Annotated in this window: 54 protein-coding genes and 1 tRNA gene (2 of these 55 running past the window's edge); 49 read left to right on the top strand and 6 right to left on the bottom strand. The window is 46.6% G+C overall.

Annotation, left to right across the window (positions count from 1 at the left end; all coding sequences use genetic code 11):
- The 6 genes in view from glgB to P8F77_RS12135 are tightly spaced (at most 26 nt apart) and all read left to right on the top strand, a layout consistent with a single transcriptional unit that may run on beyond the window.
- Nucleotides 1–394 carry the 3' end of a 1,4-alpha-glucan branching protein GlgB gene (glgB, locus tag P8F77_RS12160; RefSeq protein ID WP_148459056.1) on the top strand. 1,871 nt of this gene lie to the left of the window's left edge, so 394 of the gene's 2,265 nt are visible here — the last part of the coding sequence; its start codon lies off the left edge, out of view; it ends in the stop codon at nt 392–394.
- Between the two features lie 23 nt (nt 395–417).
- Nucleotides 418–1,602 (top strand): glucose-1-phosphate adenylyltransferase, encoded by a 1,185-nt coding sequence (locus tag P8F77_RS12155; protein ID WP_024727054.1) that lies wholly within the window; start codon nt 418–420, stop codon nt 1,600–1,602.
- A 13-nt stretch (nt 1,603–1,615) separates the two neighbouring features.
- Entirely contained in the window at nt 1,616–2,749 is a 1,134-nt protein-coding gene (gene glgD, locus P8F77_RS12150; RefSeq protein ID WP_024727055.1) for a glucose-1-phosphate adenylyltransferase subunit GlgD, read from the top strand.
- Complete coding sequence (glgA, locus tag P8F77_RS12145; RefSeq protein WP_301591082.1) at nt 2,742–4,193, top strand: glycogen synthase GlgA; 1,452 nt, start codon at nt 2,742–2,744, stop codon at nt 4,191–4,193. Before glgD ends, glgA begins: the two co-directional genes overlap by 8 nt.
- 26 nt (nt 4,194–4,219) lie before the next feature.
- Entirely contained in the window at nt 4,220–6,673 is a 2,454-nt protein-coding gene (locus tag P8F77_RS12140) for a glycogen/starch/alpha-glucan phosphorylase (RefSeq protein ID WP_148459057.1), read from the top strand.
- 15 nt (nt 6,674–6,688) lie between these two features.
- Nucleotides 6,689–8,614, top strand: coding sequence for a glycoside hydrolase family 13 protein (locus tag P8F77_RS12135; RefSeq protein ID WP_148459058.1), 1,926 nt, complete (start codon nt 6,689–6,691; stop codon nt 8,612–8,614).
- Here P8F77_RS12135 and P8F77_RS12130 read toward each other — a convergent pair.
- Complete coding sequence (locus P8F77_RS12130) at nt 8,609–10,243, bottom strand: Na/Pi cotransporter family protein (protein WP_148459059.1); 1,635 nt, start codon at nt 10,241–10,243, stop codon at nt 8,609–8,611. The two genes, P8F77_RS12135 and P8F77_RS12130, sit on opposite strands and share 6 nt — an antisense overlap.
- Nucleotides 10,244–10,392: 149 nt before the next feature.
- On the opposite strand from P8F77_RS12130, the gene glf reads away from it, so the two are divergent.
- From glf to P8F77_RS11945, 37 genes are all read left to right on the top strand, one after another.
- Nucleotides 10,393–11,496, top strand: coding sequence for a UDP-galactopyranose mutase (gene glf, locus P8F77_RS12125; RefSeq protein WP_024727060.1), 1,104 nt, complete (start codon nt 10,393–10,395; stop codon nt 11,494–11,496).
- 173 nt (nt 11,497–11,669) lie between these two features.
- Nucleotides 11,670–13,082 (top strand): tRNA (N6-isopentenyl adenosine(37)-C2)-methylthiotransferase MiaB, encoded by a 1,413-nt coding sequence (miaB, locus tag P8F77_RS12120; RefSeq protein WP_148459060.1) that lies wholly within the window; start codon nt 11,670–11,672, stop codon nt 13,080–13,082.
- Entirely contained in the window at nt 13,075–15,693 is a 2,619-nt protein-coding gene (gene mutS, locus P8F77_RS12115) for a DNA mismatch repair protein MutS (RefSeq protein ID WP_148459061.1), read from the top strand. The genes miaB and mutS overlap by 8 nt, the downstream gene beginning before the upstream one ends.
- A 2-nt stretch (nt 15,694–15,695) precedes the next feature.
- Complete coding sequence (mutL, locus tag P8F77_RS12110) at nt 15,696–17,558, top strand: DNA mismatch repair endonuclease MutL (protein ID WP_287517793.1); 1,863 nt, start codon at nt 15,696–15,698, stop codon at nt 17,556–17,558.
- 83 nt (nt 17,559–17,641) lie between these two features.
- Entirely contained in the window at nt 17,642–18,022 is a 381-nt protein-coding gene (cdd, locus tag P8F77_RS12105) for a cytidine deaminase (protein WP_287517792.1), read from the top strand.
- Nucleotides 18,019–18,981: a tRNA (adenosine(37)-N6)-dimethylallyltransferase MiaA gene (miaA, locus tag P8F77_RS12100; protein WP_148459064.1), complete on the top strand. Its 963-nt coding sequence runs from the start codon at nt 18,019–18,021 to the stop codon at nt 18,979–18,981. The genes cdd and miaA overlap by 4 nt, the downstream gene beginning before the upstream one ends.
- Nucleotides 18,956–20,239, top strand: a complete 1,284-nt coding sequence (locus P8F77_RS12095) for a methionine gamma-lyase family protein (RefSeq protein WP_024727066.1) — start codon at nt 18,956–18,958, stop codon at nt 20,237–20,239. Before miaA ends, P8F77_RS12095 begins: the two co-directional genes overlap by 26 nt.
- Nucleotides 20,240–20,384: 145 nt before the next feature.
- Entirely contained in the window at nt 20,385–21,083 is a 699-nt protein-coding gene (radC, locus tag P8F77_RS12090) for a DNA repair protein RadC (RefSeq protein ID WP_148459066.1), read from the top strand.
- Nucleotides 21,084–21,113: 30 nt separating this feature from the next.
- Complete coding sequence (locus P8F77_RS12085; RefSeq protein ID WP_148459067.1) at nt 21,114–22,091, top strand: rod shape-determining protein; 978 nt, start codon at nt 21,114–21,116, stop codon at nt 22,089–22,091.
- A gap of 10 nt (nt 22,092–22,101) precedes the next feature.
- Nucleotides 22,102–22,968, top strand: coding sequence for a rod shape-determining protein MreC (gene mreC, locus P8F77_RS12080; RefSeq protein ID WP_024727069.1), 867 nt, complete (start codon nt 22,102–22,104; stop codon nt 22,966–22,968).
- 9 nt (nt 22,969–22,977) lie between these two features.
- Complete coding sequence (mreD, locus tag P8F77_RS12075; RefSeq protein WP_006565826.1) at nt 22,978–23,496, top strand: rod shape-determining protein MreD; 519 nt, start codon at nt 22,978–22,980, stop codon at nt 23,494–23,496.
- Nucleotides 23,496–26,411 (top strand): penicillin-binding transpeptidase domain-containing protein, encoded by a 2,916-nt coding sequence (locus P8F77_RS12070; RefSeq protein WP_270430347.1) that lies wholly within the window; start codon nt 23,496–23,498, stop codon nt 26,409–26,411. The genes mreD and P8F77_RS12070 overlap by 1 nt, the downstream gene beginning before the upstream one ends.
- A 15-nt stretch (nt 26,412–26,426) precedes the next feature.
- Nucleotides 26,427–27,161, top strand: a complete 735-nt coding sequence (gene minC, locus P8F77_RS12065; protein WP_024727071.1) for a septum site-determining protein MinC — start codon at nt 26,427–26,429, stop codon at nt 27,159–27,161.
- A 20-nt stretch (nt 27,162–27,181) separates the two neighbouring features.
- On the top strand, nt 27,182–27,967 hold the full coding sequence (minD, locus tag P8F77_RS12060; protein ID WP_009290508.1) for a septum site-determining protein MinD: 786 nt from the start codon (nt 27,182–27,184) through the stop codon (nt 27,965–27,967).
- A 15-nt stretch (nt 27,968–27,982) separates the two neighbouring features.
- Complete coding sequence (gene minE / locus P8F77_RS12055; protein WP_009290509.1) at nt 27,983–28,249, top strand: cell division topological specificity factor MinE; 267 nt, start codon at nt 27,983–27,985, stop codon at nt 28,247–28,249.
- Between the two features lie 15 nt (nt 28,250–28,264).
- Nucleotides 28,265–29,380 carry an FtsW/RodA/SpoVE family cell cycle protein gene (locus tag P8F77_RS12050; RefSeq protein WP_009290510.1) on the top strand — a complete coding sequence of 372 codons (1,116 nt, stop codon included), beginning with the start codon at nt 28,265–28,267 and terminating at the stop codon, nt 29,378–29,380.
- An 11-nt stretch (nt 29,381–29,391) separates the two neighbouring features.
- On the top strand, nt 29,392–29,787 hold the full coding sequence (locus P8F77_RS12045) for a methylglyoxal synthase (protein WP_022261002.1): 396 nt from the start codon (nt 29,392–29,394) through the stop codon (nt 29,785–29,787).
- Nucleotides 29,788–29,850: 63 nt separating this feature from the next.
- Complete coding sequence (locus P8F77_RS12040) at nt 29,851–30,828, top strand: serine hydrolase (RefSeq protein ID WP_235824558.1); 978 nt, start codon at nt 29,851–29,853, stop codon at nt 30,826–30,828.
- 4 nt (nt 30,829–30,832) lie between these two features.
- The gene (locus P8F77_RS12035) at nt 30,833–31,774 is read left to right on the top strand and encodes a TIGR01212 family radical SAM protein (RefSeq protein ID WP_034549105.1); all 942 of its coding nucleotides are present in this window, start codon (nt 30,833–30,835) and stop codon (nt 31,772–31,774) included.
- On the top strand, nt 31,775–33,139 hold the full coding sequence (locus tag P8F77_RS12030) for an HlyD family efflux transporter periplasmic adaptor subunit (RefSeq protein ID WP_024727074.1): 1,365 nt from the start codon (nt 31,775–31,777) through the stop codon (nt 33,137–33,139).
- A gap of 18 nt (nt 33,140–33,157) precedes the next feature.
- Nucleotides 33,158–33,850: a YggS family pyridoxal phosphate-dependent enzyme gene (locus P8F77_RS12025; RefSeq protein WP_024727075.1), complete on the top strand. Its 693-nt coding sequence runs from the start codon at nt 33,158–33,160 to the stop codon at nt 33,848–33,850.
- 15 nt (nt 33,851–33,865) lie between these two features.
- A complete protein-coding gene (locus P8F77_RS12020; RefSeq protein ID WP_006565815.1) occupies nt 33,866–34,396 on the top strand; it encodes a cell division protein SepF in 531 nt (176 codons plus the stop codon).
- A gap of 3 nt (nt 34,397–34,399) precedes the next feature.
- On the top strand, nt 34,400–35,152 hold the full coding sequence (locus P8F77_RS12015) for a YlmH/Sll1252 family protein (RefSeq protein WP_024727076.1): 753 nt from the start codon (nt 34,400–34,402) through the stop codon (nt 35,150–35,152).
- 10 nt (nt 35,153–35,162) lie between these two features.
- Nucleotides 35,163–35,756 carry a DivIVA domain-containing protein gene (locus P8F77_RS12010; RefSeq protein WP_024727077.1) on the top strand — a complete coding sequence of 198 codons (594 nt, stop codon included), beginning with the start codon at nt 35,163–35,165 and terminating at the stop codon, nt 35,754–35,756.
- Nucleotides 35,743–36,834: a 3-dehydroquinate synthase gene (gene aroB / locus P8F77_RS12005; RefSeq protein WP_024727078.1), complete on the top strand. Its 1,092-nt coding sequence runs from the start codon at nt 35,743–35,745 to the stop codon at nt 36,832–36,834. The genes P8F77_RS12010 and aroB overlap by 14 nt, the downstream gene beginning before the upstream one ends.
- The gene (gene lspA, locus P8F77_RS12000; RefSeq protein WP_024727079.1) at nt 36,831–37,325 is read left to right on the top strand and encodes a signal peptidase II; all 495 of its coding nucleotides are present in this window, start codon (nt 36,831–36,833) and stop codon (nt 37,323–37,325) included. The genes aroB and lspA overlap by 4 nt, the downstream gene beginning before the upstream one ends.
- Nucleotides 37,325–38,242, top strand: coding sequence for an RluA family pseudouridine synthase (locus P8F77_RS11995; RefSeq protein ID WP_024727080.1), 918 nt, complete (start codon nt 37,325–37,327; stop codon nt 38,240–38,242). The genes lspA and P8F77_RS11995 overlap by 1 nt, the downstream gene beginning before the upstream one ends.
- A 15-nt stretch (nt 38,243–38,257) precedes the next feature.
- Entirely contained in the window at nt 38,258–39,052 is a 795-nt protein-coding gene (gene proC, locus P8F77_RS11990; RefSeq protein ID WP_024727081.1) for a pyrroline-5-carboxylate reductase, read from the top strand.
- Between the two features lie 126 nt (nt 39,053–39,178).
- A complete protein-coding gene (rpsO, locus tag P8F77_RS11985; protein WP_024727082.1) occupies nt 39,179–39,445 on the top strand; it encodes a 30S ribosomal protein S15 in 267 nt (88 codons plus the stop codon).
- 174 nt (nt 39,446–39,619) lie between these two features.
- Entirely contained in the window at nt 39,620–41,707 is a 2,088-nt protein-coding gene (locus P8F77_RS11980) for a polyribonucleotide nucleotidyltransferase (protein ID WP_024727083.1), read from the top strand.
- An 8-nt stretch (nt 41,708–41,715) separates the two neighbouring features.
- Entirely contained in the window at nt 41,716–42,714 is a 999-nt protein-coding gene (locus P8F77_RS11975) for an ABC transporter substrate-binding protein (protein ID WP_287517759.1), read from the top strand.
- Nucleotides 42,715–43,029: 315 nt separating this feature from the next.
- Nucleotides 43,030–44,046 carry an ABC transporter substrate-binding protein gene (locus P8F77_RS11970; RefSeq protein ID WP_024727085.1) on the top strand — a complete coding sequence of 339 codons (1,017 nt, stop codon included), beginning with the start codon at nt 43,030–43,032 and terminating at the stop codon, nt 44,044–44,046.
- Nucleotides 44,047–44,256: 210 nt separating this feature from the next.
- A complete protein-coding gene (locus tag P8F77_RS11965; protein ID WP_024727086.1) occupies nt 44,257–45,171 on the top strand; it encodes an ABC transporter permease in 915 nt (304 codons plus the stop codon).
- Nucleotides 45,165–45,959, top strand: coding sequence for an ABC transporter ATP-binding protein (locus P8F77_RS11960; RefSeq protein ID WP_024727087.1), 795 nt, complete (start codon nt 45,165–45,167; stop codon nt 45,957–45,959). Before P8F77_RS11965 ends, P8F77_RS11960 begins: the two co-directional genes overlap by 7 nt.
- A 15-nt stretch (nt 45,960–45,974) precedes the next feature.
- Nucleotides 45,975–47,258 (top strand): O-acetylhomoserine aminocarboxypropyltransferase/cysteine synthase family protein, encoded by a 1,284-nt coding sequence (locus P8F77_RS11955; protein WP_024727088.1) that lies wholly within the window; start codon nt 45,975–45,977, stop codon nt 47,256–47,258.
- A 154-nt stretch (nt 47,259–47,412) separates the two neighbouring features.
- Nucleotides 47,413–47,745: a cupin domain-containing protein gene (locus P8F77_RS11950; protein WP_148459074.1), complete on the top strand. Its 333-nt coding sequence runs from the start codon at nt 47,413–47,415 to the stop codon at nt 47,743–47,745.
- A 42-nt stretch (nt 47,746–47,787) separates the two neighbouring features.
- Nucleotides 47,788–48,033 carry an SOS response-associated peptidase family protein gene (locus P8F77_RS11945; RefSeq protein ID WP_235824563.1) on the top strand — a complete coding sequence of 82 codons (246 nt, stop codon included), beginning with the start codon at nt 47,788–47,790 and terminating at the stop codon, nt 48,031–48,033.
- Between the two features lie 35 nt (nt 48,034–48,068).
- Here P8F77_RS11945 and P8F77_RS11940 read toward each other — a convergent pair whose 3' ends face one another.
- Together P8F77_RS11940 and P8F77_RS11935 are read right to left on the bottom strand one after the other, a co-directional pair.
- Nucleotides 48,069–48,332 (bottom strand): AbrB/MazE/SpoVT family DNA-binding domain-containing protein, encoded by a 264-nt coding sequence (locus tag P8F77_RS11940; RefSeq protein ID WP_024727091.1) that lies wholly within the window; start codon nt 48,330–48,332, stop codon nt 48,069–48,071.
- 164 nt (nt 48,333–48,496) lie between these two features.
- Nucleotides 48,497–48,568, bottom strand: a tRNA-Glu gene (locus tag P8F77_RS11935).
- 190 nt (nt 48,569–48,758) lie between these two features.
- Here P8F77_RS11935 and P8F77_RS11930 point away from each other — a divergent pair.
- Nucleotides 48,759–50,579 carry a serine hydrolase gene (locus P8F77_RS11930; RefSeq protein ID WP_287517752.1) on the top strand — a complete coding sequence of 607 codons (1,821 nt, stop codon included), beginning with the start codon at nt 48,759–48,761 and terminating at the stop codon, nt 50,577–50,579.
- A gap of 71 nt (nt 50,580–50,650) precedes the next feature.
- On the top strand, nt 50,651–51,373 hold the full coding sequence (locus P8F77_RS11925; protein ID WP_287517749.1) for a phosphatase: 723 nt from the start codon (nt 50,651–50,653) through the stop codon (nt 51,371–51,373).
- A gap of 36 nt (nt 51,374–51,409) precedes the next feature.
- Here P8F77_RS11925 and P8F77_RS11920 read toward each other — a convergent pair whose 3' ends face one another.
- Genes P8F77_RS11920 through P8F77_RS11910 form a run of 3 tightly spaced genes read right to left on the bottom strand, consistent with a single transcriptional unit; the run spans nt 51,410 to nt 53,382 of the window.
- Nucleotides 51,410–52,090, bottom strand: coding sequence for an LrgB family protein (locus P8F77_RS11920; RefSeq protein ID WP_024727094.1), 681 nt, complete (start codon nt 52,088–52,090; stop codon nt 51,410–51,412).
- The gene (locus tag P8F77_RS11915) at nt 52,071–52,448 is read right to left on the bottom strand and encodes a CidA/LrgA family protein (protein WP_024727095.1); all 378 of its coding nucleotides are present in this window, start codon (nt 52,446–52,448) and stop codon (nt 52,071–52,073) included. Before P8F77_RS11915 ends, P8F77_RS11920 begins: the two co-directional genes overlap by 20 nt.
- Nucleotide 52,449: 1 nt before the next feature.
- Nucleotides 52,450–53,382, bottom strand: a complete 933-nt coding sequence (locus tag P8F77_RS11910; RefSeq protein ID WP_287517745.1) for a ribonuclease H-like domain-containing protein — start codon at nt 53,380–53,382, stop codon at nt 52,450–52,452.
- Nucleotides 53,383–53,508: 126 nt separating this feature from the next.
- Between P8F77_RS11910 and ruvA the strand changes: the two genes are divergently transcribed.
- The 4 genes in view from ruvA to P8F77_RS11890 are tightly spaced (at most 12 nt apart) and all read left to right on the top strand, a layout consistent with a single transcriptional unit that may run on beyond the window.
- Nucleotides 53,509–54,105: a Holliday junction branch migration protein RuvA gene (ruvA, locus tag P8F77_RS11905; protein ID WP_024727097.1), complete on the top strand. Its 597-nt coding sequence runs from the start codon at nt 53,509–53,511 to the stop codon at nt 54,103–54,105.
- A 9-nt stretch (nt 54,106–54,114) separates the two neighbouring features.
- On the top strand, nt 54,115–55,113 hold the full coding sequence (gene ruvB / locus P8F77_RS11900) for a Holliday junction branch migration DNA helicase RuvB (RefSeq protein WP_024727098.1): 999 nt from the start codon (nt 54,115–54,117) through the stop codon (nt 55,111–55,113).
- A 12-nt stretch (nt 55,114–55,125) separates the two neighbouring features.
- The gene (locus tag P8F77_RS11895) at nt 55,126–55,512 is read left to right on the top strand and encodes a cell division protein ZapA (RefSeq protein WP_024727099.1); all 387 of its coding nucleotides are present in this window, start codon (nt 55,126–55,128) and stop codon (nt 55,510–55,512) included.
- 4 nt (nt 55,513–55,516) lie between these two features.
- On the top strand, nt 55,517–57,671 hold the 5' portion of the coding sequence (locus P8F77_RS11890) for a U32 family peptidase (protein ID WP_024727100.1). Its footprint extends 221 nt past the window's final position; the window shows 2,155 of its 2,376 coding nt (coding positions 1–2,155); it begins with the start codon at nt 55,517–55,519; its stop codon lies off the right edge, out of view.

Raw genomic sequence — 57,671 nt, 5'->3', positions numbered from 1 at the left:
CATCACATTAAAACCGCTCAGTGCTGTTATGTATAAATATACGCTGGAAGACACTCCGGCCAAGAAGAAGGCGGAACCAAAGAAGGCAGCAGCAAAGAAGCCGTCACCGAAAGTAGCGGAGACTGTAAAAACTGAGGCTGTAAAGACACCGGTGAAAAAGGAAGCTTCTAAAATTACAGAACCGGCAGCGGCAAAAAAGGAGACCCCAAAAACTGCGGAACCGGTAGCAGTGAAGAAAGCCGAGAAGCCGGAAGCAAAAAAAGAACAGACAACAAAAGATATACAAAAACCTAAAAAGAAGGAGGCCGAAAAAGAAGTAAAGCAGCAGACTGAAGTTTCCACTAAAAAGAAAACAGCAGCGAAGAGTGCAGATAAAAAAGAAGAAACAAAATAGGTATTGTGAGAAGGAGGAAAACTATGATTACAAAAAAAGAATGTGTAGCAATGTTGCTGGCAGGCGGCCAGGGAAGCCGATTGTTTGCGTTGACCCAGAAGAAGGCGAAGCCTGCCGTTCCCTACGGCGGTAAATATAAGATTATAGATTTTCCGTTATCCAACTGCGCGAATTCAGGGATCGATACCGTGGGTGTCCTGACTCAGTATGAACCCCTGGAGCTTAATTCCTATATCGGAACTGGAGGATTCTGGGATTTAGACAATATGAACGGAGGAGCCTTCGTGCTTCCGCCGTATGTGAGAGGAGAAAAAGGGAATTGGTACCGCGGAACTGCTGATGCCATTTACCAGAATATCAATTTCATCGACAACTATGATCCGGACCACATCATTGTATTGTCCGGTGACCAGATCTGCTGTATGGATTACCAGAAAATGCTCAATTACCATAAGAAGAAAGGTGCTGACTGTACGATCTCTGTACTGGAAGTTACATTGGAAGAAGCGAAGCGTTTTGGGATCATGAACACCGATAAGGACAACAAGATCGAGGAGTTTGAAGAAAAACCGGCTCATCCTAAGAGCACGAAAGCATCTATGGGTATTTATGTGTTCAAATGGAAACTGATCCGCCAGTACCTGATCGATGATGCCAATGATCCGGATTCAGAACACGATTTCGGCAAGAACATCATTCCGAGAATGCTGGAAGAAGGAAAGAAGATGTATGCATACAGCTTTGACGGATACTGGAGAGATGTAGGAACGATATCAAGCCTGTGGGAGGCCAACATGGAGCTGCTGGAAGAGAATCCTCAGCTGAATTTAAATGATGACAAGCTGAAAGTCTACACAAGGACTTACGGACTTCCGCCTCATTACATAGCAGAAGGCGCCAGTGTGAAAAAGAGTATCATCGCAGATGGTTCTTTCATTGAGGGAACCGTGGAAAACTGTGTCATTCATTCCGGCGTAAAGATCGGAAAAGGTGCGGTGGTGAAGAACAGTGTCATCATGAAGGATTCCATCGTCCGGGAAAACAGCGAGATCAATAAAGCGATCATTGATGAAGAAGTTGTCGTGGAAGAAGGAAGCAAAATCGGAGAGGGCAATGAAGTTACCGTCATCGGCTATCACAGTGTGGTGCTTGAGGATGCTGTCGTTGAGGATGGTGCAATGATCTATCCGGAATCTATTTTACACTAGGGAGGTAGAAACTATGGAAAATCAAATGCTTGGAATTATAAATGCAGGAGAAGAAAACAGAAGACTTCAGGATTTGGTGCGCACCCGAAGCTTATCGGCACTCCCGGTAGGCGGAAGATACCGGACCATAGATTTCCTCCTGAGCAATATGGTCAACTCTGCCATTAAAAACGTCGGAATCATGACAAGATACAATTACAGCTCTCTGATGGACCATGTTGGTTCCGGGAAAGACTGGGGCCTCAACAGAAAACGTGGAGGACTTTACACATTTCCTCCGTACATATCAGGAAGCGGAAGATCCGGAGAATATGCCAGTGTCATGGATGGTCTGAGGGGAACTTTGGGATTTTTAAAGAAAGCTACCGAGCCGTATATTCTTCTTGGCCGTTCTTATGTGATATTTAATTCCGATTTTAACGACATGCTGGAAAAGCATATCGACAGCGGCGCAGATATCTCCATGATGTATTTTGACAACAGTGATGACGCCACCAACTGTGATTACGACGGCGTATACCTGAAACCGGATGAGTCCGGACGCATTACGGATATGTGCTATTCTGAGACGAAGCACCGCTACGGTAAGAAGAGCATGGATGTGTATATTATGAAACGGGAACTCCTGATCGACTTTATCCAGGAGGCAGTATCCCACAACAGAAAACATTTCTTCTTCGACGTACTTATTCCGAATTTTGACCGCCTGTATATTCAGGGCTATGAATACAAAGGATATGTAGGCTGCATCACATCTGTGGAGGCTTATTACAATATCAATATGGATTTATTGAAACAGGATGTGCAGAAAGAACTGTTTTTTGGTAAGAATAAAGTGTATACTAGGACGAGTGACAGTGCGCCTGCCCGCTATGGTATCGAGGCGAATATCAGCAACAGTCTGATCAGCAGCGGCTGTGAAGTCGACGGAACCGTAGAAAATTCTGTTATCTTCCGCGGATGCCAGATTGAAAAAGGCGCAGTGATCAGAAATTCTATCGTTATGGCGGAAGGCTTTATCGGAAAGGGTGCGGACATCAACCATACGATCATGGACCGTCATGTAAAGATCTATTCTAACGCACATTTATCCGGATCCAGACAGCATCCGGTGTTCATACCGAAGGGAGCCAGCGTCAATGAATAAAAGGAATGAGTGTATGATGAACGTACTGATGGTTGCAGCGGAATGTGCTCCCTTTGTGAAACTGGGCGGCCTTGCCGATGTCATCGGTACTCTGCCGAAGGAGCTCAACAAGCTCCATGTGGATACCAGAGTCATGATGCCGTTCCACCGTCAGATTAAGGATAAGTATGCTGCACAGACAAAGCATATGGCAGATTTTTATATACATTTTGCCGGAAGAGACGTATATGTAGGCGTTGAGGGATTATTTTTCAACGATGTCACATATTACTTTATTGACAATGAAGAGTACTTCGGCGATGCGGTTTACAGGGGCGGGGACGCAGAAGGAGAGCAGTACGCATATTTCTGCCGCGCTGTAATCGAGGCTGCCGGAAGGATTGGATTCCTTCCGAATGTGCTCCACTGCAATGACTGGCAGACCGGGCTGATCCCGCTTCTTTTGAAGACTCAGTACAGCCATTGGGAGATCGGGCGTGCCAGGACGATCTTTACGATTCACAACATGATGTATCAGGGTGAGTATGCCTTTGAGGCTTTTCATCACTGGCTGGGTATCGATCCGAGGTATGATACACCGGAATTTATGCATAATTATGAGTGTGCAAGCTTCATGAAAGCAGCCCTCGTATTTGCAGACCGGATCAGCACGGTAAGTCCCACTTATGCACAGGAGATCAAAACTCCTGAGTTTGCATACAGGCTGGAAGGCATTTTGAATGCCAGAGCCTGGGATACATGGGGAATTGTAAACGGCATCAATACAGAAGAATTTGATCCGGAGACGGACCCGTATCTGCAGTATCATTTTAATAAAGATGATCTGACAGGAAAGAAAAAGAACAAGGAAAAACTGATCAGTGATCTGGGACTGAGCATTTCTCCCGGAGTGCCGATCATCGGCATGGTCAGCCGTCTTACCGCACAGAAGGGACTTGATTTAGTCAAGTATATCCTGGATGAGCTGATGTGTACGGAAGATATCGCTTTCGTCGTATTGGGAACCGGCGATCATGATTATGAAGAATTTTTCCGCTTTATGGAGAATAAGTATAAGGGAAGAGTATGCTCATATATCGCATACAACAATGCGGTGGCTCATCAGATCTACGCTGCCAGCGACTTGTTCCTTATGCCTTCCAAGTTTGAACCGTGCGGCATCTCACAGATGATCGCACTTCGATACGGAACTCTGCCGATCGTGCGGGAGACCGGAGGGCTTTGTGACACGGTCCAGAGCTACAATGAATTTGAAGAGACAGGAAACGGATTTTCTTTCAGGAATTATAATGCGCATGAGATGCTTTCGATCATTCGTTACGCATTGAATACGCTGCGCAGTCCAAAGCGCAGGAAAGGCTTGATTCAAAGGGCGATGGAGTCTGACAACAGTTTTGGGTCATCAGCCAAAAAATATCTAGAATTATACCAGAGCATTCTTTAGACAACTGGTGAAAGGAGCAACAGAGGATGAAAATTGTAAACAATAACAGCAAGGTGAAGGAGATCATCAGCAATGTTGAGAACAAGCTGAACAACAACTTCGGAACAACATTGGAGGAGGCGACCAGAGATGAGCTTTATAAAGCGGGAGCTGGCTGCATCCGGGATGATATCATGCATCTTTGGACCAAGAGCCGTAAAAAGACAGAGGATCTGGGACTGAAAAAATTATATTATATGTCTGCAGAATTCCTTATGGGAAGAGCATACAGCAACAACCTGATTAATTCCGGGGTTTTGAGGGACTATAAAGAGGCCTTCGAAAAGATGGGCATTGACTTTGACGATATTTTAGATGAAGAGAGCGATCCGGGGCTTGGAAACGGAGGGCTGGGACGTCTGGCGGCATGTTTCCTGGATTCTTTGTCTACATTAAATCTGCCGGCGATCGGATGCGGTATCCGTTATGAATACGGACTGTTCCGGCAGAAGATCATCGACGGCAGCCAGGTAGAGGTAGAAGATGACTGGCTGAGAGACGGTTTTGTGTGGGAAGTAGAACGCCCGGAACTGACGATGGAAGTCCACTTTAACGGAGAGATCAAGGAAAACTGGACGGAGGACGGCTTAAAGATCGAGCACTACAACTATCACACAGTGCTGGCAGTACCGTACGATGTGCCGGTAATGGGATATAAGACCAATGCCCCGGCCACATTGAGACTCTGGAGTGCAAAGAGCAAGCAGAACTTTGACCTTCACTCCTTCAATAAGGGAAGATATGAGAAGGCCTCTGCGGACTCAGAGTTTGCAGAGGTGATCTCAAAGGTTCTCTATCCTGCGGATGACCATATGCAGGGAAAACTGCTCAGATTAAAGCAATTTTATTTCCTGACATCTGCCACTATGCAGCTTATGGTAAAACACCACAAGGAAAAAAGAGGAGATCTCCATACTCTTCCTGAGTATGCGGCTGTCCAGATCAACGATACTCATCCGACCCTTGCGATCCCTGAATTAATGAGGATTCTCATGGACGAAGAAGGCTTTGGATGGGAAGAAGCAGAGGACATCGTAAGCCAGATCTTTAACTATACGAACCATACGATCATGGCCGAGGCTTTGGAGTGCTGGGACGAGAATATGTTTAAGCTCCTTCTGCCAAGAATCTATCAGATCATCTGTGTCATGAACCAGAAGTACTGTGAGCGCCTGAGAATTTATTATCCGAATGATGAGGCCAAGATTGCTTATATGGCGATCATCGGAAATAACCAGATCCGCATGGCAAATCTTTGTGTTGCCGTCTGCCACAGGGTAAACGGAGTGTCCCAGCTTCACGGAGACATATTAAAGACGAATCTGTTCCACGATTCTTACAATATTTATCCTCAAAAATTCCTTGCCATTACCAACGGCATTACACACAGAAGATGGCTTGCTCTGGCAAATCCGGAACTGTGTGATCTGATCCAGGATAATGTCAGGGGAGACCTGCTCGGTGACTACCGTCTGTTTGAAAAGATCATGCCGATGGCTGATGATGCGGAATTCTGCAAAAAATATGATGCTATTAAACAGCGCAATAAGAGAAGGCTTGCCAAGTATCTGAAACAGAAACAGGGAATTGAGATCAATCCGGATTCTCTGATCGATGTACAGTGCAAACGGCTTCACGAGTACAAAAGACAGCTGTTAAAATGCCTGCATATTATTTATCTGTACAAACAGGTGAAGAAAAATCCTGATTTCTTAAGCAAGCCGATCACCTTTATTTTCGGGGCAAAAGCGGCTCCGGGATATCAGAGGGCAAAGGAGATCATTCGTCTGATCAATTCCATCGGAGATATGGTCAACAATGATCCTGCTACGAAGGATAAGATGCAGGTTGTATTTGTAGAAAACTACTCTGTGTCTGTGGCTGAAGTGCTGATACCGGCGGCTGACATCAGTGAACAGCTTTCAACAGCCGGACTGGAAGCTTCCGGAACCGGAAACATGAAGTTTATGATGAACGGTGCGCTGACTCTGGGAACCATGGACGGAGCCAATGTAGAAATTTTTGAGCAGGTAGGAAAAGAAAATATCTTTATTTTCGGAGCCACTGTGGATGAGATTAATTCCATGAAACAGTACCGGACATACAATCCGGGAACCATTTTTGAACAAAACCCAATGATCCGTGAGGTGTGCAACTGTCTGATCGCCGGAGAACTTCCGAGATACGGAAAGAGAAAATACTCTGATATTTATCAGTCTCTGCTGTTTGGAGAACATAATATCCCGGATCAGTATTTTGTCCTGTATGATCTGCCTTCTTATGTGGAAGAATTTGAGAAGGTATACGACATGTATATCAATCACCACGATGAATGGGTGAAGAAAGCGGTGATCAATACCGCCAAATCCGGATTTTTCTCTTCCGACAGAACAATCGAAGAATACAATGAAAAAATCTGGAATTTACCAACATACAAATAGGCAGGGTGAGAGAGCATGATCCATAATGCATCAATTGAGCAGTACAGAGAACCTGTTGGGGCTGTCACAAAAGGCGAAGAGGTAAAACTTCGCCTTTTTGCCTTAGAGGGAACTGCTGTCACTGTGGAACTGGTCTTATATTCGGAAGATTACCATAAGACCTTTTCAATGAGAGAGAAAAAGGGCTTCTATGAATGTATCATAGAGATGCCCGAAAAAGCGTGTATCCTGTGGTATTATTTCAGGATCACAGAGGGTAATTACACGTATTATTACGGAGCAAGGCCGGGACGGACCTGCGGGGAAGGCATTCGGGTAGAAGAAGATGTCCGGGGCTTTCAGATAACGGTTTACGAAAGAGGGTTTGAGACGCCTAGATGGCTTTCAAAAGGCATTATGTATCAGATATTCCCGGACCGGTTCTGCCGGGGAGACCGGCAGAATACCGTACGAGGGGAAGCATACCACAGAAAAATGGGCCGTGATATTTATGTGCATAAAAGCTGGGAGGAACGCCCGCTTTTCGGACCGATGGAGGGAAAAGAATTTTACGATCCGTGTGATTTCTTCGGAGGCGATCTGGAAGGGATCAAAAAGCGGCTGGATGAACTGAAAAAGCTTGGGGTTACATGCATTTATCTGAATCCGATCGTCGAGTCAAGCTCCAATCACCGTTACAATACGGGAGATTATAAAAAAGTAGATCCGTTCCTTGGAGACAACGATGACTTCAGGGAATTATGCGAGGTTGCCAGAAGAAAAGGAATCCATATTATTTTGGACGGGGTTTTCTCCCACACGGGAGCAGACAGCCTGTATTTCAATAAAAATGGGAATTATAAGAGCGTGGGCGCGTACCAGAGCCAGGATTCACCATATTATGACTGGTATTCTTTTGACAGCAGGGGAGATTACAAGAGCTGGTGGGGCTTTCGGAGTCTGCCGGAAGTCAATGAGCTGGATGACCGCTTCCTGTCTTATATTATCACGGGAAGGAATTCCGTGTTAAAGCACTGGTTTAACCTGGGGGCATCGGGATTCCGGCTGGATGTGGCAGATGAGCTTCCGGATGAATTTATTTTCCTGATGCGAAAAACGATGAAAAAGATGTTTAAGAACTATGCCCTGATCGGGGAAGTGTGGGAAGACGTGACCACCAAGGAAAGCTATGGGGTCAAGAGAAAATATGCTCTCGGCAGGGGTCTTGACAGCACTATGAATTATCCGTTTAAGGTAAACTGTGTCAACTTTTTGCTTGGAAATGAAGATGCGTATGCCATGCAGCAGTTTTTGCTGGGGCAGCAGTGCAATTATCCAAAGCCGTTTTATTACAGTGTGATGAATCTGCTTTCGTCCCACGACATCCCAAGAATCCGGACGACACTGGCTTCCGGCATGAATGAGATGCTGCCGTCAAGGGAAAACCAGATCGACTATGTGGTCACATCAGAAAATGACCGCAGGGGAGCCGTGCTTTCCAGGCTGGCATTTGCGATCCAGTTTTTCATTCCGGGAATTCCCTCGATTTATTATGGGGATGAATATGGGATGAACGGCCTGATGGACCCGTTTAACCGGGGACCTTATTTTAAACATGACACGAAAATTTATGAAGAATTGAAGACGGTTTCTGTGTTCAGGAGCAGGGAGAAAATCCTTCAGACAGGGTATGCGCTGTACATCGGTGCATCGGAAAACGTTTTGGCTGTCCTGCGTTTTGTCGCCGGGAATAAAGATATATTCGGAGAACCGTGCGGACAAGGGGCCTATCTCCTGCTTGTCAATCCGGGAGAAGAGGAAGAAGAAATAGAATTTGACATCGCGGATCACAGGGAAGGGGTGCCTGAGGAGGAACACAGGCGTCTCGTCAAGATGCTTGGCAATACCCGTGTCCACACAAAGGTACAAAAATCAGACTATAAGATCATGCGTCTGTCATAATTCCGTCAATAACTCTTCGTCCGCATGATCCATGACGGAGAATGCAACATTTGTCCCGTGATCAGCGATCCGTTCGAGGGATGAAAGCATATCAGAAAATAACAGACCGGCCCGGGGCTCACAGATGCCCTGGGCCATTCTGTTCAGGTGGCGTTTTTGATAGCGGCGTTCCATGGCATCTATGGCCTGTTCGTGTTTATAAAAGTCGGGGATCATTTCTTTTTTGTGCTCTTTAAAGATCAGCACGGCGTCCTTAAGAAGGGCAGATACAGCGTTGTACATATTCACCAGCTCGCGCTTCGCATCTTTGCTCAGACGGGAATTGTGGTCAGCCGCTGAGCGGGCACTGTCAGCGAAATTTTCGGCAAGATCGCCGATGCGCTCGATGTCGCCGACGGTATAGAACATGCTGCCGAGAATCTCGCGGTCGCCTACGGGCAGTTCCTGCAGATTGGAATTGACGAGGAAGTCGGTGATCTTCTGGCTCAGACTGTCGATCTCCTCCTCTCTCTGGTAAATCTCTCCCAAATGTTTTGTACTGCAGTTTAAAAATGCGTGGAAAGCCAGTTCCAGATTCTTGTTCGCGAGCTCTGCCATGCGGGAAATCTCCTGCCGGACCTGAGGAATCGCGGAGATCGGAGAGCGGTACTCGCCGATGAAGTTAAGATCGGAGCGGGCAGGCTTTACTTCGTCTCCGGGGACGATCTTTTCTGCCAGTTTGACGATCAGTCCTGTGCTCGGGAACATGATCAGGACTTCGAAGATTTTGAAAAAAGTATGAGCGTTGGCAACGCTGCGCCCTACATTGCCGCTTGATATATGTAAGATCGTGTCGGTGATCGGGCCGAGGAATAAGCTGAGCATTGTAAAAATTGCAGCGCTTCCGAAGATGTTAAATAAAAAGTGAATCACTGCGGCGCGCTTTGCATTTTTCTTTCCGCTTAAACTGGCGAGGAGTGCAGACACACAGGAACCCATATTGCAGCCCAGAATGATGAAAAAACAGATGGGAAGTCCCAGCAGTCCCTGGGAAGCCATCAGGAGTACGATGCTGACCGTCACAGAGGAACTCTGGAGTACAGCGGTGATGACAAAGCCGATCAATACAGCGGCAAAATGGTTGTCCAATCCGGAAAGGGCCTGCATGACAGCCGGTGAGTCCTTGAGGAATGACATCGTAGATGACATGGTGGTAAGGCCGGTGAACAGCACGCCGAATCCCAGAACAACTTCCCCTGCTTTTTTAATCCTTGGGTTCTGTACGAACATGACCATGATCACGCCGGACATTAAAAAAACAGGTGCTGCATCTGAGAGATTAAATGCTACCAGCTGGGAGGTCACGGTTGTTCCGATGTTGGCGCCGAGGATCACGCCCGCTGCCTGTGACAGATTCATAAGACCTGCGTTTACAAAACTTACGACCATGACCGTGGAGGCACTGGACGACTGGATGATCGCTGTGAAGAAGATGCCTACCAGCATCCCGGAAAATCGGTTGGTTGTGAAAAATTCCAGGATCCCTCTCAGCCTGGCACCGGCGGCTTTCTCAAGACCGTCACTCATCAATTTCATTCCGTACAAAAAAAGTCCCAGGCCGCCGGCCATCGGTAATAGAAAAGAACTCATTGCTGCCTCCTTGGTTTATATAAAATTTAACATAGATTTTACAAATACGTTACTTCTATTTTACTTTAAAATAAGCAAAGAGACAAGAAAAACAGATTGTCATTTTTCATTGTACAAGGTATAATAAACCAAATATAAGGAGGAAGTTTATGAAGCATTATGATTATATTTTAGTGGGCGGAGGACTTTTTAACGGAGTCGTGGCCAGAGAAGCAGGAAAACAGGGGAAAACATGTCTGGTCGTGGAAAAAAGAGACGCCCTGGGAGGAAATATCATGTGCAGAGATGTGGAGGGGATCTTGGTCCATGAGTATGGAGCACACATTTTCCACACAGGCAATGAGGAAGTGTGGCAGTATGTGACCTCGCTGGCAGAATTCAACCATTACATCAACTGTCCGGTAGCCAACTATCACGGTGAGACATATAATCTTCCTTTTAACATGAATACCTTCAGCAAGATGTGGGGAATCACATTCCCCGCCGAGGCAAAAGAGATCATAGAGTCACAGAAACAGAAGGTGGAGGGAGAGCCATCAAATCTGGAAGAACAGGCCGTCAGTCTGGTGGGTACAGATATATATGAGAAACTCATCAAAGGGTATACGGAAAAACAGTGGGGAAGAGACTGTAAGGACCTGCCCGCATCGATCATTAAGAGGATTCCTGTCCGGTACATCTATGATAACAACTATTTTAACGATCCGCATCAGGGAATACCGAAAGAAGGATACAACAAGCTGATCGAGAGGCTGTATGATGGCTGTGATGTGATGCTCTCCACAGATTATCTGGAAAAGAGAGAGGAGCTGGAGGCTATGGGGGACAAGGTCATCTACACCGGAACGATTGATTCTTACTATGGATACTGTTTTGGAAAGCTGGCCTACCGGAGTCTCAGATTTGAACACGAACTGCTGGAAGAAGAAAACCATCAGGGCGTGGCAGTCATGAACTATACGGACCGGGAGACGCCGTACACAAGAAAGATCGAACACAAGCACTTTGCATTCGGAAAGCAGGAAAAGACTGTAGTCACAAAAGAGTATCCTGCAGAATGGGAAGACGGGATGGAACCTTACTACCCGGTCAACGATGAGAAAAACAACCGGCTGTTTGAAAAATACCGCGAATTGTCCAGGAAAGAAGAAAAAGTCTTGTTCGGAGGAAGACTCGGGGAGTACAAATACTACGATATGGATAAAGTCATCGAGTCTGCTCTGCGGTTTACGAAGGATACGCTGAATCTGTGATGCTTTTCGTGTAAATTCTGCCGGGGTTAACAGAAAAAATTTAAAAAGACCGTTTGGAATTTCTCACAGAATTCTGAACGGTCTTTTTTTGTCCTAGGGGGTTTGCACGATTTTTTAAATCTTGTTATAATAAATTCTATATGCCATGAAATGAAAAAGAATGGAGAATACCAATGCAGATATATAACGACGAAGCACAAAAACAGTATTCCTACATGGAAGAAATGAAAGAGTGGGTGAAGGTACAGGAGGAACGCCTAGGAAGGCCTCTCACCTGTCATATCACCACATTTGGCTGCCAGATGAATGAAAAAGATTCAGAAAAACTGCTGGGAGTTTTAGAGACCATCGGTTATCGGCAGACCGATACAGAATATGCGGACCTGGTACTCTTTAATACGTGTACCGTGAGGGAGAATGCAAATACGAAACTTTACGGCCACCTGGGACATGTAAAGAAAGCAAAAGAACAGAATCCTGAAATGATCATCGGCCTCTGCGGCTGTATGATGCAGGAAGAGCAGGTCGTGGAGAAGATCAGAAAGAGCTATCCGTTTGTGGATCTTATATTCGGGACCCACAACATTTTTAAGCTGGCGGAGCTCTTGAAAGCAAGGGTAGATTCCGGCGGAATGATAGTGGATATTTGGAAAGATACGGATCAGATCGTCGAGGACCTTCCGAGCGACCGGAAGTTTTCTTTTAAATGCGGCGTAAATATCATGTTTGGGTGCAATAACTTCTGCAGTTACTGTATCGTCCCTTATGTGAGGGGCCGGGAGCGCAGCCGGAAGCCGGAGGACATTATAAAGGAGATTGAAGGTCTGGTAAAGGAAGGGGTCCGGGAAGTGATGCTGCTCGGACAGAATGTAAACTCATACGGGAAAAATCTCGCTGAACCTGTGAGTTTTGCACAGCTTTTACAGAGGATCGAACAGATCGAAGGGCTTGCCCGCATCCGGTTTATGACACCCCATCCCAAGGATCTCTCTGACGAATTGATCGAAGTGATGGCTTCGTCGAAGAAAATATGCCGCCACATGCATCTGCCGGTACAGTCCGGAAGCAGCAGAATCTTAAAGAAAATGAACCGGCATTACACAAAGGAAAGCTATCTTGCGCTGGCCCAAAAGATCAAAGAGAAAATTCCGGGGATCGCGATGACTACAGATATTATTGTAGGATTTCCGGGGGAGACGGAAGAAGATTTTGAAGAGACATTGGATGTGGTAAGAAAAGTGAAGTTTGACAGCGCCTATACGTTCGTCTATTCCAGGAGGACGGGGACGCCGGCGGCTGCCATGGAAGATCAGGTGGAGCCTTCGGTGGTGAAAGAAAGGTTCGGACGGCTCCTTGAGGTAATCAAGAAAAGTTCCAAAGACAACAGGAAAGAAGGAATAGGAAAAGAGGAGGACGTTCTTGTGGAGGAGAAAAATACCCACGAGGGCGGCATGGTCACCGGCCGGCTTTCCAACAATATCTTAGTACATTTTAAAGGAGACGAGAGTCTTATCGGACAGATCGTCCGGGTAAAGATCACGGAAGAAAAAGGTTTTTATTATATGGGAGAACAGGTAAATGGCTAAATTAACTCCAATGATGGAACAATATATGGCGATCAAAGAACAGAATAAGGACTGTATCCTGTTTTACAGGCTGGGAGATTTCTATGAGATGTTCTTTGACGATGCACTGACGGCTTCCAGGGAACTGGAGATAACACTTACAGGAAAAAACTGCGGTATGGAAGAACGGGCCCCTATGTGCGGAGTCCCGTTCCATGCGGTGGATTCCTATCTCAATAAACTGGTGGAGAAGGGATATAAAGTTGCGATCTGCGAGCAGGTGGAGGACCCGAAACAGACCAAAGGGATCGTAAAGAGGGAAGTCATCAGGATCGTGACTCCGGGAACAAATATTTCTCAGCAGAGTTTAGAAGACGAGAAGAACAATTATCTCATGTGTATCTTCTGCAGCGACGATAGTTTCGGACTGTCCGTGGTGGATGTGACGACGGGAGATTTCCGTACCACATCCATGGATGAACTCCACAAAGTTGTGGATGAAATCTTTAAGTTTGCCCCTGCCGAGATCATATGCAATGATGCATTTATGATCAGCGGTGCGGACATAGAATTTATAAAAGATAAGCTGGGCGTCTCTGTTTCCAATATTGACCATTATTATTTTGACGAAGAGCAGGGGGAGGCCGCCATCAAATCCCAGTTCCATGTGGGAAATTTAAACGGCCTGGGCCTTTCAGACCATCCTATGGGGAAGATTGCCACAGGAGCGCTTCTTTTATATCTGCATGAAACTCAGAAAAATGCGTTAAATCATCTGATGTCCGTCTCTCCGTATGAGACGAGTGAATATATGATTATCGACAGCTCCAGCCGAAGGAATCTGGAACTATGCGAGACGCTGAGGGACAAAAAGAAGAAAGGTTCCCTTCTGGGCGTACTGGATAAGACGAAAACGGCCATGGGGGCAAGACTTTTGCGGAGTATGATCGAACAGCCTCTGATCGACCGCGCAAAGATCGAGGAGAGGTATGATGCGCTGACGACATTGACAAAACAGGCCATTGCCCGTGAGGAGATCAGGGAATACCTGAATCCGGTCTATGATCTGGAGCGTCTGATGACAAAGGTCAGCTATCAAACAATAAACCCAAGAGACATGATCGCCCTGAAAGTGTCTCTCCAGTGGCTTCCGCCTATCAGGACGATCCTTGAAGAATGCGGTGACAGCCTGCTGTCCGGCCTCAGAGAAGACCTGGATACGCTGGACGATGTGGCAGGCCTTCTAGAGGACGCTATACTGGAGGAGCCTCCGATTGCAGTCAAAGAAGGCGGTATGATCAAGGATGGTTTTTCAGAGCAGATCGATCAGTTAAAGCGTGCCAAGACGGACGGCAAACAGTGGCTGATGCAGCTGGAAGAGCGGGAGAGGCGCGCCACCGGAATCAAAACCCTGAAGGTGAAATTCAACAAGGTGTTCGGATATTATCTGGATGTGACGAATTCCTACAAGGACAAAGTGCCGGAACATTATATAAGGAAACAGACGCTTACCAACTCCGAGAGATATACGACGGAGGAACTGAATAAGCTGGCAGACACGATTCTCGGGGCTGAGGACAGACTGTGTGCACTGGAATATGAGACCTTTGCGTCCATCAGGGAAACCCTGGCAGGAGAAATGGAGCGGATCAAGAAAACTGCCGGAGTCATCGCATATCTGGACGTACTCTGCTCTCTGGCCTGTGTGGCAGAGCAGAACGGTTATGTGAGGCCGAAACTGAACACAAAAGGGCTGATCGATATCAAGGAGGGGCGGCATCCTGTGGTAGAGCAGATGATGTCCAACGATATGTTCATTTCCAACGACACGTATCTGGACAGCAAACGGCACCGGGTTTCCATCATCACCGGGCCGAATATGGCAGGTAAATCAACTTACATGAGACAGTCGGCCCTGATCGTTCTCATGGCCCAGATAGGTTCCTTTGTGCCGGCCCAAAAAGCCAACATCGGCATTGTGGACAGGATTTTTACCCGGGTGGGCGCCTCTGACGACCTTGCCAGCGGACAGAGTACCTTTATGGTGGAGATGAGCGAGGTGGCGAATATTTTAAGGAACGCCACAAAGGATAGCCTGCTGATTTTGGATGAGATCGGCCGGGGCACCAGCACCTATGACGGTCTGAGCATTGCATGGGCCGTGGTGGAGTACATAAGCAATCCAAAGCTTTTAGGTGCCAAGACTCTGTTTGCTACCCATTACCATGAACTTACGGAGCTGGAGGGCAAGATCGGCAGCGTCAACAACTACTGTATCGCGGTGAAAGAACAGGGTGACAACATTGTATTTTTAAGGAAGATTGTGAAAGGCGGAGCGGATAAAAGCTACGGCATTCAGGTTGCCAAGCTTGCAGGAGTGCCGGATATGGTTATTCAGAGGTCAAAGGAGATTGTGTCAGAGCTGAGCGACAGTGATATTGTTTCCAGGGCACAGAAAATCCAGGTGAGCAATGAGCCCCAGCAGCTTTCTCTGTTTGCAAATGACGGTGAGCCGACGATGGAGCACCCGTTTATGGCGGAGATCCGGAAAAAGGACCTGTCTTCCATGACACCGCTGGAAGCACTGAACTATTTATATATTCTGCAGAACAGGCTTAGAGAAGAGGAATAGTTATGGCAGAAATTCAGTTATTGGATCAGAAGACAATCGATAATATCGCCGCCGGGGAAGTGATCGAGAGGCCGGCCTCCGTGGTCAAGGAGCTGGTGGAAAATGCGATTGATGCCAAAGCGACGGCGGTGACCGTGGAGATCAGAGACGGCGGCATGACTCTTATGAGGGTGACGGACAACGGGTGCGGCATTCCGAAAGAGGAAGTGAGGACCGCGTTTCTGCGTCACGCGACGAGCAAGATACGCTCCGTGGAGGACCTGGTATCCGTTTCGTCCCTGGGATTTCGGGGAGAAGCACTCTCAAGCATCAGTGTGGTTGGACAGGTGGAAGTTATCACCAAAACCGCAGGGGCTTTTTCCGGGGTTTCTTATAAGATCTTTGGCGGAGAGGAACAGGGCTTTGAGGAGATAGGCGCTCCGGACGGCACGACATTTCTCGTGCGCAATCTGTTTTACAATACGCCGGCCAGACGGAAATTCCTGAAAAGTCCGGTGACCGAGGCGGGATATGTGGAACAGATCATGGTGCACATCGCATTGAGCCATCCGGATATCGCGTTTAAATTTATCCATAACAGCAAGAATAAGATGTATACGTCGGGAAATGGAAACGTAAAAGATATCATCTACCATTTATACGGCAGAGACGTAGCGGGAGCTCTCCTGCCGATTTCGTTAAAGGGGCCAACGGTCAGTGTGGACGGGTATGTGGGAAAACCATTTATCTCCCGCGGGAACCGGAATTATGAAAGTTATTTTATAAACGGCAGGTATATTAAGAGCAAGATCATCTACAAGGCCATTGAGGATGGGTATAAAACGTTTACCATGGCCCATAAGTATCCTTTTGTATGTCTGAACATAAAAGTGGAGCCGGAACTTCTGGACGTCAATGTACATCCGACAAAGATGGAGATCCGTTTCCGCAACGAAAAAGAACTGTATGAGCTTTTAGTGTCAGGCATTAAGGAGACGCTGTCTCACAGAGAAATGATACCGAAAGCGGAACTCGGGAAGCAGAAGAAGGAAGCAAAGCCTGTACTTCCGGGGAAAATGCCTGAGCCTTTTGAACAGGTGAGAAGGGAAGAACATCACGGGGATAAGGCAGCAAAATATACGGCTCCCGAAACTCCGGCCGAACCGCAGGGGACACTGAAAAAAAATACTACGAAACCGGAGGCAAAGAAGTCTGTCTTTGCAGGAGTCAATTATCATAAAGATGCCGGGAAAGAAGATATACAGCAGATGACACTCAATGAAACCTCTCTTCTGGATGAGGAGGCAAAGCCGGACCGGAAAGTGATCGGACAGCTCTTTAAGACTTACTGGCTGATCGAGTACGAAGACCAGCTGTTTATCATGGACCAGCATGCGGCGCATGAGAAAGTGAATTATGAAAAGCTTATGGAGAGCTTCAGGGAAAAAAAGATTTACAGCCAGGGAGTGGAGCCGCCTTACGTGGTGACGCTGTCTATGGCGGAGGCAAAAGTGCTCGATGAGACAAAAGACATCTTTCAGGAACTTGGGTTTACGATTGAGGCGTTTGGAGGCAATGAGTTCTGCATCCGGCAGGTGCCTGCAAACTTATACGGCCTGAAAGAGAAAGAACTGTTTATGGAGCTTTTAGACTCTCTCACCGCGGATGGGGTGAAAAAAGATCCGGAGATGATTACGGATAAGATCGCTTCCATGGCATGCAAAATGTCGGCGAAAGGAAACCAGAGAATGTCGCTTCCCGAAATAAAACATCTTCTGGAACTCCTGATGGAATGTGAAAATCCGTATACATGTCCCCACGGACGGCCTACGATGATCAAGATGAGCAAGTATGAGCTAGAGAAGAAATTTAAGCGTATCGTGTGAGTTTTTTACCATTATTTCTGTCGCGTTTTGAAATGCGCTCCTCCAATAATGGTAAAAAACTGTTATAGAAAAAGGATGGGATTATGAACGATAGAGAGTTGTTGGAGTTGGCGAAGCAGGCCAGGGGGCATGCCTATGCGCCTTATTCCGGTTTTTTTGTGGGTGCGGCTCTGTTGTGTAAGGACGGGACCGTATTTACCGGGTGTAATGTGGAGAATGCTTCTTACGGCGCGGCGATCTGTGCGGAGCGCAATGCCGTTAGCACTGCCGTGGCGGCGGGATACAGGGAGTTTGATGCCATTGCCATCGCGGCAGAGGGAGACGGGTGTGTTTATCCGTGCGGTATTTGCCTGCAGGTGATGAATGAGTTTTCTAAAGATATGCGGGTGATCTGCCAGGATAGAGAAAGCTGGCAGGATTTTTCGTTAAAAGAACTGCTGCCGAAAGGATTTGACAGCTTATGAAGCCGATGATCATACTGACCGGGCCTACGGCGGCGGGGAAGACGGAGCTGTCTATAAGACTTGCAAAAGCAGTCGGAGGAGAGATCATTTCTGCCGATTCTATGCAGGTCTATAAAAAAATGAACATCGGGACGGCAAAGATCATGCCGGAGGAGATGGATGGAATCCCTCATTATCTGGTGGATGAATTGGAACCGGATGAGGAGTTTCATGTAGTCCGGTTCCAGCAGATGGCGAAGCGAGCGGCAGAGAAGATTTATGAAAAGGGCAGGATTCCGATTGTAGTCGGAGGAACCGGTTTTTATATTCAGGCTCTCTTATACGATATAGACTTTTCCAGGGAAGATGCAGACCGGGGATACAGAGACAGACTAAAGAAGCTGGCAGAGGAAAAAGGAAATGGATATCTCCACCGGATACTGGAAGAAGTTGACCCGGAATCTGCACAGGCTATCCATGAAAATAATACAAAAAGGGTGATCCGGGCATTGGAGTTTTATGAAAAGACGGGAACCAAGATTTCCATGCACAATGAACAGGAGAGAACCAAGGAATCCCGTTATAATTTTGTCTATTTTGTCCTGACTCATGAGCGGGAGATTCTGTATGAGAGAATTAACCAGAGAGTTGACCGGATGATAGAGGCAGGGCTGATCGATGAGGTCAGGCAGCTTGCCGGTGAAGGGTATACAAAAGACATGGTATCCATGCAGGGGATTGGTTATAAAGAAGTTTTTGACTATCTGAAAGGAAAACAGGATCTTTCAGAGACGGCAGAGCGCATCAAAAAAGATACGAGGCACTTTGCAAAGCGGCAGCTCACATGGTTTCGGCGGGAAAAAGAAGTCACCATGATTAACAGGCAGAATTACCGAATTGAAGACGAGATTCTGGCATTTATGCTGGAAAAGATCAGAGAGAAAGGCATATGGGATGGATCAGTTAAAAGAATATTATAAAGAATTGGGTGTGTCCGGAGAGGTATATGACTATGCAAAGAACATCGAGTCATCGCTTTCCGAAAGATTTGCAGAATTTGATGCAGTGGCAGAATTTAATCAGCTGAAAGTGCTGAAAGCTATGAAGAAGAACCGTATTTCAGAGGCACATCTCGGAGAGACCACGGGATACGGATATGATGATATCGGAAGAGAGGCAATTGAGGGAGTCTATGCGGATATTTTCCAGACAGAAGATGCCCTGGTGCGCCCGCAGATCACCTGCGGTACCCATGCCCTGGGCCTTTCGTTAAATGCTAATTTAAGACCGGGCGATGAAGTCATGTCTCCGGTCGGAAAGCCTTATGACACATTGGAAGAAGTGATCGGTATCCGGCCATCCAAAGGCTCTCTGGCTGAATATGGGATCACCTATGCCCAGGCGGATCTGAAGCCGGACGGTTCTTTTGACTATGAAGCCATAAAACAAGCCATAAACGATAGGACAAAGCTGGTCACGATCCAGCGGTCGAAAGGCTACGCCACACGGCCGACACTTTCTGTTGAGAGAATCGGGGAGCTGATCTCATTCGTAAAGGATATAAAGCCGTCAGTCATCGTCATGGTGGACAACTGCTATGGAGAGTTTGTCGAGGAGACGGAGCCGTCCCAGGCAGGAGCAGACTTAGTCGTAGGCTCGCTCATTAAAAATCCAGGTGGAGGGCTGGCACCCATCGGGGGTTATATCTGCGGAAAGAAGGAATTGATCGAGCAGTGTGCATACAGACTTACTACACCCGGCCTTGGAAAAGAAGTGGGTGCATCTTTAGGAGTCAACCGCCAGTTCCTGCAGGGACTGTTTCTCGCGCCCACAGTGGTAAACAGCGCCCTGAAAGGGGCTGTATTTGCGGCTAACCTGTATGAAAGCCTCGGATTTAAAGTGGTCCCTGACGGAAAGGAGAGCCGACACGATATTATTCAGGCGGTAGAATTCAACGACCCTGAAAAACTCAAAGCGTTCTGCCAGGGAATCCAGGCGGCTTCGCCGGTGGACAGCTATGTGACGCCGGAGCCGTGGGATATGCCGGGCTATGACAGTCAGGTCATTATGGCGGCAGGAGCGTTTGTCTCAGGCTCCTCCATCGAACTCAGTGCAGACGGTCCGATGAAACCTCCGTATGCAGCCTATTTCCAGGGGGGGCTTACCTATCCACATGCCAAGTACGGGATTACAATGTCCCTTCAGCGGATGGCGGAAAAAGGGCTCGTACTGCTGTGATGTCGGATGCCGGATTTTTATGTCGGGAGAATAAGAAAAATTTAAGGAAACCGTCATAGTTCCTGGGTATACAAGAAAAAGATCTTATGGTAAGATTTATTAATGAGAAATGTTTTTTTACGTATTCCTTTGAGGAAAGGAATCTATGGAAAAGAGACATTACACAATAAAAGAGCTTCCGGAGTCTGAGCGCCCTTATGAAAAATGCGAGCGGCTGGGACCGGGGGCGCTGACAGATGCGGAGCTTTTAGCCGCCATTTTAAGAAGTGGTGCGAAGGATAAAAGGGCCACGGGCCTGGCTGTGGAGATCTTAGGCCTGCACCCATATTATGAGGGGCTGCTGGGCATCTGTCATGTTACAATGAATGAACTGATGAGGATCAGGGGCATCGGCAGGGTGAAGGCAGTACAGATCCTTTGCATTGCAGAACTTTCCATGCGGCTGTCCTCACAGAAAGTACATAAGAAGATCAGTTTTCATACTCCAAAGTCCATTGCGGATTATTATATGGAAAAAATGCGTCACTTGAACAGGGAAGAAATGATTTTAATTCTTTTTAATGGGAAGAATAAAGTCATCAAAGAACTGAAGGTATCCGTAGGTACGGTCAATCAGACAGTGGCGTCACCCAGGGAAGTATTCCTGGAAGCATTGAAGTATGAAGCGGTCTATTTAATTTTGCTGCACAATCACCCTTCCGGGGACCCCACTCCCAGCAGGCAGGATGTCTCTGTCACGAAACGGATAAAAGAAGCAGGAGAACTGCTCGGCATTTATCTGTCCGACCATATCATCATCGGAGACCGTTCTTACGTAAGTTTTAAAGAACAACAATTACTTTAGCCCGATGGGGCGGTATGGAATGGAGTGCTTATGAAGAAGGGACTGATTGGAATCGAGCTGGGCTCTAAGAATCTTAGGATCTATTCGAAAGAAAAAGACCAGATTCTAAGGCTTAAAAATGTCATTGCCCTGACAGAAGATTCGGAGACAGCAGCAGTAGGAAACGAAGCGTTTTCAATGTATGAGAAAGAGCCACACCAGATACAGATCATTACGCCGATGGTCCACGGGGTGATCGGCGATTATACGAATATGCGCAGGCTTCTTGCGGAAATTCTCAGACGTTATCTGAGGAAGTTAAAAAAATATGAATTTTACATGGCTGTGCCGTCAGACATCACCGGCGTGGAGCGCAGAGCATTCTATGATCTGATGCTTGAGTCGTTCCGGTCGGTAAAAGAGGTCAGACTATGGCCAAAGCCGATGGCGGATGCCGTGGGACTGGGCATTGATGTAGGGGCCCCCTGCGGCAACATGGTCATCAATATGGGGGCCGACACGACCGAGATCTCCGTGATCTCCCTCGGGGGCATCGTGAGAAGCCGTCTGGTAAAGCAGGGAGGCAGCCAGATCGACCAGTGGATGATCTCAAAGCTAAAGAGAAACCACAATATTGAGATCGGGATGAAGAGCGCGGAGCGGTTAAAGCTTCTGTATTCCAGAAGGGAAGAAGAAGGGAAGCCTGCCTATGTAAAAGGCAGAGACCTTGTCAGCGGGCTTCCAAAGAAGATCCAGGTTCCGGGAGATCTGGCAGAAGAAAAGGTAAGAAGCTATGTCAACGACATCATTATCGAGGCCAAAGCCATGTTGGAGGTGATTCCTCCGGAACTGGCATCGGATATCATGGTGGAGGGCATTTATCTGTCAGGGGGAAGTTCCTCCTTTCAGAAGATTCCGGAATGGATGGAAGATGCCATCGGCATTCATATCCGCCCCGGGGAACAGCCGGAGGAGAGTGTTGTCCGAGGCTTGAAGACGATCATGAACAAAGATTGCAAATACCAGTGAGGAAAGAGAAATGAAATTTCAGAAGAAAAATATGCGTTCAAGGCATTACCTGTTTATTTTTGTGGGAGTGTGCTTTTTGTTAATCGGGATCAGTGTTTTTGCGGGGGGCGTGCTGTCTCCGGTCAAAGCATTGGCCACAGGAATTTTAAGTCCTATGCAGAAAGGGATTAATTCCATTGGGAACGGTATTTTTTCCTGGAATGAAAATATAAAGACCAAGGAACAGCTGAAAGAAGATAACAAAGTTCTTCAGGAGAAGATCGATTCCCTGAAGATGCAGAATCGGATTCTGTCGCAGGACCAGATAGAGCTTGAGCGTCTCCAGGAACTTCTGAAGCTCAAAGCAAAATATAAAAAATACAGTACGGTCGGGGCCAGAGTTATCAGTAAGGGCTCCGGCAACTGGTTTGAAATCTTCGCCATCGACAAAGGAAGCAAAGACGGCATTAAGAAAAACATGAATGTGATCGCGGACAACGGGCTGGTGGGCATCGTATACGATGTGTCCGATCATTATGCGAAGGTGCGGACGATCATCAATGACACCAGCATGGTCAGCGCCATGTTTTTGAAGACAAAGGACTCCTGCATCGTCAGGGGAAGTCTGAGTACGATGTCTGACGGCTACCTGGAAGTCGTATATATTGATAAGACCGCAAAGGTCAAAGAAGGCGACGAGCTGGTGACCTCATATTTGAGTTCTAAATTTGTGGAAGGGCTCTCCATTGGAAAAGTATCCGATATCAAACTGGATTCCACAAAGCTTACAAAGACCGCAAAGGTCACACCGATCGTGGATTTCAAGCATTTAAAGGAAGTCCTGGTGATCACAGACCTGAAAGAAAATGTCAACCTGGATGAAAAGACAAAAGAATAGGCAGGTGGGATGATGAGACTGAAAAGGACTTTATTTTATATTCTATCTGTGATTTTTTGCTTTCTTCTGCAGACATCGGTGTTTCAGTTTTTAAAGCTTGCCGATGTCATGCCGAATGTTCTGCTGATCCTCACTGTGACCCTGGGATTGATCAGGGGAAAGAAAGCAGGGATCGGCATCGGATTTTCCTGCGGTCTGCTGATCGATATATTTTTCGGTGACGTTCTCGGGCAGTATGCCCTTCTTTATTTGCTCATCGGCTATATCAACGGATGTTTCAACTCTTTCTTTTATGAAGACGACGTCCTTCTGCCGTTCGGGCTTTTAGTCATCAATACCCTGGCTTACAGCTTTGCAATTTTTTTCTTTTTCTTTGCACTGAGAGGAAGATTTGCATTTTTCAGTTACTTAAAAGATATTATGATACCGGAAGCAGTCTATACAGGGCTGATCGCTCTGCCGCTGTATAAACTTCTTCTGTTCATCGACGTACGCATCAGCGATTCAGAAAAAAGGAGCATGTTCTAGTGTTTAGAAAGTTACAAAACCGGGTTGAAAAATTATTGGCAAACAGGCTTCTGGCAATGGCTGTTTTATTCACAGTGCTTTTTCTTGTACTCGTCTGCCGGCTGTTTGTCATTCAGATTGTTCAGGGGCAGTCACATAAAGAAGACTTCACCTACAAAGTAGAAAAGACCGTCAAGACTTCCGGTACGAGGGGAAATATCTATGACTGCAACGGAAAACTTCTGGCTTACAACAAAATGGTCTATACAGTCAATTTTCAGAATGACAATAAATTCAAAACGTTAGCCCAGGAAAACGATACATCTGAGAATTATGAAAAAAATAAGGTGATTTATGAAGTGATCAAGATCTTAGAGAAGAACAAAGATTCCTTCAAGAGCGATATCCCGATCGAGATCACAGGAAACGGCACATTCCGCTTTACGGAGAAAGGCTCCAGACTGGAACGGTTCAAGAGGGAGGCATTCGGCATCGGGACAGATACCAAGGGTCTTTCCAAGGAGCGTTTAAAGCTCCGTCAGCAGCAGCTTAATGCCAGTGCGGAGGAAGTCTTTGAGTACTTAAGAAACGGGACTATGGGAAGTCCCGGAGTCGGGAAAATGTTTGACATTGATGAGAAGTATTCAGACAAAGATGCTTTAAAGATCATGTCTGTCCGATACAGCGCCTACTTAAGCCGTTATTCACAATATATGAAGGTGACCTTTGCCACAGAGGTGAGCAGCAGGAGCATCGCGGAGATCGAAGAGCGTTCCAATGAACTTACCGGGATCGACGTGAGTACCAAGTCCATCCGGGTTTATAAAAACAGTGAGGCCATGTCTCATGTAATCGGCTATACCGGTACAATCAATACCGAGGAACTTGATGACTATAATAAGGGAAAAAAAGAAAGTGACAAGGACTATTATGCGATGGACGACGCGGTCGGAAAGGCGGGCATTGAAAAAGAACTGGAGTCTTATCTGCACGGCAGCAGCGGAAGCCAGACCATGATCGTCAACAATATAGGAAAGATCGTAAAGACGACCAAGACGGAAAAGGCAGGAACAGGAAACAACGTAGTCCTGTCGATCGACAGTGATCTTCAGGAATATGCATATAACCTGTTAGAAAGAAGGATTACAGGCATCGTTCTGTCCAAACTCACCACCTCTGATTCCAAGGGTGACCGGAGCAATATAAGGATTCCGATCAAAGACGTCTACTATTCACTGATCGGAAACAGTATTGTGGATATCACGGACCTGAACGGAGAGCGTGCAAACTCTTACGAAAAGAGCATGTATAAAAAGATTCAGAGCCTCAAAAAGGACAGTATCAAAACGATTCGGAAGAATCTTACAGGCAGTACAAAGGCCTACAAAGACGAGAGTGAGGAAAAGCAGAATTATGCTGACTACGTGTATAAGATGCTTTCCAGGAAAAAAGTTTTCCTAACCGGCTCCGTCGACACGAAGGACAAGACATATCTCAGGTGGAAAGATGAAAAGATCGGCCTGGGTGAGTTCCTTAAATATGCCATCAATAAAGAATGGATCGATATTTCCATGCTGGATCTGCCGTCCAAATACAGTGATACAGAGCAGATCTTTGACGCGCTTGTGTCCTATGTTGAAGAACAGCTTCAGAAGGATGATGAATTTGATCTGACAGTATGTGAACAAAAGCTCGGAACCGGTGAACTCAGTGGAAGGTCTGTATGTCTGCTTTTGTACGAGCAGGGAGTCCTGAATAAGAAAAAAGACGCGGGGACCTATCAGAGTCTGAAAAACGGTTCCCTGGATGCCTACTCCTTCATACGGCAGAAGCTGTCAAAAAGAGAAATCACGCCGGCCCAGCTCGGCCTGGACCCGTGTTCCGGCTCCATTGTGATCACAGATCCCGACACGGGAAAAGTAAAAGCCATGGTCAGTTATCCGGGATATGACAGCAATAAGCTGTCCAATGGAATCGACAACGACTACTACCGCCAGCTGTCCAATTCCACGGCGACGCCTCTTTATAATCAGGTGCTGAATCACAGAACGGCTCCGGGGTCCACCTTCAAGCCTTTATCTGCGATCACCGCCCTGAATGAGGGAACGATTTCCACAGGCACCCAGATACAGTGTACCGGCGTGTTTGACAAGATCAGTCCCGCGGCCCATTGCTGGATTTATCCCAACGGAAGGCACGGCTACAATAATGTGGCCGGGGCATTAGAAGTCTCTTGTAATTGCTTCTTTTATGAGGTAGGATATGACTTAGGAATGACAGGGGCATCTTACAGCAGCAAGAAAGGCCTGGAGGCCCTGAAAAAATATGCGACCAAGGTCGGCCTGAATAAAAAGTCCGGTATTGAGCTGAGCGAGATGGCTCCGCATATTTCAGACGAAACCTCTGTGCGTTCTGCCATCGGACAGGGCACGAACAGTTTCACGCCGAGCCAGATTTCCAACTACGTGACGACGCTGTCAAATAAGGGAACCGTCTACGACCTGAGTATTTTAGACAAAGTTACCACTTCGGGCGGAAAGACGGTGAAAAAATACGGTGTCAAGAAGAAGAGCAAACTCACTCTGAATGATGACTCTTACTGGGATGCGGTCTGGTCCGGCATGCGCAGGGTTGTTTCCGGAAAGAAAGGCGCTGTGACCAGCATATTCAAAGGGCTTAATGTGAAAGTGGCGGGCAAGACAGGAACCGCACAGGAAGATAAAAAGAGGCCGAACCATGCGCTGTTCATATCTTTCGGTCCCTATGAAGACCCGGAGATCACGGTCACTGCAGTCATCCCTTACGGATATACGTCATCCAATGCGGCAGCCGCAGCGAAGGATCTCTACAAGTATTATTTTGCAAATGATAAAGAGAAGGCGAAATTAAGGAAGGACAAGAAAGTAATTTCTGCGGCCGGTTCAGTATCCGATTAAGAGAGGTGAAAATATATGAAAGAACCAGTATTGTTGAAAGGAAACAATTTTGGTTTGACGATTGTCCTGGATGACAAGATAGAGTTTGAAGAACTGCTGGCGATTATCGCGAGAAAGTTTGTGGAAGCCGCGAAGTTTTTCAACACCAAAACTCAGGTTGTATTAAAAATCGAAGGAAGGGTTTTAAGCGTGGAGGAAACGGAGCGGGTTTTGGAAACGATCACAGAGAACAGCTCCCTCTCCATCGCCTATGTGATGGAAGGGGACCAGGTTCTGGAAACCAAATTTAAACAGCTGATCGAGGAGAGAGCCATCAGGCTGAAAGAGTCCAGGAGCGAATCCCGTTTAAAAAGCGGAGGAGTCTCCTTCGGACAATTTTACCAGGGGACTTTAAGATCCGGACAGAGTCTGGAATCCGATGCCAGTGTGGTAGTCATCGGGGATGTGAATCCCGGAGCTACCGTGAAGGCAAAGGGCAATATCGTCGTACTGGGGTGTGTAAAAGGCTATGTGTTTGCAGGAGTGGACGGGAATGACAAGGCTTTCATCGCTGCCCTTGAGATGAAGCCGATGCAGATCCGGATCGGCAGCTATATTGCGAGATCATCCGATCAGGTATCTGCAAAGAAGCGGCTGTTTGGGAAAAAAGCAAAGCAAGGCGACGAGGAAGCCAAGATTGCATTTGTAGAGGATGAAAATATTTACATAGAACCTATATCAAAATCACTTCTGAATGAAATTACAGCTTAAAACAATGGAGGAAGAAAACAATGAGTGAAGTAATCGTAATCACATCAGGAAAAGGCGGCGTTGGGAAAACAACCACGACGGCCAACGTAGGAACCGGTCTGGCAAAAGAAGGGAAAAAGGTCGTACTGATCGACACGGACATCGGTCTCAGGAATCTGGATGTGGTCATGGGGCTGGAAAACAGGATTGTCTATAATCTTGTCGATGTGGTAGAGGGAAACTGCAGGATCAAACAGGCGATGATCAAGGACAAAAAATATCCGGATCTTTATCTTCTGCCTTCTGCACAGACAAGGGATAAATCTTCTGTGAGTCCTGAGCAGATGAAAAAAGTTGTGGATGAGCTGAAAGAAGAGTTTGACTATATCCTTCTGGACTGCCCGGCAGGGATCGAACAGGGATTCCAGAATGCCATCGCAGGAGCAGACCGCGCACTGATCGTGACGACTCCGGAGGTATCTGCGATCCGTGATGCAGACCGGATCATCGGACTTTTGGAGGCCAACGATATACATAAGATCGATTTAGTCATCAACAGGATCCGTATGGACATGGTAAAAAGAGGGGACATGCTGTCAAAGGATGATGTCCTGGATATCCTGGCAATCGATCTGATCGGCGTTGTGCCGGACGATGAAAACATTGTCGTATCTACAAACCAGGGGGAACCTCTTGTGGGCAGCGACAGTATGGCAGGAAAAGCTTATATGAACATCTGTAAGAGGGTTATGGGACAAGAAGTACCGTTTTTGGATTTGGATACCAAATCATTCTTCGAGAAACTTGCCGGCATTTTTAAGAAATAGTCAAGGAGGAGAAGAATGGGTTTGTTTGATAGCTTTTTTAAAAAGAAAAATTCCGCTGATGAAGCAAGGGACCGGCTGAAGCTTTTGCTGGTATCTGACCGTTCCAACTGTTCTCCGGAAACTATGGAACTGATCAAAAATGACATCATCAAGGTGATCTCAAAATATATGGAGATCGATCCGCAGGGATTGGATATTCAGATTACTCAGAACGACGAAGAACACAGCGGACCGGCGCTGTTTGCGAATATCCCGATCCGGGAAATGAAAAAGAAAAAATAGACATGGAGTGATAAAATGCTTAGAAACTACCGACTGCAAAACTACAATATAAAGCTGGTTCTCAATGTATTGGTGCTGGCCACATTAGGAATTATTTTTATCCACAGCGCAAATCCGTCTTTTGTGATGAAACAGGGCTTGGGTCTGATCCTTTGTTTTGCGGTCATGGCAGTAGTTTCTCTGATCGATTATCAGACGTGGCTTCGGAGTTCCAATCTGCTCTATATCATCAATCTTTTGTTGCTGATAGGCGTTAAGCTGTTTGGAAAAGACGTAAACGGGGCAAAGCGCTGGTTTTCACTGGGGCCCCTGGGGACGCTTCAGCCGTCAGAGCTCAGCAAGATCGTGATGATCATTGTCATCGCAGATTTCGTAGTTCGCCACGAGGACGATCTGAACGAACCGAAAGTATTGGGGAAACTTGCACTTTTATGTGCACCGCCGCTGTATCTGATTCTGAAACAGCCGAATCTGTCCACGACACTGGATATCGTTTTTATCATTCTTGCCATCGTCTTTGTGGGAGGATTAAGCTCTAAGCTGATCCTGAGAGTTTTGATCATAGGGATTCCTCTTTTTGCAGTGTTTATATGGTATGTCCAGACACCGGGACAGATTCTTTTAGAGTCTCATCAGGTGGCGCGGATCATGTCCTTTTTAAACCCGGCTGCCTATGCGGATTCTACGGCACTGCAGACAGCCAACTCTGTTATGGCCATCGGGTCCGGAGGTTTGTTCGGAAAGGGATTCGGATCAAATACGATCTCTGATGTCTCTGCCAGCGATGTAAATCTGGTGTCAGAACGCCAGACAGACTTTATTTTTTCTGTGGTTGGAGAAGAGTTCGGGTTTTTAGGGTGTCTTGTTGTGATCGGCCTGCTGGTTCTTTTAGTAGCCCAGTGCCTGAATGTGGCCCGGAAAGCCGATAATGGAGCAGCCAAAATGGTAGCTGTGGGCGTGTCTGCCTATATGGGATTCCAGTCCTTTATCAACATAGGAGTTGCCACAGGGACTTTGCCCAATACAGGACTTCCGCTGCCGTTTATCAGCTATGGCCTGAGTTCACTCTTGTCGGCATCCATTGCGATCGGCCTGATGCTGAATATTTATCTTCAACGCAAAAAATATTAGGAGGAACCGTTATGAATGTAGGATTAATTGCGCACGATGCGAAAAAAATGCTGATGCAGAACCTCTGCATTGCTTATCAGGATATTTTAAGACGGCATACGCTGTACGCCACAGCCACCACGGGAAAGGTGATCGAGGAAGTGACAAACCTGACGATCCATAAGCTTCAGGTGGGACATTTCGGCGGCATGCATCAGATCGGGGCGTTGATCGAAAACAATGAAATGGATCTTCTTATCTTTCTGCAGGATCCGGACAACAAGCAGAGGACACAGGGCTTCTATGATGTACTGAACCTTTGTGACAAACACAACATCCCGTGTGCCACCAATCTGCCGACGGCAGAGGCTCTGATTATGGCCCTGGACCGGGGGGATCTGGACTGGAGAGAGATGTATACTCAATAGGCTGTCACATGACAGTCTTTCTTTTCATTTCTTAGGACATTTGCTTGAAATCAGGAGGACAGAATGAAAAAACGAATTTTATGTATATGTATGACGGCAGTATTGCTCGTTTCTCTGACCGGGTGCAGCGCGGCGGATACATTGACGCAGCTTTCCGTCACTTATGAAAAACATCTGGAGCAGAACCAGGATGAGCTTAGAACGGAGACTCTGGGGGATAACTGGAAGTCGAAAGGAGCCTATGTAGGCGTTATATCCAGGGAGGATGCCGACACAGAGCAGTATTCCGGAGTGAAAGAGGCGCTGCTCGTCAACAATACGACAAATCAGGTGCTCGTTGCGCAGAAGGTATTTGACAAGGCCTACCCTGCGAGTATCACAAAGATCATGACTGCCCTTCTGGTCCTGGAAAACTGCAGTCTTGATGATGTTGTGACCATTGACCGGGATATCACCTTCGATGACCCGGCAGCAGTGAGCCTTCATCTGAAAAAGGGCGACAAGATCACGGTGGAAGCACTTTTAAACGGACTGATCGTCATGTCTGCCAACGATACTGCCATTGCTTTGGGAAGAAAGGTGGCCGGAAGCGATAAAAAGTTTGTGGCGATGATGAATAAGAGAGCCCGTGAGCTGGGAGCTACCAATACAAATTTTCAGAATCCAAACGGCCTTCATTTGAAGAATCATTATACGACTGCGTATGACCTGTACCTGATCTTCCAGGAACTGGTGAAACATAATGAATTTTTATCCATTGCAGGAAAGGCGAGCAGTTATATAGAATATACGAACCAGAAGAACAAGCTGCAGGCATTTGATATGGCAGCGACCAATCAGTACCTGCTGGGCAATTACAATCTTCCTCACAAAGTGTTTATGCTGGGAGGAAAGACGGGGACAACGGGAGAAGCCGGTTCCTGTCTGATCATTCTCACGAAAAACGAGGAGGGGGAAGAATTTATCTCTGTCATCTTAAAGGCTTCCAGCAAACAGACTCTATATCACACGATGACAGAAGTACTGAAAAAGGAAAATTAAGAAGATGGAACGCTACAACACTTACTCGGCACATTTGAAGAAGAGATTCGGTGAGAAAGTATATAAACTCCCGGTCAATCTCCCGGTGACCTGTCCGAACCGGATAGAAGGCAGAGGCTGCAGTTTCTGTGCCGGAGTCGGGACCGGCTTTGAAGCCATGTCTGAAACAGTGCCCGTAAAGGACCAGCTGAATAGAACAAAAGCTTATATCGGCAAACGGTACGGGGCAAAAAAGTTTTTAGCTTATTTTCAGAATTACACGAACACATTTCTGCCCCTTGGGGAATTTCGCGACTATGTGCTGGAAGCACTGGAGGAAGAAGATATTGTGGGGATCTCAATATCCACCAGACCCGACTGTATCCGGAAAGATTATCTGGAATTTTTAAATGAGATACAAAAGGAGCGGGGAGCCGCTGTGACCATGGAATTCGGACTTCAGACGGTCAATTACCATACTCTGAGGAAGATCAAAAGGGGCCATACTCTGGCAGAGTATTTGAATGCGGTCCTTCTCACGGCACCCTACGGGTTTGAGATCTGCACTCATGTCATTCTGAATCTGCCCGGAGATACAGCCGAAGATGCAGTGGAGACAGCCAGGGTGATCTCTGCCCTGCCTGTGTCTGTGGTCAAAGCCCATTCTCTTTATATTCCGAAGAACTCCGTATTGTATGAAGAATACAGGGATGGTAAAATATCTTTATGCACAAAAGAAGAATACATAAACCGGCTGACAGAGTTTGTGGCTAACCTGAGAGAAGATATTGTCATCGAGAGGCTGTTCAGCAGAGTGCCTGAGGAAGATGCCGTATTTTCAAACTGGGGAGTCAGCTGGTGGAAGCTAAAGGATCTGTTTGAGGAAACAATGAAACAAAAAGGATATGTCCAGGGATGCAGATGTGATTATTTAGACGGGGCAGCTTTGAGGCGCTGGAGGATATAGATGGCTAGAAAAAAATCGAGATGGAATATCGGGACTATCGTTTTTCTTGTCCTGCTGATCTATGTTCTGATCAATGTAATGATCTTCGTAGGCAAGGAAAAGCTGACGGTTTATAAAGTGACAGAAGATAAAATTTTATCGACATATTCCCTCACCGGAATCGCCCTCAGGAACGAGAAACTTTTGAAGGCCGAAGATGACGGTTATATTACATATTATACGGAAGAGGGAAAGAGGGTCAAAAAGTCCGGCATGCTCTATGTTTTGGACAAGAACGGTAAGGTCCAGAAAGAGTTTGCCAATCAGGTGGAAGAGATGAAGGGAAGAGGAGATATCCAGGAGAATACCAGGATTAAAAACCGGCTTTCCGAGTTTAAATCAATCTACTCGGACAAGGATTTTGAAGATGTCTATGACTTGAAATATGACCTGAAAAATGCTGTGCTGGGCATTAATGAAAAATCTTTGAAGAAGGTCATGGAACAGGTGAAAGAACAGGTTGGGGATGCGTCGTTTTCTACCAGAAGGAGCAGTATAAGCGGCATTGCAAGCTTTTATTCGGATTCCTTCGACGGCAGGGAGGCAGGCCAGATTAAAGCGAGTGATTTTGAGAGAGAAAATTACAGGGTCACAAAACTGAATTCTACAGACAAAGTGAAAAAAGGGGACACCGTATGCAGAGTGACGAAAAATGAGAAATGGACACTGACGGTACTTCTTGATAAAGAACAGTATACCAGCCTTAAAGGCAGAAAGACCGTAACCGTGAAATTCGTGGATGACCAGATGAAAGCAGAGGCCGGCGTTGAGACCGAAAAAAAAGAAGACGGCTATTTTGCCTATCTGTCTCTGGACCAATATCTGATCCGTTACATCGGAGAGCGGTATGTGGATATCGATCTGCTCCTGGATACTTACCAGGGACTTAAAATTCCGGATTCTGCGATTGTCTCAAAACAGTTTTATCAGGTTCCGGTCAAGTACATTACAAAGGGCAATAACGGAGCAAGCGAGGGCTTCAGTGTCAGAACCACGTCCAAGGACGGAAATGTCAAGGTAGAACAAAAAGAATTTAAGATTTATAAGAAGACAAAGAATTACTGTTATCTGAATCCGGAAGAGGTGGAGGAAGGCACTACCTTTGAGGCAATGGACGCCGGTGACCGCTTTACCGTAGGAGAAAAGAAGAGACTGAAAGGAGTCTACTGCACGAATCAGGGCTATGCTGATTTCCGTCCGGTACAGGTTATTGTAAATAAAGACGGATATACCATAGTACAGACAGATACGTTAAACGGTATTCGACTGTATGACTTTGTTGTTCTCGACAGCAAAGCGATCAAGGAAAACCAGATCATATATTAAAGTTAGGAAGTGTGTGATATGTTAATCGATCAGTACAATCTAGTGAAAGAAAATGTAAAGGCTGCCTGTGAAAAGGTGGGGAGAGATCCGGAAGAGGTTACTGTGATTGCGGTCAGCAAGACAAAACCTCTGTCTATGATCGAGGAGCTTATGGACTGCGGGGTCATGGATTTCGGGGAAAACAAGGTCCAGGAGATCATGAAGAAATATGAGGAGATCAAGTCTCCGGTGCGCTGGCATATGATCGGCCATTTCCAGACAAATAAAGTGAAATATATCGTGGATAAGGTGGCGCTGGTCCACTCTGTGGATTCTATAAAGCTGGCAAGACAGATCAGCAAAGAAGCCTTAAAACACAAGATCCAGGTGCCGGTACTGATTCAAGTGAACCTGGCAAGGGAAAAGACAAAATCCGGCTTTATGGAAGAAGATCTCTACAGTGCGCTGGAAGAAATTTCTAGCCTTCCGGGCGTTTTTGTGCAGGGACTCATGCAGATCGCACCATTCGTGGAAAATCCAGAAAATAACCGGGTATATTTCAGAAGGATGCGGCAATTATTTGTTGACATCAAAGAGAAAAACTTTGATAATATAGCTATGAACATCCTTTCCATGGGTATGACGAATGATTATCAGGTTGCGGTGGAAGAAGGCTCTACCATGGTACGGGTAGGAACAGGTATTTTTGGGGAAAGAGACTACAATAAATAGTGGAGGATAAAGAGCATGGGTGCAGTGGATAAGCTGTTGAATTTTATGAAACTTACGGAAGATGAAGAATATGATGAATACGACGAATACGAAGAGGAAGAAGAAGAACCGGATACAGAACGGCGCTCATTCTTCCGGAAAAAAGACACTGTCAGAGAAGAGTCAAATGTGATTGAACCGATCACATATACGAGCAGAGAAACGAAAGATCCGAAACCCCGCCGCTTCGGCTCCGGAAAAGTAGTATCCATGAACGGACACGGTGTAGAAGTTTACGTGATCAAGCCTCAGGACTTTGCAGAGGCCCAGACGGCAGCAGATCTTCTGAAAGAAGGCAAGACAGTTGTCATCAACTTAGAAGGAGTTGAGCTGACGGTTGCCCAGAGAAGCATCGACTTTGTGGGCGGAGCGACCTATGCGATTGACGGCTCCCTTCAGGCTGTTTCCAACAATATTTTTATTGCGGCACCGGACAGCATTGAGGTCAATGGAGATTTAAGAAGTGAGATCATGAATGAAAATATCATCTCACCTCAGCTAAAATAAGCCATGGACGAGCAGCTGTTTAAAAAGCGACTGGAAGAATTGGCTCAGACTGCATTTATGAATTCAGTGTATACCCATACACCGTTTTTGTCGGAGAGGGAACAGAGCCTCTTTCATGAGATGAGACAGGATCTTTCTTTTGCAGACGCATCACTTTATGGCGGCCATGAAGATTATGACCGCTGTATTATTGTGTTCGGCTCAGAAGAGATGTTTGGATATGAAGGTGAGATTCCATTGGCATGTGCCAAAATCTCGCCTCTTTTTAAAAAGTTTGCAGAAACGCTCACCCACAGGGACTACCTTGGCGCTCTCATGAACCTGGGGATTGAGAGAAGCCAGATCGGTGATATCTTAGTTTCGGATGGGGAGGCTTATGTTTTCTGTTTCAGACATATGGCTGAATTTCTGTGCCGGGAACTTACAAAGGTCAGGAATACACAGGTGGAAACCGTCCAGATGGATTTTAAGGACATTCATTACTGCCAGGAATATATTACAAAAGATGGATTTGTGTCTTCCCCAAGGCTGGATGCGCTTGTGGGGCTGGCTTTCGGCCTCTCGAGGAGCAAGGCTCTTTCATTATTTCAGAGTCAGAAAGTATTCATCCGAGGAAAAATGGAGACAAGGAACAGTTACCAGGCAAAACCAGAAGACGTCATATCTGTCCGGGGATTCGGCAAATTCCGGTTTCAGAAACTGGGAAGAGAGACGAAGAAGGGCAGATTTCACGTAAAGCTGCAAATTTATAAATAGGAGGATGCACATGATTACACCAATCGAGTTATTAGGTAAGGAACTGAAAAGAGGATTTGGCTATAAAGCTATTGAAGTCGATGAATTTCTCGAAGAAGTGGCCAGAGATTACGAGAAAGTTTACAAAGAAAACAACGAGCTGAAAGAGAGAGTCTCAGCCCTTACAGAGAATCTGAATCATTACCGTGTCATCGAAGAGTCATTAAAAAAGGCACTGGTGCTTGCGGAGGAAACTTCCAAGGAGACGATCGCAAATGCCGACAAGGCGGCCAAAGCCATGGAAGAGCAGGCAGAGATGGAAGCCAGGGAGATCCTTGAAAAAGCCAGAAGAGAAGCCGAGGATTTTGCAAGGCAGGCGAGAGAGGCATTTGACAAAGAAAACCAGGAAAAGCTGGGAGAGATCGCGTCTCTGGAAAAACAGATCAACAAATTGACTGGGGATTATGTGTCATACAAATCCAGAATGATGCAGTTTATCAACGGGCAGCTGGATTATCTGAAGAACCCGGTATATGATCTGGAGATCTCCAAAAAAGAGAAAGAAGAGACAGAAGAGACAGAGGCAGCGGCTGCTGAGGAGCCTGATTATGATGGAAGAGAGTAAGCTTAGCGTCAGGGAACAGGGGAAAAAGATATATGATATTTATTTCAGGGACTCTTTTGATGACCTGACAGAGGCACTCTCTGATGCTGGCCTATTAAACAGAAAAGTGTGCATTGTGACAGAGAGCAATGTAGCACCGCTCTATTTAAAAGAGTTGTATGACTTGTTAGGCCCTGTCTGCACGAAAGTGACCACATTCAGCTTCAGTGCGGGAGAAGCCCACAAACAGCTGAAGACCGTGGAACATTTATACGAGCAGCTGATCCGGAATCATTTTGACCGGAAGGACCTGATTGTGGCTCTGGGCGGCGGTGTGGCAGGAGATATGGCCGGGTTTGCCGCAGCGACTTATTTAAGAGGGATCGATTTCATTCAGATTCCGACGACTCTGCTTTCTCAGGTGGACAGCAGCATCGGAGGAAAGACCGGCGTAGATTTTATCCAATACAAAAATATGATCGGTGCTTTTCACCAGCCCAAGCTGGTCTATATCAATGTCAACACATTAAAGAGTCTTCCAAAGAGGGAGTATTTGTCCGGAATGGCAGAGGTGGTAAAGCACGGACTGATCAAAGATCAGGAGTATTACCGCTGGATCAGAGACCATAAAAAACAGATCCTCTCGAAAGATCCGGATACAATGCTTGAGATGATCCGAAAAAGCTGTGATATCAAACGGCGGGTCGTGGAGGAAGATCCGAAAGAGCAGGGAGAGCGTGCCCTTTTAAATTTTGGACATACACTGGGCCACGCAGTGGAGACTCTGATGGATTTTTCCCTGCTTCACGGAGAGTGTGTGGCGGCCGGGTGCAGGCTCGCTCTGAAGCTTTCCAGAAACCGCAGGATGTTATCTGAAAAAGAGACAGAGGAAGCATGTGCATTGTTTGATGCCTTTTCTCTGGATCAAAGGTTTGACAGGCTGACGCCGGAGCGGATCATAGAGACAACAAAGTCTGACAAGAAGATGGCAGGAGGACATATCCGTTTTATTCTTTTAAAAAGGATCGGGGAGGCCTGCATTGACCTCACGGTCAGCGACAAAGAAATGATGGAAGTATTAGAGGAAGAGCTGAGATGAAGCAGATAAAAGTATTCGCCGCGATCGTAATTTTTCTGGCTGCAGACCAGATTTCTAAGGCAGCGGCGGTGATGTCCCTGAAAGGGAGAGAAGGGATTTCAATCCTGAAAGATATATTTGAACTTCAGTATGTGGAAAACAGGGGGGCGGCTTTTGGGATTTTACAAAATCAGCAATGGCTGTTTTTTGTCATCACAGTGCTTGCTGTGGCGCTGCTTACATTTGCTTATTCTAAGCTGCCGGATGAGAAAAAATACCGCCCGCTCCGCTTTTGCTACGTTTTTTTATGTGCCGGAGCCGTCGGCAATCTTATAGACAGAATTTTCAGGGGGTATGTGGTGGACTTTTTCTATTTTAAACCGATCAATTTTCCTGTGTTCAACGTAGCTGACATCTATGTGACAGTATCTATGACAGTGCTGTTTTTTCTCATTCTCATTTACTATAAAGAAGACGATTTTGCATTTTTAGAAAAAAGGAAACAGGTCTGATGGAACAATGGAGACAATTTACAGTTTCGCAGAAAGAGGCCGGCAGCAGACTGGATGTCTGTCTGGCCGGAAGGTTCCCGGAATTTACCAGATCCTATTTGCAGAAACTTTGCAGGGATTCAGCGGTGCTGGTAGATGACGCGGAAAAAAAGAGCAATCATAAAGTCCGGGAGGGTGAACAGGTCATTTTGAAGGTTCCGAAGCCGACCGAGCTCTCCATAAGGCCTGAAAAAATGGATCTGGACATTGTCTATGAAGACCGGGATATCATCCTGGTTAATAAACCGAAGGATATGGTAGTTCATCCGGCGCCGGGCCACTATGAGGGCACTCTGGTCAACGGGCTGATGGAACACTGCAGGGATGAGCTGTCAGGGATCAATGGGGTACTGCGCCCCGGCATCGTCCACAGGATCGATAAGGATACCACAGGAATTCTCATCGTCTGCAAAAATGATATGGCTCACCAGTGTCTTGCAGAACAGCTGAAGGATCACACGATTACAAGGCGTTACCATGCCATTGTTTATCACAATATAAAAGAAGAATCAGGAACGGTGGATGCACCGATCGCAAGAAGCAGAAAAGACCGGAAGAAGATGGCGATAGACCGGGAGACAGGCAGGAGAGCAGTCACTCATTACCGGGTGCTGGGACGCCTGAAAGAAGGTTTTACCTACATCGAATGCAGTCTGGAGACGGGAAGGACCCATCAGATCCGGGTGCATATGGCATCCATAGGCCATCCGCTTTTGGGCGACACCGTCTATGGTCCGAAAAAGTCAAGGTATTCCCTTGACGGGCAGTGCCTTCACGCCAAAGTCCTCGGATTTGTCCATCCGAGGACGAAGGAATACATGGAGTTTGAGGTGGGGCTTCCTGCATACTTTGAAGAGCTTTTAAAACGTTTAGGTTAAAGAAAGGAAATCAGCATGGAAATTGGATTTATAGGGTGCGGAAATATGGCGAAGGCCATGATTTCGGGAATTCTTGCAGAAGGCACATATACAAAAGACGAGATTATTGCTTCCGGGCCTTCTGAGGACAAAATGGATCAGATCTCAGAACAGCTCGGCATAACAACAACAGCAGACAACATAAAAGCGGCGAAGAATTCAAGGATCATTGTTTTGTCCGTAAAACCGCAGATGTATGATAAGGTAATCCGGGAGATCCGGGACGAGGTCGGCAAAGACCAGATCGTTGTCACCATTGCGGCAGGGCTTTCTATGGAGACTGTGGAGCGGAGCTTCGGAAAAGAGACAAAAATTATCCGCACCATGCCGAATACACCGGCTCTGGTAGGAGAAGGCATGACCGGCATGTGTATGAATCCATATGTTGAGGAGGAAGAAGCCCGGGAAGTCCGGAAGATTTTTGAAAGTTTCGGGAAGGTAGAAATCGTGGATGAAAAGCTCATTGACGCGGTAGTAGGTGTCAGCGGAAGTTCACCAGCCTACGTCTATATGTTTATCGAGGCGCTGGCAGACGCTGCGGTGCTCGGAGGGATTCCGAGAGAAAAAGCATATACCTTTGCGGCTCAGGCAGTGCTGGGAAGTGCCAAAATGGTCCTCGAGACAAAAGACCATCCGGGTAAATTAAAAGATGCGGTGTGTTCTCCGGCGGGAACGACGATCGAAGCCGTGAGAGTCCTGGAACAAAAAGGTCTCAGAAGTGCTGTCATGGAAGCGGCCAGCGCGGCTGTGGAAGTGAGCAGAAATATGTAAATGATCCTTTACAAGGAAATTTTTCTGTGATATACTCATCGAGTTGACCGGTACTCAGATTTCGGACATCTCCGACCAAGTCTTAGTATCTGGCGGCTATTTTATATAATTTAAGGAGGAAACAAAATGATTTCATCAGAAAAGAAAAAACAGATCGTTGCAGAATTCGGAAGGAATGCCAATGACACCGGTTCACCGGAAGTACAGATCGCGATCCTTACAGCAAGGATTGAAGAACTTCAGGAGCATTTTGATATGCACAAGAAGGATCACCATTCCAGAAGAGGTCTGTTAAAGATGGTAGGTAAGAGACGTAATCTTTTAGCATACTTAAAGAATAAGGATGTTGCAAGATACCGTGCGCTGATCGAAAGACTCGGACTGAGAAAATAGCAGAATTATGGGGACAGGAATTCAAATTCCTGTCTTCTTTTTTTCATGCAGTTGTGATACAATAAAAAAGTTGTGAAAGACGTATTCCGAGACTACTAAGGAGCCCATAGGCTGTGCTGTGGACCGCTTAGTTGTTTCGGCGTCTTTTAAATATCGTTTTAAGGAGAATTAAACATGGTAAAAAAATTTAGTATGGAACTTGCAGGCCGCACTTTAACTGTAGAAGTAGGACGTGTGGCGGCACAGGCAAACGGTGCGGCATTTATGCACTACGGAGATACAGTTGTCCTCTCGACAGCTACGGCTTCCGACAAACCGAGAGACGGGATTGATTTCTTTCCGCTGAGTGTCGAGTATGAAGAAAAACAGTATGCAGTAGGTAAAATCCCGGGAGGATTTTTAAAGAGAGAGGCAAGGCCTTCTGAGAATGCAATCCTTACGGACCGCGTGATCGACCGGCCGATGCGTCCTCTGTTTCCGAAGGATTACAGAAATGACGTACTGCTGGACAACCTTGTCATGTCCGTAGACCCGGACTGCAGCCCGGAACTCACCGCAATGCTCGGATCTGCTATCGCGACATGCATTTCTGACATTCCTTTCGACGGACCTACTGCATCCACTATGGTTGGACTGATCGAAGGAGAGTTTATCATCAATCCGACTGCGGCCCAGAAAGAAGTATCCGAGATGGCACTGACCGTGGCGTCTACGAGAGATAAGGTCATCATGATTGAGGCCGGAGCCAATGAAGTGCCGGAAGACGTAATGATCGAGGCGATCTTTAAAGCGCATGAGGTAAATAAAGAGATTATCGCATTCATCGACACTATTGTGGCAGAATGCGGCAAAGAAAAGCATGAATATGAGCACCATGAAATCGATCAGGAGATGTATGAGGACATGGTTTCCTTTATCACACCGGAAGCCATGGAAGAAGCGGTCTTCACTGACGAAAAACAGGTGAGGGAAGAAAATATCCGCGGCATTGAAGAAAAATTAGCGGAGCGCTATGCCGATAACGAAGAGTGGCTGTCCCAGATCGGGGAGGCTGTGTATACTTTCCAGAAAAAGACAGTGAGAAAAATGATCTTAAAAGATAAAAAGCGTCCGGACGGAAGGGATATCACGGAGATCCGCCATCTGGCGGCAGAGGTTGACTGTCTGCCGAGAGTCCATGGTTCTGCACTGTTCCAGAGAGGACAGACCCAGGTTATGACTGTGACCACTCTAGGCTCTCTTTCAGAAGCTCAGAGACTGGACGGCATGGATCAGGACGAGACGAGCAAGCGCTATATGCACCACTATAATTTCCCTTCCTACTCAGTAGGAGAGACAAGACCGAGCAGAGGTCCGGGACGAAGAGAGATCGGACACGGAGCTTTGGCAGAACGTGCACTGATACCGGTGCTTCCGACAGAAGAAGAGTTCCCGTATGCGATCCGTACCGTGTCTGAGATCATGGAATCCAACGGTTCCACATCCCAGGGAAGCATCTGTGCATCCTCTCTGTCACTGATGGCAGCAGGTGTGCCGGTGAAGGCACCGGTTGCCGGTATTTCTGTAGGATTGGTGACAGGAGACAGCGACGATGATTATCTGATCCTCACCGATATCCAGGGTCTGGAGGACTTTTTCGGTGACATGGACTTTAAGGTGGCAGGAACCGATAAGGGAATCACAGCGATCCAGATGGATATCAAGATCCACGGACTCACAGACCAGATCATCCGTGAAGCGATCGCAAGGACAAAAGAAGCAAGAACCTATATTCTTCACGAGGTCATGAATCCGGTCATCGGAGAGGCGAGAGACCATGTAGGAAAATATGCGCCTAAGATCTCCCAGTACACCATTGATCCGGAGAAGATTTCCGAAGTCATCGGCAAACAGGGCAAGACGATCAACGCCATTATTGATGAGACCGGCGTAAAGATCGATATCGACGAGTCCGGAAGAGTGGACATTTTGAGCGAAGACCAGGAGATGATCGACAAAGCCATCGGCATCATCAAGTCCATCGTAGAGCCGCTGAATGTAGGAGATATCTATGAGGGCGAGGTTGTCAGGATCATGCAGTTCGGTGCCTTTGTACAGGTTTCACCGAACAAAGACGGACTGATCCATATTTCCAAGCTTGCCAAAGAGCGTGTGGAGAAAGTGGAAGATGTGGTCAACATTGGGGACCGCGTAGCCGTCAAAGTACTGGAAATTGACAAGATGGGCAGAATCAACTTAAAACTGGAAGAAAAATTATCATAGGGTAGAATATGAGACGAAAAGCACAAGCGTTTGGCATCCTGGCAGTGTTTGCGGCTGTGATGGCTTTTACAGGATGTGCAAACAAAAAGTCAGATAATGTAAAGCGAATCGGAATTCTGCAGCTGGTAGAACACGATGCGTTAAATGACGCCAGAAAAGGATTTATTGACGGTCTGAAAGAAGACGGATACGTGGACGGCAAAAATATTGAGATTCAGTATAAAAATGCCCAGAATGATCAGTCCAACTGTCAGACCATCGCCTCCCAGTTTGTCGGAAACCGGAGTGATCTTGTGCTGGCCATTGCAACACCGGCGGCACAGGCCATGGCTACGGAGACGAAGGATATTCCGATCCTGGCCACGGCAGTGACAGACCACCAGGCAGCCAAGCTGGTAAAGGATAATAAAAAACCGGATACAAATGTGTCGGGAACTTCTGACATGGCTCCGGTGAAAGAACAGATCGGGCTGATTAAAAAGCTGATGCCAGAAGCAAAAAAAGCTGCGTTTTTATATTGTTCGGCGGAAGCAAATTCTGTGCTCCAGGTAAAACAGGCCCGTTCGGCAGCTAAGACACAGGGATTTCAGACGATGGACGCAACGGTGTCGGAATCCAGTGAAATCCGGCAGGTTGTGGAGTCTTTAAAAGGCAGGGCAGACGTGATCTACGTGCCGACTGACAATATCATCTCCGCCAGCATGAATACCGTCACCATGGTGGCCAATGAGGCTAAAATTCCCGTGATCGTCGGAGAGGAAGCTCTCTGCACGGGAGGCGGGCTTGCCACATACGGCATCAATTACTACCGGCTCGGAAAGCAGACCGCAAAACAGGCAGAAGATATACTGGAAGGCAAAAAAAAGGTTTCTGAATTGCCGATAGGATACCAGGATCAGTATGACTTGATCATCAATGAAGACCAGGTAAAAAAACTGGGGATCCGGGTCCCGCACGAACTGAAAAAAACAGCTAAGTTCGTTAAAACACAGAATAAGAGTAAATAAGCGACTGCTCCGGGAGACCGGGGCAGTTTTTTGCTTCTTAGGGGAAAACTTTCATGCATCAGCGTGACAAGGTCTTTTTCTAAGAAACAAAAAACGCTCCGCAGGTTGTGCACAGATGCGTAAGGATATCATTTGACTGCGTCAAATCGCATCTGGCACGCAAAGTTGTCAAGCCCCTTAAAGAATGAGAGTTGAAGAGATGAGATGGGCTTGCCTACTTTGTTCTTTGCTTGACAATGAGGAACGGCAGTGTTATAATTTAGCACATAAAAGCGTTGAAGTGCTGACGCAACAACAAGGACGGAGGACAGAGTTATGAGTTTAAAAAAGTTTATGGCAGTGGGACTTGCAGCCGTGATGAGTGCAGCGCTACTCTCCGGATGCGGGGGAAGTGACAAGAAAGACGAGGCAAAAAAGGAACAAAAGAAAATCGGTGTTGTGCAGCTTACTGAGCACGCAGCTTTAGATGCGGCTTACAAAGGCTTTAAAGAAGGCCTTGCAGATGCCGGATATAAAGACGGAGATAAGATCAAGATTGAATATAAGAATGCTCAGAATGAGCAGTCCAATTGTCAGACCATCGCATCTCAGTTTGTCAATGACAAGTGTGACCTGGTATTGGCGATCGCCACACCTGCGGCCCAGGCTATGGCGAATGAGTCAAAGGATATTCCGATCCTGGTGACAGCCGTGACGGATCCGGCTGCATCTAAGCTTGTAAAGAGCAATGATGAGCCAGGCAACAACGTTTCCGGAACTTCAGACCTGACACCGGTGAAAAAGCAGATGGAACTCTTAAAACAAATGCTTCCGAAGACGAAGAAAGTGGCTATGTTATACTGCTCAGCAGAAGCAAACTCAAAGATCCAGATCGCTATGGCAAAGAAAGAGGCAAAGAAGTTAGGATTTGAGACCATGGACGCCACAGTGTCCGAATCAAGCGAGATCCGCCAGGTAGTGGAATCTCTGAAGGGGAAAGCGGATGCCATCTATGCGCCGACAGACAACCTGATCGCAGCCGGAATGAACACTGTATCTATGGTAGCCAACGAAGCCAAGATCCCTGTCATCGTAGGAGAGGAAGGTATGTGTACCGGCGGAGGCCTTGCTACATACGGAATCAATTACTATGAACTCGGAAAACAGACCGCTGCACAGGCAGTCAAGATCTTAGAAGGCAAAGCAGAGATAAAGACAATGCCAATCGAATATCAGAGCAATGCTGACTTGATCATCAACAAAGATACCGTAAAGAAGCTGGGAATCAAAGTTCCGAAAAACTTAGAGAAAAAGGCCAAGATGGTGACAACGATCACAGAAAAGAAAAAATAAATGCACCGTCCTGAATGATGGGTACAAAACTGTCTTCTTTCGTTAATTGAAAGAAGACAGTTTTTTTATTTCATAGGGAAGGTCGCAAAACTTCCCTAATGAAATAAAAAAGTACTTCGTGCAGGATTCACAGAACTTTACTGGTGCAAAGCCTTAAATCGTGATATAATAAATTTTCGTGGACAGTAAAGTAAGAAAAGGAGAAGAAGAATGGATTTAGCAGTAAACATGCAAAGTGCGATTGCCCAGGGTACACTGTGGGGAATCATGGCGCTTGGTGTCTATATTACATTCAGGATATTGGATATTCCGGATTTGTCCTGTGAAGGTACGTTTGCCCTGGGGGGATGCATCAGCGCAGTTATGATCGTAAAAGGAGTAAACCCTTTTGTATCTCTTGTCATCGCATTGGCAGCGGGAATGGCGGCAGGAGCAGTGACTGGATTTTTACATACGAAATTAAAAATCCCTGCGATCTTAGCCGGTATTCTGACAATGATTGCCCTGTATTCGGTCAATATCCGTATCATGGGACAGCCAAATACATCACTGCTGGGAGAGGATACCGCATTCACTCAGGCCATTGATGCGCTGAAACTGGACCAGACGATGGCAACACTGCTGGTTGGAGCAGTGATCAGCATTTTTGTGGTGCTGTGCATCTACTGGTTCTGCGGTACTGAACTCGGATGCGCACTGAGGGCGACCGGAAACAACGAATATATGGTCCGGGCTTTGGGGGCCAATACGAATACATCAAAAGTCATCGGCCTTGTCATCTCCAACGGAATGATCTCCGTCTCAGGTGCACTGGTTGGACAGAGCCAGGGATACGGTGATATTAAAATGGGGACCGGAGCCATTGTCATCGGTCTGGCATCTATCGTTATCGGAGAAGTAATCTTTGGAAAACGGTTTAATTTCATGTATATACTGGCTTCTGTTGTGTTTGGCTCTGTGATTTACCGCATGATTATTTCACTGGTGCTGTATATGGGACTGAGCACAGACGATATGAAGCTGTTTACGGCATTAGTCGTGGCATTAGCTCTGGGTATTCCGGCGATCAAGTCCAGATATTCCCAGAAAAGAATTCCTGGAAAAGGAGGAAACACCGCATGTTAAACATCATCGATGTGCACAAGACATTTAATAAAGGCACTGTCAATGAAAAGAAGGCGCTGGACGGGATCGATCTTCACCTGAATCCAGGGGACTTTGTGACTGTGATCGGAGGCAACGGGGCAGGTAAGTCAACGATGCTGAACATGATCGCAGGCGTATATCCTATCGACCAGGGAACGATCCTCCTGGACGGCAAAGACATTTCGGACCTGCCGGAGCATAAACGGGCCTATATGCTTGGGCGGGTGTTCCAGGACCCAATGATGGGAACCGCAGCCGGTATGGAGATACAGGAGAATATGGCGATGGCTCACCGCCGTGGGAAAAACCGCGGCCTGCGCTGGGGCATTACGAAAAGCGAGAAAAAGCTGTATAAGGAGAAGCTGGCGATGCTGGATTTGGGACTCGAGGACCGTCTTACTTCAAAGGTAGGACTATTGTCCGGAGGACAGAGACAGGCACTGACACTGCTCATGGCTACGCTGAATAAGCCGAGTCTTCTGCTCTTAGACGAGCACACGGCGGCCCTTGATCCAAAGACGGCGAAAAAAGTACTGGAGCTTACGGAGAAGATTATCGCGAGGGACAGTCTGACCGCTATGATGGTAACTCACAACATGAAAGACGCCATACGCATTGGAAACCGCCTGATCATGATGAACAGCGGAAGGATCATCTATGATGTTTCAGGAGAAGAAAAGAAGAACTTGAAAGTTACTGATCTTCTGCAGAAGTTTGAGGAAACCAGCGGGGAAGATTTTGCCAACGACAGAATGTTATTATCATAAGAGAGAGGAAGAAACATGAGCGATTACAAAATTGAGACAAAATGTATTCAATCCGGATGGGAGCCGAAAAAAGGGGAGCCGAGGGTGGTGCCGGTATATCAGAGCACTACATTTAAATACGACACAAGTGACCAGATGGGACGCCTTTTTGACCTGGAGGATGCGGGATATTTCTATACGAGACTTCAGAATCCCACCAACGACTCGGTGGCAGCAAAGATCTGTGATCTGGAAGGCGGAGTGGCGGCAATGCTCACTTCTTCCGGACAGGCGGCCAACTTTTATGCCATCATGAATATCGCGGAGTCGGGAGACCATATCATCTGTACAACGGCTCTATATGGGGGGACTTATAACCTGTTTGCCCATACCTTGAGGAAGATGGGCGTGGAAGCAACGTTTGTAGATCCGGAAGTCAGTGAAGAAGATTTAAATGCGGCATTCAGAGATAATACAAAGGCCGTGTTTGGAGAAACGATCTCAAATCCCTCTTTGGTCGTTCTTGATTTCGAAAAGTTTGCAAAAGCGGCTCACGGACACGGAGTTCCTCTGATCGTTGACAATACATTTGCAACGCCGATCAACTGCCGCCCGTTTGAATGGGGTGCGGATATCGTCACCCATTCCACAACAAAGTATATGGACGGCCATGCGGTATGTGTGGGCGGAGCGATCGTCGACAGCGGTAACTTTGACTGGGATGCATACGGAGACAAATTTGCATGTCTTACTCAGCCGGATGAGACGTACCATGGTGTGGTTTATACAGAAAAGTTTGGTAAAGGTGCCTATATTACAAAGGCTACGGTCCAGCTGATGCGGGACCTGGGTTCCATCCAGTCACCTCAAAATGCTTTTTACTTGAACATTGGCCTGGAAACTCTGCATTTAAGAGTGGCCAGACATTGTGAAAATGCAAAAGCCGTAGCTGCATGGCTGAGAGACAATGATAAGGTTGCATGGGTGCACTGCCCGATGCTGGAAGGCGATGAGGCTTATGAGAGAGCACAGAAATATATGCCAAACGGAACCTGCGGGGTTATTACGTTTGGCCTGAAAGGCGGACGCGAGGCATCGATCCAGATGATGGACAGCTTAAAGCTGGTGGCCATCGTAACACATGTGGCAGATTCCAGAAGCTGTGTTCTGCATCCTGCCAGTCATACCCACCGTCAGATGAATGACCAGGAACTTTTGGAGGCCGGAGTACAGCCGGATCTGATCCGTTTCAGCGTGGGAATCGAAAATACTGAGGATATCATTGCAGACCTTGACCAGGCGTTGAGCCAAATAGGATAAATACTGAATATATTATAGTGCCCGGAACTTTCTGAGAGGAATTTTCCGGGCGCTATTTTTCTCTTCATCACTGAGGATCACACGGTATATAGACCAGGCATTGGAAGCATACTATCAGCAAAAGCTTAAATAGTATTCGACAGGGGGTACAAAAATGGGAACAAAGATAAAAAACATAGAAAAGGCTGAGGTATTTAAGATGCAAGATGAAGTGCAGTATCAGGATGGACAGGTGGTCAGCAAGACATTGTCCCAAAACCAAGCAGTTAGTCTGACATTGTTTGCCTTTGAAAAAGGAGAGGAAATCAGCACCCACAAATCAGGCGGTGATGCGATGGCAACAGTTCTCGAGGGCACAGGGAAATTTACCATAGACGGAAAAGAGTATATTTTAAATGATGGAGAGAGCATTGTTATGCCGGCGGAGATTCCACATGCGGTGTATGGGCAGGAACGTTTTAAAATGCTTTTGACTGTTATATTTTGATCGGCGGCAGGATTTTATGAGTGGGACAAGGAGAAAAATAAAATTGCTTTTTTTAAAGAGACATCCCCGGTGATTTTTATGGCCGGCTTTTACAGGCCGGATGAAGACAGCAGCAGATTTGTCATATTGACAACCAGGGCAAATCGCTCGGTCAGGGAAATACATGAACGGATGCCCATAATCATAGAAGAAAGCGACATTGAGGACTGGTTCAGTGATGAGACATTTGAACATCTGCTGCACAGCGAACCTGAGAGTTTGTCCCATGAAGCAGAAGTGAAGAATTAGAAAATCCCAGGACGCTGTTTGTCCTGGGATAAACTTTACTCTGAGATATTAAGGCCGGCTATCTCGGCTAACCGCAGGATCGATGCCCTGGATATTTTCTTTCCTTTGTATTCAATGAGATCATCCATTTCCCCGGTAAAGATGTCTGCCGGATTGTACTTTTTCAGTAGAATTGTATCCTCATCTACAAAGATTTCGAGGGGATCTTTGTCGCCGACACCCAAATTCCTCCTCAGTTCAATTGGTAAGGTAATACGTCCCAGTTCATCGAGTTTTCTCACAACACCTGTACATTTCATTTACGGCTCCTCCTATGTATTTTGGTGCTTTTATTATAAAATATCTACGAAATATTTCCAATGGTAAATAATACAAGCAGGATATAAGGCGAGAATGCAGCAATCAATTATTTAATAAAATCAAAAAAACCGAAACACCGCATAAATACGATGTTCCGGCTGTATGACCCCAACGAGAATTGAACTCGTGATTCGACCTTGAGAGGGTCGCGTCTTAACCTCTTGACCATGGGGCCGTCTTGCTGTCACCTTTATCTATTATATAGGTTTTTTAGAAAAAGTAAAGACAAAATTTTAAATTCTTTGTATATTTTTTTAAACATAGAAGAATCGTAATGCTAAGGTGCTTTTTCCGTTTTTAAATATGTGCTATATTATACAGAAAGCAAAAGAAGAACAGGCAGTAATAGAAGAGGGTGCAGTGCGATGTTAAAAGAGCAGCAGGCAATGCTGGAACTTGTTTTTAATTTAGTAAGAGGAAACACAGAACATATAAGCAAAGTAGATTTTATTCCACAGAAACCGTCATTTTACAGTCTGCCCGAGTCAGGGCAGAAGCTGCCCAGGTCGGCGCCTGAGGAACAGGGAATCGAATCGGATCAGGTCAGGAGATTGATGGAGGAACTTTTGAATATTTCTAAAGTGGACATTCATCAGGTGATGATTTTAAGACATGGATATGTGATCGGAGAGTGCCATTATGCGCCATATCCGGAAAACCTCTGGCATATTACCCATTCACTGTGCAAGAGCATAACCGGAATGGCCATTGGCATGCTGATCGAAGAGGGCAGTTTAAGGCTTGATGATAAGATTCTGGGGATCTTCGATAAAAGTGTATTCTCTATCAGAGGATTTCAGCAGAGGAATCTGACAGTGGAACATCTGCTTACCATGACCAGCCGGGTGGCATTCAACGAAAAAGGTGCCGTGGCCTGCAATGACTGGGTCCAGGGCTTTCTGGATTCACCGGTAAACGGTCCTGCGGGCTCCAAATTTGAATATAACAGTATGAACACCTATATGCTGTCCGCCATTGTGACGGAAATAACCGGACAATCTCTGATGGAGTATTTGAAACCCAGACTGTTTGAGCCCCTTGGCATTACCAGGATCTTTTGGGAGAGCTGTCCCAAAGGCATTACGAAAGGAGGATGGGGGTTATTTCTCTGTCCGGAAGATGCAGCAAAGATCGGACAGCTCTGTCTTCAAAAAGGAGTATGGAATCAGCGGCAGCTTATACCGCAGCGATGGATTGAAGAGGCGTCCATATGTCATGTGGAAACTCCAAAGCAGTTCGGGGAGTATGGCTACGGCTATCAAATGTGGATGGCAGGCCGTCCGGGGAGCTATGCCTTTAACGGCATGCTGGGACAGAATGTCATGGTATATCCCGATTTGGATATGATTATTGTCACCAATGCGGGAAGCAATGAATTATTTCACACATCCCTGCTCTTGGACACAGTGGCCAAATATTTTGAAGACGGGTTTACTCCCGGGGAAAATTTAAAGAAAAACCGGCGGGCTTATGAAAAGCTTTTACAATTCCAGAATAAGACAGGACGCCATGATACCAGATTTCCGCCAATCTCTTATAGCGGGCTGAAAAAACTTCTCTGGCGCGGAAGTGAATTCTATAAGAAAAGAAAACTGATCCTTGGAGTTGGGGGAAGATTTTTTAAGCTGAAAAAGCAGCATGTGGGCCTTTTCCCGCTAATCATGCAGGTGTTTCACAATAACTATACGGACGGGATCAGCGAGGCAGGATTTTTCACAAAAAACCGGAAATTCTATTTTTGTTTCCGGGAAGGAGAGAAACCTTATTGCCTGGAAGTGGGATGGAAGGAAGCCAGGATCACCGAAATCGATATGCACGGAGAGCCTTATTTGGTGGCGGTAAAAGGACAGGCAGCTTTTGATGAGGACGGGTATACCGTGCTGAAGCTGAAATTTTCCTTTATTGAGGAAGCATCGACTCGTCTGCTGAAGATCCGTTTCATCGGTGAAAATATAGAAATGCTGTGGAATGAGTGCCCGGGAAAAGACCTTCTTATGACTGGACTTGATTCCGTAATGACCGGGGGGACCAGCAGTTTTCTCTTAGACAGTCTGATGGAAAAGGACACAATCGGGCTGCTGGATCTTCTGATGGATCAGACGGTCTGCCCCAAAGTATTGGGAGAAGAAAACCGTGAGGCAGGGGAGAGATTCGTTGGAGAGGTTCCAATTTCTTTTACTTTATAGTATGATAAAACATAATGTGTAAATTTTAAGAGGGAAAGAATCAGACTGACTGAAAAGAAGGAGTAAGATTTATGGAGTTTAAATTAGACGTGCATTCTCACACTATTGCCAGCGGACATGCGTTCGGAACCGTCAGCGAGATGGCTGCTGCTGCGGCGGAGAGCGGTTTTGAACTGTTTGGGATCACGGAACATGCCAAAGGGATTCCGGGAACCTGTACAGACATTTATTTTAAAAATTTGAGAGTACTGCCGAGGCAGCTGTACGGCATCGAGATGATGTTTGGTTCAGAAATCAACATTATCGATTATAACGGAAGACTCAGCCTTGATGATGACTTGATGAAGGAATTTTTAGATATCAGGATTGCGGGAATTCATGAACTTTGTTATAAAATAGGAGATGAGGAACAGAACACCGCCGCATACTTAGGAGCCATGAATCATCCTCTGGTGGATATCATAAGCCATCCCGATGACGGAAGGATTCCGATTGATTACAAGGCATTGGTGATGGGAGCAAAAGAGACGAAAACACTTTTAGAGGTCAACAACAGTTCCCTTTGTCCCGAAAGCTTCCGGGTCAATGCCAGAGAAAACTATTTTGTGATGCTGGATCTGTGCAGGAAGCATAATGTACCTGTGATTGTCAACAGCGATGCGCATACTCCATATGCGGTAGGCAACCTGAATGAGGCAAAAGCCCTGCTTTCAGAAGTTGATTTTCCGGAAGAATTGGTGGTGAACCGTTCTGTCGAGGCCTTTAAAGAGGCACTGAGCAATAAAAGAAAATAAAAAAAACCTGCGTAAATTTTTGCGCAGGTTTTTGTATTAGAAAAGAATTAATGCCAGAATGACCGTGATGATACCGGAAATCCCTATGGAGATACCGCTCATGGCCCCTTCGATTTCACCCAGTTCCACTGCTTTGGAGGTTCCGACGGCATGACTGCATGTTCCAATGGAGACACCGGCGGCAGCAGGATCATTGACTTTGAAGATTTTGATCAGTACAGGGCTGATCACGGCCCCTAGGATGCCGGTGATAACGACTGCAGCCACTGTAATGGACGGGATGCCGGAAAGCTGGCTGCTGACTTCTATGGCGATCGGGGTCGTGACGGATTTGGGAATCAGGGAGGCCGTAAGATGCTCATTAAAACCAAAGAGACGGCAGAGGACACAGACACTTAACATAGATGTTACAGATCCCACAAAACAGCTCACGAGGATAGGCACCCAGTGTTTCTTCAGCAGATCAAACTCACGGTAGATGGAGAGAGCTAAAGATGCGGTGGCCGGAGCCAGGAACATGGAGATTACAGCACCTCCGCTGTTATAATCCTCAAGCGGTATGGAGAATATATTCAGAAATAGGATGATAAATGCAATGGAGAGCAGCAGAGGATTCAGCGCAGAAATTTTCGTTTTTCTCTGCAGGATACGAAATCCTTCATAGACACAGAGAGAAAGCGCGATTGGAAACATTGGATTAGCAGTCAGTTCTTTCATTGTCATTTCCTTTCTTTTGCAGGGCGAAGATGAGCTTCATAGATAACGAAGTAGTAAAAAATGTGAAAACGGTTGTGAGCAGGCAGATCAGGAGAAACGGTATGATCCGGCCCTGTAACAGCTGGTATTTTTCCATAATGCCAATTCCGGCGGGGAGAAAGAAAAAGGCCATATGATGGAGAAGGAAATCACAGATATCCTGGATCTGATGCTCTTTTACAATTTTTGAGAGCAGGAGGAGAAGGAGCAGGAACATGCTCATGATACTTCCCGGAAATGCAAACGGAAGCAGCTTAGCCAGCCCTTCCCCGGCCAGACAGACGAAGAAAAGGAAGCTCATTTGTAATAAGTGTCTCATGTTATTTATCCTTTCTAAGTAAGTAATATACGATATCTTTGCAGTATTGAAAGAGGTCACTGGGGTCGGAGCAAAAAGTTTCATCCGGGCAAAACTTGGTATAACAGTTTTCCGGAACCGGCTTTAAAACTGCAGACCGGTCTACAAAGGCAGCCATGGATACAGGGATTACGATGTCTTCCAGAGGAAGATACCGGTAATCCTTTATGTTTTTATGGTAGTGCTTCAGCTGGCCGTGTATCACGGGGCAGTAAAGGTTTGCTTCTGACCCGGCGATCTCAAGCCGGTGTCCTGATTTCTTAAAAGAAAGAGGCACCGGAGTATTGAAAGGGAGAGAAAGGCGGACAGAAAAAGCATGTTCCGACAGGCTGTATTCTTCCACTGAAAAATGGCCGCTGGCTAAAGGTTCAAAGATCAGGAGGGACTGAATCCGGGAAAGAGATAAGATGTCTTCTTTATTATGCTGCAAAATCGCAGATTTTAATTCCGGTTCTTTGGTTTTTATGTAGTCCTGATAAACTCTGATCAGCTGCCGTCCGGATATGTGGTCCGTTCTTTGAATCCCCAGGAATTCTTCCACTGATGTTTGTTTGAGATTTTTTAATGGGAGGAGGTGTCTGAAGGAGCGGAGATTTTTATAAAGATCAATGCAGCGTTTGCACTCCAAAGAATAAGGAAGACCAAATTCCTCACATTTCTTTTTCAAAAAAGGCAGATCAAAGGTTCCGCCGTTATAAGTGACGACGGTGTCAAAATGACCCGCATAGCTTAAAAATGAGGCTAGAATATCTTTTTGTTCCAGCCCGGATTCATTAAACCACTGCCTGGGCTCCCGGCCTTTCTCACAGCATCCGATGACTGAGAGGGCAGAGGTTTCCGGCGAAAGTCCTGTAGTCTCGATATCCAGATATAAAAGCTTTTCTTTTGTTTCCATCGGCCGGTTTCCTTTCCAAAACTGCTGTCCTTCATTATAGTTCCTGTGTGAAATTTTTTCAATCCCTAACCACAGGCGAGAGATTTGTGTTATAATGACTTCAAAACGTCGCAAGGAGGATATGGAGTGATTTCATATATTAAGGGCATTTTAGTTTCCATGACGCCTGGGGGAGCGGTGGTAGAGAATAACGGCATAGGATATGATATCATGATGCCGGCCGGACAGGAATTTCCGGGAGGAATCGGACAGGAAGTCAAGATCTATACCCACATGCATGTGAGGGAAGACGATGTAAGCCTCTTCGGATTCCGGACGAAGGAGGAGCTGGAAGCGTTTGAACTGCTGATCGGAGTCAGCGGCATCGGCCCTAAGGTAGGTCTTTCGGTGCTGTCCACCCTGTCTGTCTATGAATTAAAGATTGCGGTGATGAGTGATGATTCCAAGACGATATCAAAGACTCCGGGGCTTGGACCGAAGGGAGCAAAAAAGCTGATCCTGGAACTCAGGGACAAACTGAACTTTGAAGAATTTGAGCAGGCTGAACCGATGGACTTTGTGGGGGATTCATCGGCAGAAGATTCTGTGGCGATCACGGCACAGGGGCTTGTAAGCCTTGGCTACTCCAGGTCTGAAGCGATGATGGCCATTAAGAAAGTAGAGAATGCAGCAGAATACGGCCCTGAGCAATTGCTGAAAAAGGCGCTGACAAAGCTGATATAGAGGAACATTATGTTAGATAGAATGATTTCCACGGAACTGGTGGAAGAAGACATTACAATAGAAAATAATCTAAGGCCTCAGAACCTGGACGATTACATCGGACAGGAAAAGGTAAAGCAGAATCTGAGAATTTTCATCGAGGCGGCAAAGAGCAGAGGCGAGTCCCTGGACCATGTCCTTCTTTACGGACCGCCGGGACTGGGAAAGACTACGCTGGCCGGCATCGTCGCCAATGAGATGGAAGTACACTTAAAGGTCACAAGCGGACCTGCCATCGAAAAGCCTGGGGAGATAGCCGCGCTGCTTAACAATCTCCAGGAAGGGGATGTGCTGTTTATCGACGAAATCCACCGGCTGAACCGTCAAGTAGAAGAAGTATTGTATCCTGCCATGGAGGATTTCGCCATCGATATCCTGGTGGGGAAAGGACAGGCCGCCCGGTCTATCCGACTGGAACTTCCAAAATTTACTTTAGTGGGTGCCACGACCAGGGCCGGGATGCTGACGGCTCCGCTAAGAGACCGGTTTGGTGTTGTCAACCGGCTGAATTTTTATGAGACAGAGGAGCTGATGACCATTGTCATTAACTCGGCGGCGGTGCTAGGCATTCCGATTGAAGAAGAAGGAGCGAGGGAGATCGCCAGAAGATCCAGAGGGACACCAAGACTCGCCAACAGGCTTTTAAAGAGGGTCAGGGACTTTGCGGAAGTAAAGTACGATGGAGTCATCACAAAAGAGGTGGCAATGTCTGCCTTAAACCATTTGGAGGTAGACACTCTGGGACTCGACCAGACCGACCGGACCCTGCTTAAGACGATGATCGAAGTCTTTCACGGCAGTCCGGTAGGACTCGACACACTGGCTGCAGCCGTAGGAGAAGATTCCGGAACCATTGAGGATGTCTATGAGCCGTATTTGATCCAAAACGGACTGATCCAGAGGACGCCGAGAGGACGGATCGTCACCGACGCTGCCTATCGGCATTTTGGACTGCCAATCCCGGAATAGGAGGGCTTACTTATGAAGAAAAACGTCGTAGAAGTAGTCATAGACGGAAAGTTATATTATCTTGGCGGAGAAGAGCCGGAGGAGTTTATGCACCAGATCGCATCTTATCTGAACGCAAAGATCCGTGACATGAAAGCTTCGGAGCATTACCTGAAGCTGCCGCCGGATATGCAGAGTTTTCATCTGGCACTGAGTGTGGCCGACGAATATATGTGTATGAAAAATACGCTTGAGAAAAGCCGGGAAGACATGGAAATACAGGATACGGAATTGTACCATATGAAAAATGAACTGGTAGAACTCCAGATCAAGAATGAATCACTGAAAAAACAGCTGACAGAGTACCGGGAAAGGATTCGGGTACTGGAAGAGGAATCAGTTGCAAAAAAGGAACGGTAATCATATGAAGTCAACAGAAGTACTGGCCCCCGCTGGCTCTCCCGAGAGCCTGAAGGCTGCCGTCTTAAACGGAGCCGACGCCGTCTATCTGGGTGGGAGCCGCTATGGGGCGAGAGCTTACGCAAATAATTTTGATCAGGAACAGCTGCCGTGGGCTATAGACTACGCTCATCTTTTTGGGCGGAAGGTCTATCTGGCAGTCAATACCCTGATGAAGCAGGAGGAGATTTCGGGACTTGCAGGGTTTTTAGAACCTTATTATGAGAGAGGACTGGATGCAGTTATTGTTCAGGATTTAGGAGCCGTGAGTGTGATCCGCCGCTGTTTTCCCGGCATGGAGATCCACGCCAGCACGCAGATGACCGTGACCGGAATCCATGGGGCAAGAATAGTAAAAGAGCTGGGAGGAAGCAGAGTCGTCCCTGCCAGAGAGCTTTCGCTTACAGAAATACAAAAGATAAAAAAAGATACAGGGCTGGATATGGAGTGTTTTGTCCATGGAGCCCTTTGTTATTGTTATTCCGGACAATGCCTGATGAGCAGTATGCTGGGAGGCAGGAGCGGCAACCGGGGGAGGTGTGCCGGCACCTGCCGTCTGCCCTTTGATCTGTATGAGAACGGCACAAAGTTAAACCACAGAGGACAGAATTATCTGCTCAGTCCAAAAGATCTCTGTACGATCAGGGAACTGCCTGAATTGATCGAACACGGCGTGGACTCGCTGAAGATCGAGGGCAGGATGAAACAGCCGGAGTATGTGGGAACTGTCACGAGGATTTACAGAAAATATGTGGATCTCTATGAAAGCGGACAGCCGTATCAGGTGGATGAAAAAGATGAGAAGGAACTTCTGGAGCTTTTTAACAGGGGCGGATTTACGTCCGGCTATTATAAAAAGCATAACGGCAGGGACATGATGTCATTATACAGGCCGAACCATCAGGGAATTTTCGTTGGGAAAATCCAGTCTGTTCAGGGCAGGCATATTATTTTTCATGCAGCCGAGGATCTGGGAAAAGGAGATGTGCTGGAGATATCTCTGGAAAGAGGAGAAAAAGTGGAGCTTACTTGTCCGGATTCCCGAAAAAAAGGGGACAAAGTACGCTTAAACGGACAGAAGCTGAAACATTTGAAACCGGGTATGCATATATTCCGGACGAAGAACCAGTCCTTAAAGGACAGGGCGGCAGAGAATCTGAAACAGAAATCGAAAGAAAATATTAAGGGAAAAATTATAATTTCTCCTGGAAAGTATGCTAAACTTTTGATAACTTCAGGAGAATTGGAAGTGGAGGTTTCGGGCGCCGCGGCAGAACCGGCCAGGAAACGCCCCCTCTCCAAAGAGGACATCATAAAGCAGATAACCAAAACCGGAGAGAGTGATTTTACCTTTACAGAGCTTGAGGCAGAAATCCATGGTGATATCTTTCTCCCGGTAGCGGCATTGAAACAGCTGAGAAGAGATGCCTTTGAAAAACTTACAGAAGAGATTCTGAAAAAAAGCCGCAGGAGATCAGCAGCATATTCGATGCCTGCTTTGCAGGTTAGAGCAGAAATACAGGGGAATGGGACGCCTGCCTTGTGCATTTCTCTGGAAGACCGGTCCCTGCTTCCTGAGGTTCTAACATGGGACAGGGCAGAAAAGATCTATCTGTCCTTTTATGAAGCAGCGGAGGAACCGGAGATTTTATCACAGTGCAGGAGGGCAGGAAAGCAGGTCACGGTCATGCTGCCTCAGGTCGTGAGAGAACCGGAGCTTCGGCTCTTGGAACAGTCCTGGGATCTGTTGTCCGGTCCGGATGTGGATGAAATCTGTGTCCGCAGTTTAGAAGAACTCATATGGCTCAGAGAAAAACAATGCAGGAAGAATGTACTGGCCGATTATATGGTCTATTGTTACAACAGGGAGGCATACCGGACGCTGAAACAGATATATGGACAGGATATCCGCATGACAATGCCCGCAGAACTAAATTTTGACGAACTGCAGGACCTGACCTGTACAGATGCAGATTTTCTGTTTTACGGACATCTGCCCCTCATGGTTTCGGCGCAGTGCCAGAGAAAAAACAGTATAGGATGTGACCGGCAGAGCTCATGGATGACATTAAAAGACCGGTATGGAAAAGATTTTTATGTCAAAAATCAATGTAAAGGAT

Source organism: Anaerostipes sp. PC18 (assembly GCF_039789045.1).
Lineage (GTDB): Bacteria > Bacillota > Clostridia > Lachnospirales > Lachnospiraceae > Anaerostipes > Anaerostipes hominis.
This window is presented reverse-complemented; position numbering and strand designations above follow the sequence as displayed.

Bases quoted from the DNA above. Each gene is read 5' to 3' on its own strand.
- P8F77_RS12155 (WP_024727054.1), top strand. From the start codon at position 418: ATGATTACAAAAAAAGAATGTGTAGCAATGTTGCTGGCAGGCGGCCAG.
- glgD (WP_024727055.1), top strand. From the start codon at position 1,616: ATGGAAAATCAAATGCTTGGAATTATAAATGCAGGAGAAGAAAACAGA.
- glgA (WP_301591082.1), top strand. From the start codon at position 2,742: ATGAATAAAAGGAATGAGTGTATGATGAACGTACTGATGGTTGCAGCG.
- P8F77_RS12140 (WP_148459057.1), top strand. From the start codon at position 4,220: ATGAAAATTGTAAACAATAACAGCAAGGTGAAGGAGATCATCAGCAAT.
- P8F77_RS12135 (WP_148459058.1), top strand. From the start codon at position 6,689: ATGATCCATAATGCATCAATTGAGCAGTACAGAGAACCTGTTGGGGCT.
- P8F77_RS12130 (WP_148459059.1), bottom strand. From the start codon at position 10,243: ATGAGTTCTTTTCTATTACCGATGGCCGGCGGCCTGGGACTTTTTTTG.
- glf (WP_024727060.1), top strand. From the start codon at position 10,393: ATGAAGCATTATGATTATATTTTAGTGGGCGGAGGACTTTTTAACGGA.
- miaB (WP_148459060.1), top strand. From the start codon at position 11,670: ATGCAGATATATAACGACGAAGCACAAAAACAGTATTCCTACATGGAA.
- mutS (WP_148459061.1), top strand. From the start codon at position 13,075: ATGGCTAAATTAACTCCAATGATGGAACAATATATGGCGATCAAAGAA.
- mutL (WP_287517793.1), top strand. From the start codon at position 15,696: ATGGCAGAAATTCAGTTATTGGATCAGAAGACAATCGATAATATCGCC.
- cdd (WP_287517792.1), top strand. From the start codon at position 17,642: ATGAACGATAGAGAGTTGTTGGAGTTGGCGAAGCAGGCCAGGGGGCAT.
- miaA (WP_148459064.1), top strand. From the start codon at position 18,019: ATGAAGCCGATGATCATACTGACCGGGCCTACGGCGGCGGGGAAGACG.
- P8F77_RS12095 (WP_024727066.1), top strand. From the start codon at position 18,956: ATGGATCAGTTAAAAGAATATTATAAAGAATTGGGTGTGTCCGGAGAG.
- radC (WP_148459066.1), top strand. From the start codon at position 20,385: ATGGAAAAGAGACATTACACAATAAAAGAGCTTCCGGAGTCTGAGCGC.
- P8F77_RS12085 (WP_148459067.1), top strand. From the start codon at position 21,114: ATGAAGAAGGGACTGATTGGAATCGAGCTGGGCTCTAAGAATCTTAGG.
- mreC (WP_024727069.1), top strand. From the start codon at position 22,102: ATGAAATTTCAGAAGAAAAATATGCGTTCAAGGCATTACCTGTTTATT.
- mreD (WP_006565826.1), top strand. From the start codon at position 22,978: ATGATGAGACTGAAAAGGACTTTATTTTATATTCTATCTGTGATTTTT.
- minC (WP_024727071.1), top strand. From the start codon at position 26,427: ATGAAAGAACCAGTATTGTTGAAAGGAAACAATTTTGGTTTGACGATT.
- minD (WP_009290508.1), top strand. From the start codon at position 27,182: ATGAGTGAAGTAATCGTAATCACATCAGGAAAAGGCGGCGTTGGGAAA.
- minE (WP_009290509.1), top strand. From the start codon at position 27,983: ATGGGTTTGTTTGATAGCTTTTTTAAAAAGAAAAATTCCGCTGATGAA.
- P8F77_RS12050 (WP_009290510.1), top strand. From the start codon at position 28,265: ATGCTTAGAAACTACCGACTGCAAAACTACAATATAAAGCTGGTTCTC.
- P8F77_RS12045 (WP_022261002.1), top strand. From the start codon at position 29,392: ATGAATGTAGGATTAATTGCGCACGATGCGAAAAAAATGCTGATGCAG.
- P8F77_RS12040 (WP_235824558.1), top strand. From the start codon at position 29,851: ATGAAAAAACGAATTTTATGTATATGTATGACGGCAGTATTGCTCGTT.
- P8F77_RS12035 (WP_034549105.1), top strand. From the start codon at position 30,833: ATGGAACGCTACAACACTTACTCGGCACATTTGAAGAAGAGATTCGGT.
- P8F77_RS12030 (WP_024727074.1), top strand. From the start codon at position 31,775: ATGGCTAGAAAAAAATCGAGATGGAATATCGGGACTATCGTTTTTCTT.
- P8F77_RS12025 (WP_024727075.1), top strand. From the start codon at position 33,158: ATGTTAATCGATCAGTACAATCTAGTGAAAGAAAATGTAAAGGCTGCC.
- P8F77_RS12020 (WP_006565815.1), top strand. From the start codon at position 33,866: ATGGGTGCAGTGGATAAGCTGTTGAATTTTATGAAACTTACGGAAGAT.
- P8F77_RS12015 (WP_024727076.1), top strand. From the start codon at position 34,400: ATGGACGAGCAGCTGTTTAAAAAGCGACTGGAAGAATTGGCTCAGACT.
- P8F77_RS12010 (WP_024727077.1), top strand. From the start codon at position 35,163: ATGATTACACCAATCGAGTTATTAGGTAAGGAACTGAAAAGAGGATTT.
- aroB (WP_024727078.1), top strand. From the start codon at position 35,743: ATGGAAGAGAGTAAGCTTAGCGTCAGGGAACAGGGGAAAAAGATATAT.
- lspA (WP_024727079.1), top strand. From the start codon at position 36,831: ATGAAGCAGATAAAAGTATTCGCCGCGATCGTAATTTTTCTGGCTGCA.
- P8F77_RS11995 (WP_024727080.1), top strand. From the start codon at position 37,325: ATGGAACAATGGAGACAATTTACAGTTTCGCAGAAAGAGGCCGGCAGC.
- proC (WP_024727081.1), top strand. From the start codon at position 38,258: ATGGAAATTGGATTTATAGGGTGCGGAAATATGGCGAAGGCCATGATT.
- rpsO (WP_024727082.1), top strand. From the start codon at position 39,179: ATGATTTCATCAGAAAAGAAAAAACAGATCGTTGCAGAATTCGGAAGG.
- P8F77_RS11980 (WP_024727083.1), top strand. From the start codon at position 39,620: ATGGTAAAAAAATTTAGTATGGAACTTGCAGGCCGCACTTTAACTGTA.
- P8F77_RS11975 (WP_287517759.1), top strand. From the start codon at position 41,716: ATGAGACGAAAAGCACAAGCGTTTGGCATCCTGGCAGTGTTTGCGGCT.
- P8F77_RS11970 (WP_024727085.1), top strand. From the start codon at position 43,030: ATGAGTTTAAAAAAGTTTATGGCAGTGGGACTTGCAGCCGTGATGAGT.
- P8F77_RS11965 (WP_024727086.1), top strand. From the start codon at position 44,257: ATGGATTTAGCAGTAAACATGCAAAGTGCGATTGCCCAGGGTACACTG.
- P8F77_RS11960 (WP_024727087.1), top strand. From the start codon at position 45,165: ATGTTAAACATCATCGATGTGCACAAGACATTTAATAAAGGCACTGTC.
- P8F77_RS11955 (WP_024727088.1), top strand. From the start codon at position 45,975: ATGAGCGATTACAAAATTGAGACAAAATGTATTCAATCCGGATGGGAG.
- P8F77_RS11950 (WP_148459074.1), top strand. From the start codon at position 47,413: ATGGGAACAAAGATAAAAAACATAGAAAAGGCTGAGGTATTTAAGATG.
- P8F77_RS11940 (WP_024727091.1), bottom strand. From the start codon at position 48,332: ATGAAATGTACAGGTGTTGTGAGAAAACTCGATGAACTGGGACGTATT.
- P8F77_RS11930 (WP_287517752.1), top strand. From the start codon at position 48,759: ATGTTAAAAGAGCAGCAGGCAATGCTGGAACTTGTTTTTAATTTAGTA.
- P8F77_RS11925 (WP_287517749.1), top strand. From the start codon at position 50,651: ATGGAGTTTAAATTAGACGTGCATTCTCACACTATTGCCAGCGGACAT.
- P8F77_RS11920 (WP_024727094.1), bottom strand. From the start codon at position 52,090: ATGAAAGAACTGACTGCTAATCCAATGTTTCCAATCGCGCTTTCTCTC.
- P8F77_RS11915 (WP_024727095.1), bottom strand. From the start codon at position 52,448: ATGAGACACTTATTACAAATGAGCTTCCTTTTCTTCGTCTGTCTGGCC.
- P8F77_RS11910 (WP_287517745.1), bottom strand. From the start codon at position 53,382: ATGGAAACAAAAGAAAAGCTTTTATATCTGGATATCGAGACTACAGGA.
- ruvB (WP_024727098.1), top strand. From the start codon at position 54,115: ATGTTAGATAGAATGATTTCCACGGAACTGGTGGAAGAAGACATTACA.
- P8F77_RS11895 (WP_024727099.1), top strand. From the start codon at position 55,126: ATGAAGAAAAACGTCGTAGAAGTAGTCATAGACGGAAAGTTATATTAT.